We start from the raw sequence: 57,447 nt of genomic DNA, 5'->3' as shown, positions 1-57,447 counted from the left end.
GGCCGACCCTCGCGGAGACCACGAGCCCGGCGTCCTCGAGCACGGCCAGGTGCTGGGAGATGGCCTGCCGGCTCGAGGTGATGCCGTGCCGCATGGTGAGGCGGGCGCAGAGCTCGAACAGCGACTGCCCGTCCCGGGCGGCCAGCTCGTCCAGGATCGTGCGCCGGGTCTCGTCGGCGAGCGCGCGGAACACGTCGCCCATGGGCGTCGACAATAGGCAAGTATCAACTTGCCTGTCAAGGATGTCGGACGCGTTGCTGCTAGGCCGTCACGGCGTCCCCGTCGTCCTCCGAACGGACGACATTGACGAAATGGCCGGTCACCACGAGGTCCACGGCCCTACTGTGACGTTCCTCGGGGAAGGGGCAGTCGTGGGGATCGCCAAGGCGCGGAGCGTGGTTGTGCTGGGACTTGCCGTCATGACCGCAGCCGGCCTGGAGGCCCACGGGCTCGCGCTGGTCGCGCTGACGTCCTGCGGACTCGCCGTGATGGCCGGCGGGCTCGTGGGTTACCTCCGGGTGTTGCCGGCTCGCCTGCTGCTGCACCCGCTGAGTGCCTCCGCGTGGCGCTTCCCCATCGCGTCCACGGCGGTCGCGCTCGCCGTCGTCCTCACCGTCGCGCCCGTGCTCGCCTACCTGGTCGGCGGGCACCCGAACCTGTGGCTGCCCTGCGCCTGCGGCTTCGTGCTCGGACAGGCCTGGTTGCTCGGCCGCCTCGACCGCGCGCTCGGTCGCTACGGGCGACTGCCGCGGCGCCGGTTCGTGCAGTCCCTCCTCACCAGCTCCCTCGGTATGACGGCCACGGCCGGCGTCGCGTCCCTCGCCGACGACCTGGACCGGTCGCCGTGGCCGGCGGTGGCGGACGCGGTCGTTGTCGCGATCGTGAGCGCCGCCGGGAGCCGGTTCGTCCGGCCGTCCCACCACCTCGCGGGGGAGGGCGACCTCGAGGTCCTCAGCCGCGGGGAGGCAGTCGGTGCAGAGTGACCTGCCCCAGCTGGGCGTCGGCGACCTCGGCGGTCAGGTAGGTGCAGAACGGCTGGCGCCGCCGGTCGGTCGGTGACCCGGGGTTGAGCAGCCGCATTCCCCGTGGCGTCACCGTGTCCCAGGGGATGTGGCTGTGGCCGAACACGAGCACGTCGGCGTCGTGGTCACGGTCGCAGCGGGCCTCGCGGCCCTTCGCCGGACCGGTCTCGTGCACGACGGAGAACCGCAGGCCGCCGAGCTCGACCTGCGCGACCTCGGGCAGGCGCGCGCGCAGCTCGGGTCCGTCGTTGTTGCCCCAGCAGGCGACCAACCGGGTGGCGCGCTGCTGGAGCTCGTCGAGCAGGGCGACGTCGACCCAGTCCCCGGCGTGGACGACCACGTCCGCGTCCTCCACGGCGCGCCACAGCTGGGCGGGCAGGTCCTTGGCGCGCTTCGGCACGTGCGTGTCCGACGTCAGGAGGAGGCGGAGCGGGGCGTCCGGCACCCGGCCAGCATAGGAAGGCCGCGCCGGCCGGGCGGGCGAGGCACGGCATACCGCCTCTAGGCTGCGGGCGGGAGGTGCTGCCGATGGCACGCAAGATGGCCACTGCGGACCGGGTGGACCGCGAGGCGCTGCTGGAGTTCATCCGGCCGCGGCACCGCGCGACCCTGGTGACCCGGAGGCGGGACGGCTCGCTGCAGCTGTCGCCGGTGACCTGTGGAGTCGACGAGGGTGGGCGGATCGTGGTCTCGACCTATCCCCGGCGGGCCAAGGCGGTCAACGCGCGACGCGACCCGCGGGTGTCGGTGCTGGTGCACTCCGAGGAGTGGAACGACCCGTACGTGCAGGTCGACGGCAGCGCCGAGGTCCTCGATCTGCCGGACGCGCTGGAGCCGCTGGTGGAGTACTTCCGGTGCATCTCCGGGGAGCACCCGGACTGGGCGGAGTACCGGCAGGCCATGCGGGAGCAGGGCAAGTCGCTCATCCGGATCACGATCGAGCGGTGGGGGCCGATCGCGACGGGCGGCTTCCCGCCCGAGCTCCCGGACTAGCCGCCCGTTCCCTCAGCGCGACGCCGAGGCGCACCGGCAGTCGACGCTCGCCGCCTCGAGCGCGCACGCCGCCGACGACCAGGCCTTCGTCGACGCCGTCTCCTGGTTCACCGACGAGTCCACCGACGAGGATGGCGAGTGAGGCGCGGTGAGCTGTGGACCGCTGCCGGTGGCAAGCACTATGCGGGTAGGCCACGTCCAGTCCTGGTGATCCAGGACGACCGATTCGACGCCACCGACTCGATCACCATCTGCCCGGTGACCAGCGACCCCACCGACATCCCTCTCCTGCGCATCCCGTTGGAGCCGGGCACCGGCCTGTCCAGGCCGAGCAGCATCATGGTCGACAAGGTGACCACCGTGCCCCGCGCCAAGCTCGGCGAGCGCATCGGCGCCGTCTCCGACACAACCCTGCTGGCCCTGTCCCGGGCCCTGATCGTCTTCTCGGGCATCGCCTGATTCCGCCGCCCCCGCAGCGGCGACGTCTCAGGCGACGTCGCAGGAGCCGCGAGACAGTTCAGGCAGTCATTCGTCGAAGCTCGGGCCGTCCTCGTCCGGCAGGTCCTCGTCCGGCAGGTCGTCGACCAGGGTCGCCAGCCACAGCGACACGAACGCCTCACCGAGCGCCGTGAGGCGCAGCTCGGTGTCGGTCTCGGTGTAGAGCCCCGTGTCGGCGAGGTGGCCCCAGGCCCTTCCCGCGTAGTGGTCCTCGAGGCCCCGGAGGAACTCGCGGTCGGGCGTGTAGTCGTCGTCGTGGTAGGCGGCGAGGCGTTCGACCCGGGCCTCCACGGCCGCGCTGAGCCACTCCTCCTTGGAGGTCGGGCCCCGGTCGGTGACATAGCTGTGCAACATCGCATCCAGGGCCGGCTCCAGCTGGGCGACCCCGAGGCTCTCGACCAGGCCCACGATGGCCATGAGTCCCTGCTGCGCCCACGTCTCGTCAGTCGTGTCGGGCGTGACGAGGGAGCGCGCGACCTTGCGCTCGGCGTCGATCAGGCCTGCGGCCAGGGCGCCCTCCCAGAGTCGGGCGAGCGGCTCGCAGTCGCCCGCGCTGCGCCACGGCTTGGTGAGGATGCCCTCGATCCACTTCTCGCGTCCGACGGCTCGCACGCCGCCGAGCGCCTCGTTGGGGTAGCGGCGCTCGAGCAGGCGACGGTGCACCGCCTCGAGCCCCAGCGCGGAGTACGCCTCACGCGCGACGGCGGGACGCAACAGCCCCCGCGCCGTGACCTCTCGTCCCTCCGGACCCAGCCAGTCTGCCAGCGCCAGGATCGATCGGACGTATGCCGACTCGCGAAGTTCCGCAGCCACCTCCGGCACCGGTGGCAGCGGGAGCTCCGGGAGGCGGTCGGCATACTTGGTCATCAGGCGCACGACGGTGGCCTCGGGGCCGTAGCCGTCCAGATCCCAGTCGTCGTCCCACTCGTCGTCGTCGAGCTCATCGTCGACGTCGTCGCCCAGCGGGCCGAACCCGCCGTCCGGGAAGGGCATGAGGCGCCCGCGCTCGGCGTCCGTCAGGGAGTTCCACCGGTCCTGGACCTCGGCCATCCGCGCCTGCAACGTCTCGAGGTCAGGTGCCTCCTGCAGGTCGATCCCGACGGACTCACCGAAGTCCATGAGGATCTTCGTCGGCGACCAGTGACTGCGGTCGGCTGCGGCCTCGGCCATCCGCGGCGCCGCGCGCTTGGCCTCCTTCGTCAACGACTTGGGGTCGGCGGAGGCCGACGTCAGCCGCCCCGTGCCGCGCAGGAAGCGGAACCACGTGTCAAGGGAGGTCGTCACGCGCTCGGGTGGCGGCGGCTCCACGGCGCCCTTGGACGGCCAGCGCTCCAGCAGCAGGTGCTCCACGCTGCCGGCCGGCCAGTCGGTGGCGCGCAGCTCGTCGTAGGTCCAGCGCAGCCGCAGCAGCTCGTCGAGCAGGTCGAGGTCCGCCGCCCGGCCGCTCTTGGCCATCCAGCGCTGCAGGTGGCCGAGCAGCAGTGCGTGCTCCGAGTCGTCGGTCACGGTGCTCAGCTCTGGACCGCCATCTCACCGAGCTCGGACCAGTCGTCCTGGTCGAGGTTGGCGTTGACCACCCGCGGTGTCTCGGCCAGGTGCGGGGGCAGGTCCTGCTGCGCCTGCTTGAAGTGGTCGGCGCCCACGTGGGCCGCCCCGGCGTCGGCGTCGCGGAACGCCTCGACGAGCACGTACTCGTTCGGGTCGTCCAGGCTGCGGGACCAGTCGAACCACAGGCAGCCGGGCTCGGCCCGCACCGCCCGGGTGAACTCGGCGGTGATCTGCGGCCACCGGTCAGCGTCCTCGGGCTTGACCTTGAACTTCGCGGTGATGAAGATCATCGGCTGCTCCTCGCGGTCGAGTCGTCGTCGTCCTACCTGTCGGCCTCCGCCAAGGCTACCCACGAGTGGAGGTGACGGCCGACGCAGCGGCGAGCGCTCGGCATACCGCTGCCGTGGCCTCGGTGGGAGGGGGCGGAACCGATGGCCGATGCTAGGGGGGTGCCCCTCACCCCCACGCAGCTGCGCGCGACCGTGTCGACCCGGCTGGCGAACCTCCCGCGCGAGGTCTACGTCATGGGCGGCGTCGCGTTCTGCGTGGCGCTCGGCTTCGGCATCGTCGCGCCGGCGATCCCGCTGTTCGCCCAGGAGTTCGGGGTCAGCGCCACCGCGGCGGGCGCGGTGGTGTCGGCGTTCGCGCTCATGCGCTTCGTCACCGGGCCGGCCGCCGGCTGGGTGGTCGACCGGATCGGGGTGCGCACCAGCCTGCTCATCGGCCTCGTGGTCGTCGGGCTGTCGAGCCTGTTCGCGGGGCTGTCGGGGGACTACGAGCAGCTGATCGTCCTGCGGGGGATCGGCGGGATCGGCTCGGCCCTCTTCGGCGTCGCCGCGATCAGCGTGGTGCTGCACGTCGCCGCGGCGCACGTGCGCGCCCGCGCGATGGGTGTCTACCGCTCCGGCTTCCTCATCGGCGGGATCGTCGGTCCCGCGTTCGGTGGGGCCGTGCTCGCCTTCTCGTTCCGCGTCCCGTTCTTCCTGTATGCCGGCACCCTCGCCCTGGCGGCCGCCGTCGCCGTGGTCTTCCTCGCGCGGCCGACCCGGGGTGCGGCGTCCGTGGAGGAGGGCCCTGTGGAGGGGGGCCCTGCGGAGGGGGGCCCTCTGGAGGTGGGCTCTGTGGAGGTGGGCTCTTCGGAGGTGGGCTCTGTGGAGGGGGGCTCTGTGGAGGTGGAGCCGGCCGAGGAGATCTCGCGGGAGGTCCGGCAGGCGCCGGGCCCAACCCTGCGGGAGGTGCTGCGGACGCGGCAGTACCAGGCCGCGCTCACCAGCAACCTCGCGATCGGGTTCATCTCGCTCGGGCTGCGCAGCGCGATCGTGCCGCTGTTCATCCACGACGCGATCGGCGCCCCCGACTGGTGGGTCGGGCCGGCGTTCGTGGTGTCCGCGCTCGTGCAGATGGCCCTGATGTATCCCGCCGGGAGCTGGGCCGACCGGGTCGGCCGGCGTCCGGCGCTGGTCGTCGGGGCGGGGGTCACGGCGGGCAGCCTCGTGCTGCTCGGGTTCAGCGGGTCGATGGCGTTCGTGATGATCGCGATGGCGGTCTTCGGCGCCGGGTCGGCGTTCCTCGGGACCGTGCCCGGCGCGCTGGTGGGGGACGTCGCCGGCAAGCGCAGCGGGGTCGTGATCGCGGTGTTCAACATGGCCAGCGACGTCGGGGCGGTGGCCGGGCCGGTCGTGGCCGGGTGGCTGGTGGACCAGGGGTCCTACCTGACCGCGTTCTCCGTCGGCGCCGGCGTCGCGGTGCTCGCCGGGGTGCTGGCGCTGCGGCTTCCGCAGGGGGTCGGGGTCAAGGACGAGGCGGGCTCGGCCAGCCAGACCGTCGCGCGCTGACCGGGCGCCGACCTGCGCGCCGGCCGAGCTGCTGGCGCTGCCGACCCGGCTCGCCCGGGCCACCCTCTTGGACCGCAAACTGAACTGGCAGTACGTCGGTGAGCACCCGGCATACGTGCTCGGCGACCGGCGGGCGGGCCGATCGGACGCGGTACTGCCAGTTCAGATTGCGGTCGTGCCGGGCCCGGAACCCGTGTCGGATCGCGGTGAGGCCGTGCGGACGTCAGTCGCGCGCCTCGAGGCGCAGCAGCACCTTCTTGAGCAGCCGGTTGAGGGTGCGCTTCTCGGCGTCGGTGAGCGCCCCCATCGCCTGGTCCTCGGTGCGTCCCCGCAGCCGCATGGCGCGCAGGCACCGGTCCCGGCCCTCGTCGGTGATCTCGATGTCCACCCTGCGACGGTCCCGGTCGCCGCGCACCCGGCGCACCAGGCCGGCTCGCTCGAGCCGGTCCAGCCGACCGGTCAGCCCGGCCGGCGACATCATCAGGTCCCGGGCGAGCTCCCCGGGTGTCGCGCGGCCGGGGGTGTCCCGGATGAGGAGGTTGTGCAGTGTGTCGTACTCGTCCCACTGCAGGCCCACGTCGGCGACGACGGCGCGGTCCGAGCGGTTGAGGTGCTTGAGCAGCCGCGACATGCGCGTCATCGCGGCCTCGGTCTGGTCGTCGAAGTCGAGGCCCTGCCAGCCGCGCCAGCGCTCGACGTGCAGGTCGGCCGAGTCCTTCATGAGAGCAGCCTAGCGGTGACCGTTCGCTGGCAGATATTTCGTTGACGAATGGTTCGTCAGCGAACTAGCCTCCTCGGGTGACCGCACCGCTGCTCATTCGCCGGCCGGGAGGTCGGCGTCGCATCCCGCCTGGACCGTTGCGCCATGGGCCGTTCCGCTGGCTGCTCGCCGGCTCGACCGTCAACATGCTCGGTCAGGGCATCGCACCGGTGGCGCTCGCCTTCGCGGTGCTCGACCTCGGTGGCTCGGCGGTCGACCTCGGGTTCGTCATGGCGCTCTACGCGGGCGCCGAGGTGGTCACGGTCCTGGCGGGCGGGGTGCTCGGCGACCGGGTCCCGCGCCAGTTGATGATGGAGGGCACCGCCGCGCTCGCCGCCCTGGTCCAGGGCACGCTCGCGGCGGCGCTGATCCTCGGCCGCGCCTCCCTGGTGCTGCTGTCGGTGGTCGGCATGGTCATCGGGTGCCTCGGGGCGCTCCGGCAGCCCAGTTCGCAGGCGATGACCCCGCAGACGGTGCCGCCCGCAGAACTGTCCTCGGCGATCTCGCTGCGGCGGATCGGCCAGAACGCCGCACAGATCGTCGGCGCCGGCGTGGCCGGTCTGTTGGTCGCCCGGGCCGGCAGTGGTTGGGCGCTGGCCGGCGATGCCGCGTCCTACGCCGTGGCGGCGGTGTGCTTCGCCTTCATCCGGGTGCCCCGGACTCCGGCACCGGTGAGCCGCGGGCTGCTTCGAGACGTGCGCGCCGGTGCCGTCGAGGTCCTCCGGCGCACCTGGCTGTGGGTGCTCATCGCCCAGGCCCTCGTCTACCACCTGTTCTACGGCGGGGCCCAGGGAGTGCTGGGGCCGATCGTCGTCGGCGACCACCTCGGGCGCGCGGCCTGGGGCTGGGCCCTGTCGGCGATGATGGCGGGCTTCGTTGCCGGCGGCCTGCTCACGCTGCGGTGGCGCCCCGACCGCCCGCTGTTCGTGGGCTGCTGCTTCCTGCTCCTCACGGCCGCCTTTCCCGCTGCCATGGCGCTCTCGTCCAGCCTCACACTGGTGCTGGCCGGCGCGTTCGTCCACGGCTTCGGCCTGGAGATCTTCAGTGTCGGCTGGGACCTGTCCATCCAGCAGAACGTCGCCGGGCACGCGCTCTCGCGCGTCTACGCCTTCGACCAGGTGGGGTCCTTCCTCGCCCGCCCCGCGGGGCTCGCGCTCACCGGGCCCGTGGCCGCCGCCCTCGGCAACCGCGTCTGGCTGGCGGTCATCGCGGCCGTCATCGTGGGCAGCACGCTGCTCGCGCTGACGGTGCCGGACGTGCGTCGGCTCCGCCGCATGCCCACCTGAGCCGCCGTGTCGCTCGGTGCGCCGTGCGTCTGGCCGCCGTGCGGCCACGCCGGGCGCGACCCTGGGCCCGGAGCCGGCGGAACAGGGCCGGGCCGCCGCCTGTTGCCGCGGGTATGAAGGCGATGACCTACACGGAATACGGCGACCCCGACGTCCTTGAGCTCACCGACCGGCCCGATCCCAAGGTGGCGCCCGCGGAGGTGCTCATCCGGGTCAAGAGCGCGGCGGTGAACCCGGTGGACTGGAAGGTCATGTCCGGCGGGCTGGACCCGATGCTGGAGGCGGTCTTCCCCGTCGTGCCGGGGTGGGACGTGTCCGGCGTGGTGCAGCGGGTCGGGCTCGACACGCCCGAGTTCCAGCCGGGCGACGAGGTGATCGCCTACGCGCGCAAGGACGTCGTCCACGGTGGCACGTTCGCCGAGCTGGTCTCGGCGCCGGTACGCACGGTGGCGCGCAAGCCCGCCTCCCTGGACTGGCACCAGGCCGCGGGGCTCCCGCTCGCCGGGCTCACGGCATACCAGCTGTTGTCGCGGCTGGGCACGGGCGAGGGCGACACGGTGCTGGTGCACAACGCGTCGGGCGGCGTGGGGTCGTTCGCCGTGCAGGTCGCCCAGAGCATGGGGGCGCGGGTGATCGGCACGGCGTCGCAGCGCAACCACGACTACCTGCGCTCGCTGGGTGCCGAGCCGGTGGAGTATGGCGAGGGGTTGCCTGACCGCGTCCGTCGCCTCGCGCCCGAGGGGGTGGACGTCGTGGTCGACTTCGTCGGGGGCGTGCTCGAGCAGACGCGGGCGGTGCTGCGTGAGGGCGGCCGGCACGGGTCGATCGCGGACCGGTCGGTGACCGAGGCGGGGGGTCTCTACCTGTGGGTGCGGCCGGACGCGCAGGACCTGACGCAGCTGGCCGACCTCGCCGACGCGGGGAAGCTGTCGGTCGAGGTGGCCGAGGTGTTCCCGCTCGAGAAGGCGGCCGACGCGTTCCGGCTCAGCCAGCAGGGCCACGTGCGCGGCAAGGTGGCCGTCCAGGTGAGCTGACCCCCGCGCGCTCCCTCAGCGCGGGCGCTCAGCGCCGACCCGCCCGCGCGCCCCCTCAGCGCGGATCTCGGGACTTTCCACGCGATCTCGGGACTTTCCCACGCATCTTGGGAGAAATCTCCCGAGGTCGGCGGGAAAGTCCCGAGATCGGGGATGGGGTCAGGACGCGCGGGCCGCTGCCCGTGTCGGCACGGGCTGCGGCGGTGTCGGGCCGACGTAGCGCGCCGAGGGGCGGATGATCTTCGGGTCGTGGCTCTGCTCGAGGGCGTTGGCCACCCACCCCACGACCCGGGCGACGCAGAACGTCGGCGTGAACATCGCCGGGTCGAGGCCGGCGAGCTTGAGCACGACGCCGGCGTAGTACTCCACATTCGTGCGCAGCGGCCGGTCCGGCTTGACCTCTGCGAGCACCCGCTCGACCGTGGCCTCGACCTGCTCGGCCAGCCGCCCCAGGTCGGAGTCGTAGGAGCGGGCGATGCCCTTGAGCATCTCCGAGCGCGGGTCGGTGGTGCGGTAGACGGCGTGGCCGAAGCCCATGATGCGCTCACCGGCGGCGAGCTTGGCACGGACGTAGCCCTCGGCACGGTCGGCGGTGCCGATCTCGTCCAGCGCCTGCAGCGCCCGGCTCGGCGCCCCGCCGTGCAGCGGACCCGAGAACGACCCGAGCGCCGCCACGAGGCACGCCGCGAGGTCGGCCCCGGTCGAGGCGACCACCCGCGCGGTGAACGTGGAGGCGTTGAAGCCGTGGTCGATCGTGGCCGCGAGGTACTGCTCGACGGCACGCACGTCCCGCTCAGCGGGGAGCTGCCCGGTGACCATGCGCAGGTAGTCCTCGGCGTGCCCCAGCGACGGATCGGGAGCGATCGGCTCCAGGCCGTGCCCCAGACGCCAAGCCGCGGCCAGGATGGTGGGCGTCGCCGCGGCCAGGCGCAGTGCGGCATCGACCTTCTCGATCTCGTCACAGTCGTAGAGCGGTCGCAGTCTCAGCTCAGATCCCAGCAGTGACAAGGCAGTCCGCAACACCTGCAGCGGGTCCGACGTCGACCGGCAGATCACCGGAAGCGCCGACGCCAGGCCGTCGGGCAGTGCCCGTAGCTCACCGAGACGGCGCCGGAACTGGGCGAGCTGGCGGTCGTCGGGCAGCTCGCCGTGGAGGAACAGGTGTCCGGCCTCCTCGAAGCCGACCGAGGTGGCGACGTCGATCGCCGAGTACTGCCGGTAGTGGTAGAACCCCTCCTCGCCGCGCACGTCGCCGAGCTCGGTGTCGGTGACCAGCACCTTGGCCAGTCCGCGTGGCACGGTGACGAACCCGTTCTCCGTCGGCGCGTGCGCAGCCGATCCGGTGGTGGACATGTCGTGCTCCCTTCTCGAAGATGGACCCAGCATGTGCGGTATTGATCAATGCCGGCAACGTTGATCCAGTCCACGTTGATCGGGTCAACACAGGCGCTCGCGGCGCTGGTCCGGTGAGGTGGCAGCGGGCGGCACGTGCCGGCATACGGTACGGACGGGCATGCGGTGCGTACCGGCATACGAAAAGGAGCGGGGAGCGGTGGCGGAAGGGGCGACTGGCGTGCCGGACGGCTGGGTGACGACCTCCGAGGCGGCGGCGCGGCTGGGGGTCAAGCGGGCGACGCTGTATGCCTACGTCAGCCGTGGGGTGCTGCGCAGTCAGCGGCGCCCGGGGCAGCAGGAGAGCCTCTTCGAGCGCGCGCAGATCGATGCGCTCGCCGGGCACACGCGGCAGCCCGGCACTCCTCAGCCGCTGCTCCGGTTCCGGTCCGTCGCGACGGCCGTCTCCAGCCATCGGGACGGCGAGCTGCGCTACCGAGGTATGCCGGTGGAGCAGGTCTGTGCCGAGCTGACCCTGGGGGAGGCGGCCGAGTTGCTGCTGGGGGCGGCCGGTCGGTCTCGGGAGGCGGCACCCGAGCGCGGCCCGGATCCGGCACAGTCCGCGCGGATGCCAGGTGAGGTTCGGCGCGTGGTGGCGGAGCTGCCGCTGGAGCGCCGGGTCCCGGTGGCGGTCGCGCTCCTGGGAGCGCAGGACCCGCTGCGCGACGACCGCGACCCGGACCGGGTGCGGAGCGCCACGTTCGTGCTGCTCGACGAGGTGCTTGTCGTGCTGGACGCCGCCGCGGAGGGGCCGGCCGACGGGAGCCCTCCGGCGGCCGGGATCGCCGCGCAGCTCTTCCACGCACTCGCCCGGCGCCGCCCGACGCGTCGCGAGCTCGAGTGCCTGTCCGTGCTCGTCATCGCGCTCATGGACCACGGCCTCACCGCCTCCACGATCGCCGCGCGGGTGGCCGCGTCGACCAGGTCGTCCGTCACCGACTGTCTCGTCGCGGCGTACGCGACAATGGCCGGACCGTTGCACGGCGGTGCGCCGATCGCCGCCCACCAGCTCCTCGCCCGCGCGATGAGCGGGGACCCGGCCGAGGTCGTCGGGCAGCTGCTGCGGGCCGCGGAAGCCGCATCGGGGACGGCACCCGCATCGGGAGCGGCACCTGTGCCGGGGTTCGGCCACGTGCTCTACACCGAGGAGGACCCGCGCGCGGCGGTCGTGTTCGAGCGGCTCTGGCGTGTCCGGGGGACGGCTCGGCTGCGGCGCGCCACCGAGGGACTCATCGACGTGATGGCCCGAAGGCTGGGCACGTTCCCCAACGTCGACCTCGCCACCGCGGCGGCGGTGCACGCCTTCGGGATGCCGGCGGGGGCCGGGGAGGTCGTCTTCCAAACAGCCCGCACAGTGGGTCTCGTCGCGCACGTGCTCGAGGAGTATGCCGAGGAGCCGCTCCGCTGGCGCGGGCGCGTCTTGGACGCGTAGAGGCGGCGCCGCTCAGCCTGGGCCGGGCCCGCCATGTCGCTCTGTGCGGCGTCGGGGCGGTTGCGCCACACTGTCCGCGTGGTCGACGACTTCCTCATCGCCCGCAACCCGGACGACCAGTCCCGGCTGCCCTACCTGTTGCGCCTGCCGCTCGGGCGCGACGGCGTGGTGCTGAAGGCCCGGGAGACCTGGCCGCGCACCAGCAAGGTCTACTGCCACCCGGCGGCGGGCTGGCCCGCCGACGCGGAGGTGGTCGAGCGCGTCCCGGTCCGCTCGTGCGTCCGCCGCGGCGCGGCGATCGACCTGGTCCTGGATCGCGGCCGGGAGAACCGCTCGCAGATCGTCTTCACGCGCATCCGCGGCGGCCGCGAGGCGATCTTCTGGCAGACGGCGCGGACGTCGAAACAGGCCCGGCCCAACGTCTCCGTGCCGCGGGCGCGTGCCTCGGGCATCGCCGACCTCAGCATCCTCGTCGACGTGCACGAGCGGTATGCGTGGCGGTTCGCCGACCAGCAGGCGAGCACGGAGCCGCGGGCGCTTCCGGTGGGGGACTACGCCGTCGAGCTCGACGGTCACGTGGTCGCGGCCGTGGAACGCAAGAGCCTGCAGGACCTCGTCTCCTCGCTGCTGTCCGGCAAGCTGGGCTATGCCCTGGGCGAGCTTGCGGCCGTGCCGCACGCCGCCGTGGTCGTGGAGGAGCGGTACTCCAAGGTCTTCGGCCTGACCTGGGCGCGGCCGGCGGTCGTGGCGGACGGGCTCGCGGAGTGCGCCGCGCGGTGGCCCAACGTTCCGATCCACTTCTGCGACAACCGGTCCATGGCCCAGGAGTGGGCGTTCCGCTTCTTGGGTGCCGCGCTGCGGCAGGCCGAGCAGGAGGAGGGCGGACGCACCCGGCTCGCGTCCCTGCCGACCGGCGTGACCCTCCCACCGGCCGAACCGACGACCGCACAGGTCCGAGCATGGGCACAGAGCCTGGGCTACGACGTGTCCGATCGGGGCCGGCTCCGTCCGCAGATCTGGGCCGCCTGGCACGAGGCGCACGACCGTGATTCGGCCTCGGGGTCGTAGGCACGGAACGTCGTCGCGAGTCGGGGGTTCCCAAGACGGTCGTGGGCAGCTACGGTTCCTCCCAATCTGTCAATGCCTTGATCATCCGCCCGCTGTCATCACCCGACCCGGAGAGACCCATGTCCGCCACCCATCCTGATTCCGCCGTGCGCGGCGACGTCAACGCGGCCGCCGACGCCGAGCTGCGCCGCGTGGCCGGCGCCAGCCTCGTGGGCACCACCATCGAGTGGTACGACTTCTTCATCTACGCCTCCGCTGCCGGCCTGGTCTTCCCGGACCTGTTCTTCCCCGGCCACGAGGGCGCGTCCGGGCTGCTCATCTCGTTCGCCACCGTGGGGGTCAGCTTCGTCGCCCGGCCGGTGGGCGGCGTCATCACCGGTCACCTCGGTGACCTCATCGGCCGCAAGATGATGCTCGTGATCACCCTGCTCCTCATGGGTGCCTCCACCGTGGGCGTCGGCCTGCTGCCGACCTACGCCAGCATCGGCGTCGCGGCCCCGGCCCTGCTCGTGGCGCTCCGTCTGCTCCAGGGCCTCTCCGCCGGCGGCGAGTGGGGCGGTGCCGCGCTGATGTCGGTGGAGCACGCGCCATCGGGACGTCGCGGGTTCTTCGGCTCCTTCCCGCAGATCGGAGCCCCGCTCGGTCTGCTCGTCGCCAACCTGGTCTTCTGGTCGGTGTCTGCCGCGACGACGCCCGAGCAGTTCAAGGCGTTCGGCTGGCGGATCCCCTTCATCCTCAGCGTCGTCCTGGTCGCCGTCGGCTTCTTCGTCCGGGCCCGCGTCGCCGAGAGCCCGGTCTTCCGCGAGATGAAGAAGGGACGTGAGCGGAGCCAGGCACCCATCGTGGAGGTGTTGCGGCACCACTCCCGCGAGGTCCTCGTCGCGACCGGCCTGTTCATCGCGAACAACATGATCGGCTACATCCTCATCGCCTTCATCACGTCCTACGGCGTGCGCCAGCTGGGCATGGAGCGCACGACCATGCTGCTCATCGGCATGGCCGGCGCCGTCCTGTGGGGCATCTGCACGGTCTGGGCCGGGTCGCTGTCCGACCGCATCGGCCGGCGCAGCACCTACGTCGCCGGCTCGGTGCTCATGCTCGTGTGGTCGGCACCGTTCTTCCTGCTGCTCGACACCCGCTCGGTGCCGTTCATGCTCGTCAGCGTGCTCGTGATGGCGGTCGGTCTCGGCCTCACCTACGGCCCGCAGGCGGCGGCGTATGCCGAGATGTTCCCCGCCCGCGTCCGCTACAGCGGCGCCTCCCTCGCCTATGCCGTGGGCGCCGTGCTCGGTGGCGGGTTCGCCCCGATGATCGCCACGTGGCTGGTCACCCGGTCCGGGACGTCGCTGTCCGTCTCCGGCTACATGGCACTCGTCTGCCTCATCACCCTCGCCAGTGCCCTGGCGATGCGGGAGAGGTCAGCAGCCGAGCGCGAGCGCTTCATCGCCGAGCCGGCCTGACGTCCGAGCCCCGTGCAGCAACAGAGGTGCCCGGCCGGGATCGCCCCGGCCGGGCACCTCTGTCCTGCCCCGCCTCAGCCCTGCACCGGTATGCCGACCCGCTGGCCCAGTGCCCGCCGCACCGCCGCTCGCACCGCCTCAAGGTCTCGGTGCGGGACCACGGCGGCGACGTAGGCGTCCGGCCGGAGCACCCACACCTCCTCGGGGCCGAGGCCGAGCACGACCCGGACGTCCCCGGCAGGGTCGGCCTGCGCCAGGCTCAGCACGCGCACCGGAGCCGTGAACTCCTCGGTGAGACCGGCGAGTTCGTCGGCGATGCCATCGTCGGCCACGACCAGCACGACGCCCTGACGGGCATGTGACCGCAGCCGGTCGCCCTCGGTGCCACCGAGCGCGATGTCCGGGACGAGGATGCCCGGACCCGGTCGGGGCAGCCGGCCCTTCTGCGGCCGGCCGAGGAACGGCCGGCCCGGGTCGGGGGTGGTGAGCGGGGAGCGGTGGTACCAGAACGGTTCCGCCAGACGCCCGGAGTCGACGGCGGCACAGGCGGACTCGTCCCGCATCGCGCGCTCGAGGGTGTCCTTGCGGATCCTGGTCTCCTCGTCGTTGCCGGGCACCAGGAAGCGCATCGTGGCCCCGGTGATCGCCAGGTTCTCCAGCGCGGCGGCGTGCCTCTCGTCGTCGTAGCTCGCGAGCAGCTCCTCATCGGCCCACCCGTTGCGGACGAACGCGATCTTCCACGCGGCGTTCTCGGCGTCGCCGACGCCGGAGTTCAGTCCGCGGGCGCCGAAGGGTGAGACCACGTGCGCGGCGTCCCCGGCGATGAGCACGCGGCCCACCCGCATCCGGTCGACCACGCGGGAGTGGAAGCGGTAGACCGACTTCCACACGATCTCGTAGTCGGTGTCGCCGATGATCTGGCGGATCCGCCGGTCGAGCGCGCCGGAGGCGACCTCGGCGTCCAGGTCGTAGTCGCCGGGCACCTGCCAGTCGATGCGGAACGTCGAGTCCGGGCAGGCGTGGATGAGCACCTGGCGGCCACGGTTCCACTCCGGGTCGAAGTAGAATCGCCGCTCGTTGGCCCACTCGCCGAGGTCGGCGCGGATGTCGCAGATCAGGAAGCGGTCATCGAAGGAGTGCCCGTCGAAGCTGACCCCGAGCTGCTGCCGCAGGGCGGAGGCGCGCGACCCCGCGCAGACGACGGCATGGCTGCCGCGCACCCGCACCACCTCGGCATCCCGGCCGATCCGGCACGTGACGGCGACGCCGTCGTCGGACTGCTCGAGGCCGACGACCTCGTGCCCCCAGCGCACGTCGACCAGGGGCTGCTCGGCGAGGCACTCGTCGAGCACCTCCTCGGTGCGGCACTGCGAGATGTTGACCCACGGGGGCAGGTCGGAGGTGCCGCCGTCGCTGTACGCGGTCGCGAAGAGCTCCCGGTCGCGGTAGAACGTGCGGGCCGTCGTCCAGGTCGTGCCCTCGTCGGCGATCCGCCGCCCGGCACCGGCCGCGCGCCAGATGTCCAGCACGTCCCGTTGCTGGCAGATCGCCTTGGAGCCGACGGGGTCCCGGTGGTCGCGGCCGTCGAGCAGCACGACCGGCACGCCCCACCGGGCGAGCAGCAGGGACGTGGTCTGGCCGACCGGCCCGTTGCCCACGACGAGCACGGGCTCGACGGCCGCCGGGTCGCCACCGGCGGGGGAGGTGGTCGGGTGGCTCACCGAGGTCACCCCTGCAGCTGGTCCCAGACCTCGCGGTCGCGCTCGGCGGTCCAGATCACCGGGCGCTCGACCCCGCTCAGCTCGTCCCACAGGCGCGAGACGTCGAACGGCAGGCAGTGCTCGAAGATCGGCCAGGCGCCGTAGCGGTCGACGAGCGCGGCGTGGCACGCCTCGAAGGCGTCCTTCAGCGTGCCGCCCTTCTCCTGCGCGGCACCGACCTCGCGGATCATCACGTCGAGGAAGTGACGGGTCTGCGCGATGGAGGCGTCGACCGCCTCGCGCCCCCGCGCCACGGCGCCGCGACCGCCGATGAGGGCTTCGGCGCCATACTCGGCGACCCGGTCCAGGGTGCCGGTCGCCCACTCGCGGTGGAACGCGTCCCCGGTGTAGAGGGCCGCCTGGCTCTCGACGAGGTCACCGGCGAAGAGGATCTTCTGCTTGGGCAGCCACGCGAGCAGGTCGCCCTCGGTGTGGCCGCGACCGACGTGCTCCAGCACCAGCTGCCCGCGCTCGCCGCCGAGCTCGATGGTGGTGCGCTCCGAGAAGGTCTGCGTCGGCCAGGTGAGGCCGGGGATCGAGTCGGGCTCGTCGAACAGCCTCGGCATCCGCCCGAACTCGGACTCCCAGTCCTGCTTGCCGCGCTCCTCGATCAGGTCCCGGGTCTTCTCGTGGGCGAGGATGATCTCGGCGTCGAACGCGCTCGCGCCGAGGACGCGCACCGCGTGGTAGTGCGACAGCACCAGGTAGCGCACCGGCTTGTCGGTGTGCTCGCGCAGCTTGGCCAGCCACTTGCGCGCGGCGACCGGCGTGGCGAGCGCCTCGAAGCAGACCAGGAAGTCCTCCGCCTCGATGGCGCCGATGTTCGGGTCCCCCTCGGCGGTCAGGGCGTACACCCCGTCCGCGAGCACCTCGAGCGTCTGCTCCTTCGCGCTCAGGTCGGCGGACGATGCGAACGGCTTCGCACTCATGGCGGTGGCCTCCTCAAAATTGATCAACGCTTTGACTAATTGGACTCTAGCGACGTGCCCCCGCCCTGTGAAGGGGTCGGTGGCCTCCGTTGCCAGCCTCCTACGCTTGGTGCCCATGGCAAGTGCGGCATCGGAGGACGTGGACCGGCTCGACTACCTGAACTTCGTCGAGCACGCGGTCGCGGCCGCCGCCGACCAGGTCGAGGGCCTCGACCCGTTGGCCATGCGCCTGGTCATCACCCTGCACCGCGCCACCAGCGCCCTCGTCTACGACCTCGAGTCCTCCGTGCACCGCCCCGCCGGCTGGTCGTGGGCGGGATTCCGCGTCGTGTTCGCGCTGTGGCTCGGCGGCCCGATGGAGGGCAAGCGGGTGGCCCACCTGGCCGGCATGAGTCGCGCCGCGGTGTCCGCCCTCGTGCACACGCTCGAACGCGACGGCATGGTCACCAAGCGAACCTCCGCGCGCGACCGCCGGGCGGTCGAGCTCACCATCACCGACCGCGGGGCCCAGGTGATGCGTGACGTGTTCGCCGCGCACAACGAGCGCGAGCGGGCCTGGGCCTCCACGCTGAGCGCCGCCGAGCAGCGGCAGATGATCCGGCTGCTCGACAAGATGCTCGCCGGCTCCCGCGACGCCGCACTGCGCCACCGCACCTGAGCGGTCACCCGTCGTGCGGGCGCCCCACCGCACCTGAGGGGGCCCCACACCTCAGGCCGGTATGCCGACCCGCACCGGCCGCTCCTGAGGTACCTCAGTGCCCGCCCACCGAGCGGGGCAGACAGGCGAGTTACGCGGTTTCCCCGATGTGTCGGCATACCTCATCCGAGCAGGTTGGTGCCTGTCCAGATCGGACGCGCCAGAGGGACTTCCACTGGCGGGAACCACCCGCGAAGGGAATGCCATGTACCACCACGACCCGATGTTCATCGAGGCGGAGATCGCCTACCGCCGCGAGCCCGCCATCCGGAATGCCAGCCGTTGGGAGGCCGAGCGCGGGCACCCGGTGCGGGAGGCCGTCCGTCGGTGGCTGACCGGGCTGCACGAGCAGACCACGGTCCGTCGCACCGCGACGCCGGCGCAGCCGGTACCCACCCAGCCGACGGCGGCGCGGCCGGAGCCGGTCGAGCCGGCCGACCCGAGGGCGACCGCGGACGCGGCCGGCACGGCGAAGGAACGGTCCTTCGAGCACGCCGGAGTGTGACGGCCGATGGCCGCGGAAAGGGGGCGACGCCTGTCAGTGGCGTCGGCCATGATGGCCCTCGTGCCGCACACCTCCGCCAGGACCCCTTTGCTCGGACGGTCCGGCGAGCTCGACCGGTTGCTCGGGCTGCTGGGGCTCGGCCCCCAGCAGCCCGACGCCGTGCCCGCGCCGACCCCGGGCGGCCGGACCTCGACCTCGGGCGTGCTGCTGTCGGGTGACGCCGGCATCGGCAAGACCCGCCTGCTGGCCGAGCTGTCCGACCGTGCGGAGTCGGCGGGATGGCAGGTGCTGGTCGGCCACTGCCTCGACCTGGCCGACCAGGCCCTGTCGTACCTGCCGTTCCGGGAGGCGTTCGCTCGCCTGCAGACCGACGCACCCGACACCGTGACCGCGCTCCTGGCCGACCACCCGCTGCTCGCGCGCATCCTGCCGAGCCCGGCTGCGGCGCCGGCGAGCACCGACCACGTCGACCGGGCGGCCCTGTTCGAGACCGTCCGCGCCGCGCTCGACACGATCGCCGGCCGCGCGCCGGTGCTCGTCGTGCTCGAGGACCTGCACTGGGCTGACCAGTCGACCCGCGACCTCATCGGCTACCTCTTCGGCCGGGGGCTGGGGGCGCGCGTCGTCGTGGCCGCGTCTTACCGCAGCGAGGACCTGCACCGCCGCCACCCGCTGCGGGGCATGGTGGCGGCCTGGAGCCGGCTGCCCGGGGTGGCCCGGCTCGAGCTCGGCCCGCTCGCCGACGACGACGTCGCCGAGCTGGTGCGCCTGCTGCGCGGAGAGGGCCTGCCCGAGCCGGCGGTGCGCACCGTGGTGTCCCGGGCCGAGGGCAACGCCTTCTACGCCGAGGAGCTGGTCGCGGCGGCCACCCTGTCCCACGGCGGCATCCCGGAGGACCTGTCCCGGCTGCTGCTGGTCCGCGTGGACCAGCTCGATCCCGCCGCGCGGGAGCTCGTGCGGGTCGCCTCGGCCGCCGGCCGCTCGGTGCCCCACGAGCTGCTCCTGCGCGTCGTCGGCCTGAGCCCCACCGAGCTCGACGACGCCGCGCGCGCCGCTGTCGACGCCAACGTGCTGGTCCCGCACGAGAGTGGCTACACCTTCCGCCACGCCATGTTGCGCGAGGCCGTCTACGACGACCTGCTCCCGGGCGAGCGGGTGCGCATCCATGCCGCCTACGTCGAGGCCTTCCGGGAGGCGACGCGCGCCGGCGCAGCCGCCGAGCTCGCCCGGCACGCCAAGGGGGCCCGCGACGTGGGGACGGCGCTGACCGCCAGCATCCGCGCCGGTGACGAGGCGGTCGCCGTCGGTGGCCCCGACGAGGCGCTGCGGCACTACCAGCGGGCGCTGGAGCTGCTCGACTCCACGTCCCTGCGCGAGGCCGCCGAGTCCCCCGAGGTCGACCGGGCCGACCTCACCATCCGGGCTGCCGACGCCGCCGTCGCAGCCGGTCGCTCCCACCAGGCAGTCGCCCTCCTCAAGGAGGCGTTGTCCTGCACGGACGACGCCGCCGGCGAGTCGCGTGCCGCGTTGCTCGCCACGTTCGCCGACGCCGCCCGGGTGCTCGACGTCGAGGACGACCTGCTCGCGGCCACGCAGGAGGCGGTCACGTTGGTGCCGCCCGAACCGCCCACGGTGCTGCGGGCCCGGGTCCTCCTGGCGCACGTGCAGGCACTGGTCGACCGCGGCCGGGACGACGAGGCCCTGCGCTGGGCCGCGGAGGCCAAGGAGGCCGGGCGCCGTGTCCCCGGCGCGGGCGGGGACCGCATCAGTGCCGAACTGCACGCGATGATGGCCAAGATGCGGTCGCGGACCGACCCCGACGAGGCCCGCCGCACCTATGAGCAGCTCATCACCGACAGCCACGGCCGGCACCACCTCGTGGAGCTGCGGTCGCTCTACTACCTGGCCATCCTCCACCACCAGCAGGGCGACTTCGCCGCTGCCCGGGAGGTCTTCGGGCGGGCGGCCGAACGCGGCCGCCAGCTGGGGCAGCGCTGGGCGCCGTATGCCGTCGAGGCGCGCGTCCGCAGCGCGTTGGCGGCCTACGAGTCGGGGGACTGGGACGCCACCCTGTCGCTGTGCGACGTCCGCGCGGAGTCACCGCCCCCGATCTCGCAGGCCATGTTGGACGCGGTGGCGCTGACGGTGGCCGCGGGCCGTGGGGACCGGTCCGCGCTGTCCGGGTTCGCGGGACTGCGGCCCTGGTGGGAGGTCGACGGCTTCATCGGCACCGTCTCCGGCGGCCCGATGATGGACCTGCTCGCGGCCGACGGTGACGTCGACGCCGCCATCCGCCTCCACGACGACCTCGTCGGCCTGCTGGAACGGCAGTGGCGGCCGTCCTTCGAGGCACGAATCCGGTTGTCCGCCGTGCTGCTCGCCCACCTGAGCACGGCCGCTGCCACCGCGACGACGGAGCGTCGCGCCGAGCTGGTGGCCTGCGGCAAGCGGCTGTGGGAGGCCGGCCGACGGGCGGCGGCGACTGCGCGCGCCACACCCGAGACGCGTGTCGAGCCCGCACCCGAGAAGCGTGGCGCGTCCGAGCCGACCACCACCGGCGTCCCGGCGGACCTGGGGCCGGAGTCGGCTGCGTGGCTGGCGCGGCTCGACGCGGAGTGGCTGCGGCTGCGATGGGTCGCGGGCGTCGACGGCCGCGGGTTCGACAGTCCCGACGCGGCGCAGCTCGTGACGGCTTGGCGCGCCAGCGTGGAGCGGTTCACCAGCTACGCGAACGTCTACGAGCGCGCGCGGTCCCAAGCACGGCTCGCCGCCGTGCTGCGTGCCGGTGGTGACCTGGTGCAGGCCCGGGCGGTCGGCGACGAGGCGCGCGCCACCGCGCACCGGCTGGGTGCGGCTCCGCTGCTCGCCGAGCTGCGGGCCGCGGGAGAAGCGGCCGTGCGCAGCGGCGCCCGCGTCAGGTCGCCCGTTGCCACCCTGACCGCGCGCGAACGGGAGATCCTCGGGCTCGTCGCCCAGGGGCGCAGCAACGGCGAGATCGCCCGGCAGCTGTTCATCAGCCCCAAGACGGTCAGCGTCCACGTGTCCAACGTGCTCGCGAAGCTCGGCGCTCGCGGCCGCACCGAGGCCGCTGCCGTGGCACGCGACCGGGGGCTGCTCGACGCCTGACTCAGTCGCCCTCGAGCTGGTGCAGGAACGCCTGACCGCGCTCGCTGCGCGGGTGCGAGAGCACCTCCTCCGGGCTGCCCTGCTCGGCGATCCCGCCGTCGGCCATGAGCACCACCCGGTGCGCGACCTGGCGCGCGAACCGCATCTCGTGCGTGACCACCATCATCGTCATGCCCTGGCCGGCGAGGTCCCGCATGACGTGCAGCACCTCGCCCACGAGCTCCGGGTCCAGTGCCGACGTCGGTTCGTCGAAGAGCATCAGCGCCGGGTCCATCGCCAGGGCCCGGGCGATGGCCACCCGCTGCTGCTGGCCCCCCGAGAGGTGGTCCGGGTACTGCTCCGCCTTCTCCGCCAGCCCGACCCGGTCGAGCAGCCGGGTGGCCCGCTCCCGCGCCTCCTGCGCCGAGCGCCCGAGCACGTCCTGCTGGGCCATGGTGATGTTCTGGACCACCGTCATGTGCGGGAACAGGTTGAACTGCTGGAAGACCATCCCGATGCGCGCCCGCAGCCGGTTGAGGTGCTGCTCGTCGTGGACGAGCTCCTCCCCGGCGACGTGGATGGTCCCGCCCTGGATGGTCTCCAGGCCGTTGACGCAGCGCAGCAGTGTGCTCTTGCCCGCCCCGGACGGGCCGATGAGCACCACCACCTCGCCCTGGTCCACGTCGAGGTCGACCCCGTCCAGCACGACGTTGCTGCCGAAGCGCTTGTGGATCCCGCGCATCTGGACCAGCGGACCCGTGCTCGTGTCCGACGGTTCCGGCCGTGCGGCGGTGTGCGTGCTCATCTGGCGGCCCTCCGGTGCCTGCTGAGCCGGAACTCCAGGCGGTTCACCAGGAAGGTCAGGATCAGCACGATGACGAGGTAGTACAAGGCGACGATGATGTAGTAGCGCAGCGGTTGGTAGGTGGAGTCCACCAGTGACCGCGCGTGCCAGAGCAGGTCCTCCACCGTGACGAACGCGGCCAGCGAGGAGTCCTTCACGGCGATGATGAACTGGTTGCCCAGCGCCGGCAGCATGGTTCGCACCGCCAACGGAGCCCGTACCCGGCGGAGGGTCTTGACCCGGCTCATCCCCAAGGACCGGGAGGCCTCGGTGAGACCCGCGGGCACCGCCTGGAAGCCGGAGCGGTAGATCTCCGCGATGTAGGCCGAGTTGTGGAACGCGAGCCCGATCGAGGCGGCCCAGAAGCCGCTGAGCAGGAACAGGCCGGTGAGTCCGAAGTAGAGGACGAAGATCTGGGTGATCAGGGGGGTGCCGCGAACCAGGCCGATGTAGGCAGTCGCCAGCCACCGCAGGGGAGCGATGCGGCTCATGGCCAGCCAGGCGACGAGCGCGCCGCCGGGCACGGCCATGAGCAGGGAGACGACCGACAGCGCGAGGGTGATCCCCATGCCCTGCAGGAACAGCGGCCAGCTGTCGAAGAGCGCCTTGATGAAGTCCATGTCGTCGGTGTGGAGTCAGCTCCCCCGGGTCAGGAGGAGATGTCCTGGCCGAACCACTTCACGCTGAGCTTCTTGTAGGTGCCGTCCTTCTTGATCGCGGCGAGCGCGCTGTTGAGGTCCTTCTTGAGCCCGTCGTTGCCCTTCTTCAACGCGAAGGCCGGGGACTCGGTGTAGAGCGGGTTGCCGCAGGTCTTCAGGTCTCGACCGGTCTTCTTGATCTGGTACAGACCAACGAGCTGGTCGGTCACGACCCCGTCCATCCGGCCCTTGGACAGGTCGACGAGCGCGGTCACGTCCGAGGCGTAGGTCTTGGTGCCACCTACCCACTTCTGGTCGGACAGGTAGTCCTGGTAGGTCGTCCCGCGGGCCACACCGATGGTGGGGTTCTGCATCTGTGCCGGGTCCGTGCAGTCACTGCCCTTGCGCACGAACATCTGGGCGCCGGAGCTGTAGTAGCCGTTGGTGAAGTCGACCGCCTTCTCACGCTTGGGGGTCGGGGTCATCGACCCGATGATCACGTCGTAGCGGTTGCTCTGGACGCCCTGGATCAAGCTGTCGAACTCCGCCGTCTTGGGCGCATACGTCAGGCCCATCTGCTGGGCGATCGCCTGGCCGATGTCGTAGTCGAAGCCGGTGAGCTTGCCGTTCTCGTGGAAGCTGAACGGACGGAACTGTCCGCTCATCGCCACGGTGAGGGTGTCCTTCTTGATGAGGGAGCCACCGCTCGCGCTCTGCGCCCCGCCGCCCCCGCACGCCGAGAGCGCAAGCGCCCCGGCGGCACCGATCGCGGCCGCCCGCCAGCGGCGCCCTCCCGTCCGGGTGCCCTGCTGGTGGTCGTGCTGTCGTCGAATCGGCATGTGTGTGCGCCCTCCGCTGGGCGCGCGACAGCGGTACGTGCCCGCCACCCACACCCCGGTTGCTGTCTGTCGTTGGGCGTTTGACCGTAGGGGGCCGACCGCGGAAGGTCAAAGGCCGAAACCGGCCGACACGGCGTGTCTCGCGGCTCGACTTGCGGCCGACGTCGGGCAATACGATGCTCGGACAAGAGGATTGAAGGGGCCGCCACCGGGTAGGCCACGATTGGATCACGATTCGGGGCGGAATCCGAGGTGAGGCGAAGTTGACGTTGGTCATGGACCTCCGGGCGAACACCGATGAAGCGGCGCGGGTGGAAGCCCTACGCAGCTACCACATCCTCGACACGGCGCGCAGCCGTCCCTTCGATGCGCTGGTGGCGCAGGCCGCGCGTGAGCTCGGTTGCCCGATGGCCGTTCTCGGGTTCATCGACCAGGAGCGGATCTGGTTCAAGGCTGCGGTGGGGGTGGGCGAGCAGCGCCAGATGCCCCGGCGCGGAACGGTGCCACTCGAGCGGTTCCTGCACGAGGACCCTTTCGCGGTCTCCGATCTCGGCGGTGACAGGGAGTTTCCGAACCACCCCTTGGTGCATGAGCACGGCGTCCGGTTCTTCGCGGCGGCCCCGCTGATCGCTCCCAGCGGTCACTGCCTGGGGGCCCTCGCGGTCATGGACGTCCGGCCACAATCCCCTACGGAGGAGCAGCTCGCCCGGCTGCGGGATCTGGCGGCCGCGTCGATGCACCAGGTGGAACAGCGACGTTCGGTGCTGGGGTCACTGCGTTCCGGTACCCCGGTCCGGCCGCACCATGCGGATGCGATTGACGTTGCTCGCATGCTGAGACGACGTCGGCCGCTCGAGGTCCAGGTCGTGGACATCGACGCTCGGGGGACGTGGATCGTCGTCTCCGGCTCGGTCGACTCCGACGTGACCGACCGACTGGAGCGTGAGCTCCTGCGGCTCGCGCCCGGGGGGCGCAAGTCGCACCAACGGGTGCTGCTCGACCTGTCCCGGTTGCACCACTTCGGTGCCGCAGCGTTCACCGCCCTCCTCGCCGTCGCCGACCGGCTCGAACAGGGCGGTGGGCAACTCGTGGTCGGGCGCAGTTCACCGGCCGTCCGCCGGGCCCTCCGCGGCATGGATCCGCGTGGCCGGTTGCGGGTGATCGGCTGACGCTGCACGATCGGGGTGGCTCTCCGTGCGGTGCGGGGAGACCGGTCACACTCCGCAGGGAGGAGGTCCTGTCGTGCCCGCGTCCGCCGGCGGTCCCGACTCCGAGTCCCTGCTGCGGCAGTTTCCGTCCATGGCGCTGGTCACCGAAGGTCAGGAGCACCGGGTCTGCTACCTGAGCGACACGACGCGGCGGCTGTTGGGGGACATCGAGGGCAAGCCGTTGCGGGAGTCGGTGGACCTGCTGGACGGCTTCGACGCGTTCGAGTACCTGGATCGGGTCCTGGCGACGGGGGAGCCGGAGTTCGGCTACGAGTGGCACGGCCGGGTCCGGACGCCGTCGGGGGAACCGCAGGACCTGACCCTCGTCTTCGCCATGGGGCCGTGGCGCGACCCGGACGGCAGCATCCGCGGCGTCATCGCCCATTCCTACGACATCTCCCCGCAGGTGGCGGCACGCCAGCGGGCGCAGGAGGAGGCCGAGGAGTCGGCTGACCGCGCCACCAACGCCCTGGGGGTCATCCGCCACCTGCAGCACGCGCTCCTGCCGGGATCCCTTCCGGTGGTCCCGCAGGTGCAGCTCAGCGCGAGCTACTCGGTGGCGGAGCGGCAGCAGGAGGCCGGCGGGGACTGGTTCGACGCGGTGCCGATGCCCGACGGACGGCTGGCGCTCATCGTCGGCGACGTGGTCGGCCACGGCGTCGCCGCTTCGGCCGTCATGGGCCAGCTGCGGGTCGTCGTCTCCGAGCTGCTGCTGGCCACGAACGAGCTCGGTCTCACGGTGCGGCAGGCCGACGCGTACGCCCGGCGCACCCCGGCCGCGCGCGGGACCACCCTCGCCGTGGCCGCGATCGGGCCGGCCACCGGCCGGTTGCGCTGGGTGAGCATGGGGCACCCGCCCCCCATGGTGATCAGCCGTAGCGGTTCCGTGCGGGCGCTACCGGGCCACGAGAACTCACCGTTGGGGACGGGGAGCCCGCCCCAGGTGACCGTGCAGACCGACCAGGTCGACATCGGTGAGGCGGTGCTGCTCTACACCGACGGGCTCGTCGAGCGCCCCGGTGAGGTGATGTCGGAGTGCGTCGAACGACTCCGCGGGACGACCGAGCGGCTCGCGCGGCGCGCCCCGCCACCGACCGAGCGGGCGGAGGACAACGACCGCTTCCTGCGCTCCCTCGTCCGTGCCCAGATGCGTGAGGAGGCCTCCGACGACGTCACCACGCTGCTCGCCCGCCGGACGAAGGTCCGACCCGAGCTGCGGTTGGACCTCTCCGGTGACGTGGGCGAGCTCGGTGAGCTGCGGGACCACATCGGCGACTGGCTGGAGGGTCTGGGCGCGACGGCCGAGGACCAGCTGGACCTGCAGCTGGCGGCCACCGAGGTGGTCAGCAACAGCATCGAGCACGGCTACGGCGGTCGCAGCGGACCGATCGAGGTCGTCCTCGGCCTCCAGCGCGACGGCCTGGTCCGCTGCACCGTCATCGACCAGGGCCAGTGGCGCGAACAGGACGCGATCTCGATGACGTCGGCCTACCGCGGCCGTGGCCTGGGCATCGTGGCCCACTTCGCCGACGACCTGCACGTCTCCCACGACAGTTCCGGGACGCGGGTCGACATCTACCAGAAGATCCACCACGAGGCGGACTTCCTGTCCACGACGGCACGGACCCGCCGGGTGCGTCCCGCCACGCCCTTCGAGGTGGACGAGGAGCTCGGTCACCGCAGCACGCTCATCGTCCGTGGCCCGGTCGACGTGCGCACCGCTCCAGACCTCAAGGTGCGGATGGAGCAGAGCTCGCGCGGCTGCACCCGCGACCTCGTCGTCGTGCTGAACGAGGTGACCCACCTCGCCAGTTCCGGGGTGCAGGTCCTCCACGAGATGGCGGACTCGCTGCGGCACTCCGGTTGCACCCTCAAGCTCGTCGCGGCGGACGGCAGCGGCGCGGCCGCGGTGCTCGACCTCGTGCACCTTCCGCGGCACCCGGAGCTTGCCGAACTCGCCGGTTCAGCGACGGACGAGCGTCCCGGCTGAGCCCCCGGCCACGGCCACCGCGTCCTGCAGCCGCCCGATCGCTGCCGCTTTGCCGGTCCGCTCGACGAACCGACAGACCGCGTCGACCTTCGGCCCCATCGATCCGCTGGCGAAGTCCTCGGCCCGCAGCTGGGCCGGGGCCGCCTGCCGGATCGGGGTGGCGTCGGCGGTGCCGTAGCCGCGGATCACGGCCGGCACGTCGGTGAGCACGAGCAGCAGGTCTGCCCCGATCCGTTCGGCGAGCAGGGCCGCCGTCAGGTCCTTGTCCACGACCGCCTCGACCCCGCGCAGGTCCCCGGTGATGGCGTCGCGCACCACGGGCACGCCGCCACCGCCGGCGCACACGACGAGCGTCCCGGTCGCCAACAGGTCACGGATCAGGTCCGACTCGACCACCGCGAGCGGACGGGGCGAGGCGACCACCCGCCGCCAGCCCCCGTCGTCCGGACGCACCTGCCAGCCGTAGGTGTCCGCGAGCCGCTTGGCCTCGTCCTCGTCATACACCTCGCCGACGAACTTGCGCGGATCCTCGAACGCCGGGTCGCCCCCATCCACCAGGGTCTGGTTGATGATGCTGGCGACCCGGTGGTGCGGCAGCGCGTTCTGCAGCGACTGCAGCAGCCAGTAGCCGATCAACCCCTGGGTCAGCGCCCCCAGCGCGTCGAACGGGTACGGCGCGGTCAGCCGCGGGTCCGCCGCGCTCTCCATCGCCAGCACGCCCACCTGCGGTCCGTTGCCGTGCGTGATCACCAGCTCGTGGTCGGCCTCCAGCGGCGCGAGCGCGTGCACGGCCGTCACGATGTTGTCCCGCTGCGCGTCGGCGTCGGGCACCTGCCCACGTCGCAGCAGCGCGTTCCCCCCGAGCGCGACGACGATCCGCACGCTGCACCTCCTCGTGTCCGCGGTGGCCGCTCCCATCGGTCGTGGCGCCCACCTCCCGTGTCCGGCCCCTGACGGCGAGTATGCCGGTCACGCACCGTCCCAGACGACGGTTCCGTCGGCCGCGAGGCGGGCGCCCTCGGCGACCGGGTGCTCGCGCAGGGCGCCGTCGTGCATCAGGTGCCGGACGTCGGCGCCGTGGGCGAGGGTGGCCACATCCGCGACGAGGCGCCGGTGGCAGCGCCACCAGACGCTCTCGCTGCACATGACGGCGACCCGCTGCGCCGCGGCGAGCTCCAGGACCTCCGCGAGCGCCGCGTGGAACTCCGCGGAACGCGACCACCCGGCATACCCCCGGAACTGGGCCACGCGCCACCAGGTGTCGGGAGAGTTGCGGTCCGCCTCGACGGACAGGTTCCGTCGCCCACCGAGCCGCTCCTCCCAGCGGTAGACCAGGCCGGCCTCGGGCAGCCAGGCGGCGAGGGCGTCGCGCCGCACGTCGGGGTTCCCGCGGCTGCCGGGGTAGCGGCGCACGTCGACGAGGACCTGCACGCCCGCTGAGCGCAACAGGTCGGCGAGCTCGGTACGGTCCAGCCGGCCGTGGCCCACCGTGAGCAGGAGCGGGTGGCCTGCTGCCGAGGGATTCTCGGGCGACACGTGCGCAGCCATGGGGCAGAGTCTGGAGCATGCGCATGTTCGCCGCGATCACCCCGGCCGCCGAGGCGGTGGAGGACCTCGCCGAGTTCCTCGAGCCGCGGCAGGCCGTCGACAGCTCGCTGCGCTGGACGCTCCCGGAGCAGTGGCACGTCACGCTCGCCTTCATGGCGCACGTGCCCGAGCGTCGCCTCGACGACCTCACCGAGCGGCTGGAGCGCGCCGCCAAGCGCCGCACCCCGTGGGTATGCCGGCTCGCCGGCGCAGGTGCCTTCCCCCACCCGGGTGCGGCCAAGGTGCTGTGGGCCGGCGTCGACTGCGGGGACGACGAGGGCGCCGAGGAGCTGCGCCGCCTCGCGACCGGTGCCCGGGCGGCCGCCGGCAAGGCGGGTGCCGACGTCGACGGGGGACGGTTCCACCCGCACCTCACCCTGGCCCGGTTGCGGCACGGCGAGGACCTGACGCGCTGGCTGCGGGTGTTCGATGCCTACCGCGGGCCGACGTGGACGGTGTCCGAGCTGGCCCTCATCGAGTCCCACCTCGGCCAGGGCCCGCACGGCAAGCCGCGCTACGACACCGTGGCGACCTTCCCGCTCGGCGGCTGAACCGCCACCGCGGGGCCGGGGAAGACGGCATCATGGGCGCGACGGGGGTGGCGCACTGACGCCCACACGGACGAGCAGAGAGGACATGGCGATGGCCAAGCGGACGTGGAGCGACCTCAGCGAGCGGACCCGCCGGCTGCTCCTCGCCGGGATGGTGGCCGAGGGGACGCTCAAGGCGGTGGCGCTGGCGGACCTGAAGCGGCGCCCGGCCGGCGAGGTCCGCGGCCCCAAGTGGCGCTGGGCGCTGGCGATCACGGTGGTGAACTGCTTCGGCGCCATGCCGCTCGCCTACTTCGTCCTCGGCCGGCGCCGCGCCGACTGACCGTTGCTGGTGGTGGGGGAACCAGGGCTCCCCCACCACCAGCAACAACGGTTTCTACGCCCGCGTCGTCGTCAACCGAAGTCCCGCACGGCGCGGGCCTCGATGTCGCTCAGCACCTCGTCGGCCGCCTCGGTGCTCACCTCCCCGGCCATCCTGGCGCGGTGGACGAACTCCCGCTCCGCCTCCAGCCCGCGGTTGAGCAGCGTCTGCAACTGCTCGGTCATCTGCTTCTCGTCCTCCTCGGCGTGGACCTCGGCCACGGCCTCACGCGCAGCGATGAATCCTTCGTACTGCTGGATCGCGGCGCGCCTCACCGGGTCCGGCACGCCGTCCTCGACGTCGCGACGCAGCCGGTTCAGCGCGGCGTCGGCGGCGCGGTGGCGCAGCGCGTTCACCTCGGCCAGCGCCGACCCGGAGGCGCGCACGCCGAGCCGGCGCACGAGCAGGGGCAGGCTGAGCCCCTGGACGACCAGCGTCGTCAACACGCAGAGGAAGGCGACCACGACGATGTCGTTGCGGGAGGGGAAGGGATCCCCGGTCTCGGTGGTCAGGGGCAGGGCGAGGGCGGTGGCCACGGTGACGACTCCGCGCATACCGGCCCAGGAGACGACCGCGGAGTCGCGCCAGCTGCGGGAGGTGGGGTCCTCCCGGCGCTCCACCACACGCCCCAGGCGCGCGGAGGGAAACATCCAGGCGGGGCGGAACAGGATCACCACCGCGATCACGACCCCGGCGAGCAGGAGGACGCGCGTGCCCGGTGTCCGCTGGGACAGCACGGAGGTGAACTGGTAGCCGAGCAGGGCGAAGACGAGGCTGCTGATGAGGAAGTCGATGTACTGCCAGACGGCGCGACCGAGCAGCCACCCCTCGGCGGTGATGCGGGTGCGCCGGTGGCTGCGCAGCGTGAGCCCCAACGCGACGACCGCGAGCACCCCTGAGCCGTGCAGGTGTTCGGCGCCGAGGTAGGCGGCGAACGGCGTCACGACGGTCAGCGTCGTCTCGGGGGCGGCATGGTGCAGCCACCGCAGGGCCAGGCGCACGAGCACGCCGCTCGCGATGCCCAGCCCGGTGCCGACGACGACGGCGAGCACCAGCCGGACCGTGCTGCCGCTCCACGTGAAGGTGTTGCCGCTGGCGGCGGCCACGGCGGTGGCGTAGAGCACGATCGCCGCCGCATCGTTGAAGAGGCCCTCGCCCTCCAGGACCGTGACGAGCCGCTGCGGCAGTCGCAGCTGCCGGGCCACGGAGGTCGCGGTCACCGGGTCCGGTGGGGAGACGACGGCGCCGAGGATCCAGGCGGCGGCCCAGTCCAGTCCCAGCAGGTGCGCCGCGACCGCCACCAGGCCGGCGGTGGCGACGGTGAGGCCGACCGCGAGGGTGAGGACCGGGACGGCGCGGTCGCGGAACTCCCGGCCGCTGGTGCGCTGCGTCGCCGCGAACAGCAACGGAGGCAGGACGACCGGGAGGATGAGGTGGGGGTCCAGCTGCAGGGTCGGCGCCCACGACGGGACGGCCAGCAGCAGTCCGTAGATGGTGAGCAGGACCTGCGGCGGGACCCGGACGAGGTCTGCGAGAGGGTGCAGGCCGATGACCCCGGCCAACAACGCCGCGAGCAGGAGGAGGGTGCTCACGTCTCCGTGGCCGAGGTCAGCGGCTTGTCAGCGGTCGGCCGGTGGCCGCTCGGTGATGGGGTGGTCGCTCAGCGCTGGGTCGGCAGCGAGCTCGGCCGCTCCGCCCGGTCGGCGGTGCGTACGGGCTCGACACCGGGCACCCGGTGGGCCGGCTCCTCGGTCGCGCCGCACATCTCGCGGCACTGCCCGATCGACCCGGTGAGCAGGTCGACCAGCATCTGCTCGGGGTGCGGGATGCATGCCTCGGCGATGCCCTCGACGCTGACCTGGACGATGCACGGGGCGGCGTTGCGGCAGAAGTTGCGCACCGACACCTTGGCCGGTGCACCGAACTGCCGGGCCCACCGTGCCGCCTCCGGGGCGTTGCGCAGCGCCTCCTCGGCCTCCGGGCGAAGGTCGTCCTCGGGGCGACCCTCGAGGATGGCCAGGATCCGCTCGCCCGAGAGGATGCCGATGGCGATGACGCCCTGCCTCGAGTGCGGAGCCACCGGGAGGGCCGTCGTCGCCGCGCGCAGCGCCAGCTCGACGTCGACCCGGGGGTCGTCCCCGGTCACGCCGATGACCGACGGGATGTGCGGGACGAGGGTGCCCCGGAAGTCGTCACCGATGCAGTCGTTCACGCACCGGGCCAGCTGCGCCAGCAGCGGGTGGGTGCAGTTGGGGTGGTCGCTCCAGCGCTCCCCTGCGAGGTAGGAGGCAAACTCCATGAAGCAGGCTCCACGTCGCGGGTTGCGGTGCTTGCCCGCACTGAGGACGGGCACGAGCTCGGGCGATCGGGTGGCGTGTCTGGTGGTCAGTCGCATGAGTACCTCGATTCCTCCCTTCCAGTGTGCTCGCGATCACGGCGGAGCGCGAGTGGTGGACGAGAATCCGTGCCGATCACCGACACTGGAGGGGTGGATCCCCTTCATGCCGTGCGGGCACGTCTCGCCGAGCGGCTCTTCGAGCGGGTCGCCGGCCAACGCGGGGTCAGCGCGCGCGACGACATCCATGGTGAGCGGGGCCCGCGCTGGTTCCCCCGGGATGCCCCGGTCCGCCGCGTCCAGGGCGACGCCTCGATGTATGTCGGCGGACTCCGCGCCCTGCTGCTGCAGTCGCTGCACCCGCTGCCCATGGCCGCCGTCGTCGACCACTCCGGCTTCCGCAGCGACCCCTGGGGACGGCTGGCCAGCACCAGCACCTTCCTCGCGGACACCACCTTCGGCACCATCCGGCGCGGCGAGGACGCGATCGAGCGGGTGCGCAAGCTGCACGCCGGCATCTCCGGCACGGCGCCGGACGGCCGGACCTACCGCGCGGACGACCCGCACCTGCTGCGGTGGGTGCACGTCGCCGAGATCGACAGCTTCCTGACGGCGCACCGGCTCTACGGGCAGCGTCACCTCAGTGCCGCCGAGGAGGACGGGTATGTCGCGCAGTCAGCCCACGTCGCGCGTCGCCTCGGTGCCGACGACGTGCCGACGACGGTGGCCGGGTTGCAGGCGGCCCTGGCCGAGTTCCGGCCCGAGCTGGAGGGGACACCTGCTGCCCGGGACGTCGCGCAGTTCCTGTTGCACGAGACCCCGTTGTCGCCGCTCGCGACCACGGTCTACCGGGCCCTCGGGGCGGCGGCGGTCGACTCGCTGCCGTCGTGGGCGATCGAGCTGCTCGGGCTGCGCCGGCCACCGCACCTCCCTGCCCGCTGGGCGGGGCACGTCGCGACCGGCGCACTGCGCTGGGTCGCCAACGCCGAGCCGCTTCCCCAGATCGACTTCCCGGTCCAGCCGCCGGACTGATCGACCGCGCCAAGGGGCGTGCGTGATCCCCGAGACCGGGCCCGGTGTGCGGGTCGGCGGGTTGGGGGTGTGCGTGATCCCCGGGACCGGGCCCGGTGTGCGCGGGCCTGCTGCGCGGGTGTGCCGTTCGGGTGCGGGGACGGCGGGCCAAGGGCAGAATCGGCGACCATGACAAGGACCAGGCGCGGCAGCCGACGGGCGGGGCGGGGGCCGCTCGGCCCAGCGCTCGGAGTGGGGGCCGGGGTGGGCGCGGCGCTCGCCGGTGCGGTCGGCGTGGCCGCCTTCCGCAAGGACGACCTGCACGGCGAGGTGGCGCTGGTCGCCGGGGCCTCCCGAGGGCTGGGGCTGCTCCTCGCCCGGGAGCTGGCGCGCGCGGGTGCGCGGGTGGCGATCTGCGCCCGCGACCGGCAGGAGCTGCAGCGGGCCCGCGAGCAGCTGGCCGAGGAGGGGCTCGAGGTGGAGACGTTCGTGTGTGACGTCTCCGACCGCGAGCAGGTCCACCGGCTGGTCGCCGAGGTGGAGCAGCGGCTCGGCGCGGTCGACGTGCTCGTCAACGTCGCGGGGATCATCCAGGTGGCGCCGGAGGAGACGCTCTCCGACGAGGACTATGCCCGGGCCATGGACGTGATGTTCTGGGGTCCGTTCCACCTCACCCGAGCCGTCCTGCCCGCGATGCGCCAGCGGCGGCACGGTCGCATCGCCACCATCACCTCCATCGGTGGCAAGGTCGCGGTGCCGCACCTGCTGCCGTACAGCGCAGCGAAGTTCGCCGCCGTGGGCTGGTTCGAGGGGCTGCGCGCCGAGCTCGCCGGCTCCGGGGTGACCGTGACGACCATCGTGCCCGGGCTGATGCGGACCGGGTCCCACCTCAACGCCACGTTCGGCGGTCAGCACGGCCTGGAGTACGCATGGTTCTCGCTGGGCGCGGGCGTCCCCGTGGTGGCGATGGATGCCGAGCGGGCCGCTCGGCGGATCGTCGGAGCGATCCGGCAGCGACGCCGGGTGCTGCTCCTCACGCCGCTGGCCAAGGTGGCCACCCGCGTGCACGGTGTCGCCCCCAGCAGCACGGTGGCGCTGCTCGCGGTGATGGGTCGGCTCCTGCCCGGCCCCGGCGGGCCGAGCGACCGGCCCGGTGCCCTGGTCACCGGCCGCGAGGCGGACAACGGCCTGGGCTCGACGATGCTGCGACGGGTGACCGCCTTCGGCAGGGACGCCGCGCGACGCTTCAACGAGGGGACCCTGCCCGGCTGAGGCCCTTACCGGCACCGTGCGCCTGCCCGGGCGACATCCCCCGAGAAAGGTTGCCGCCCGGGCCTGCCCAGGTCGAGACGACGGGGCCGTGGTTCCTCGTCCACGACGGTGGCGATGGGACGCGGCTCCGCCTGCCGCTGACTCCCGGCCTCCTCACCTACGGCCCTGTCGTCTCGGGAACCATCACACCTCAGGGGGACGGCGGCGGACAGGGTCCTTGGTCCCTTGTCCCGGATGCGGTTTTGGTGGCCGTCGGCGCGGGTGGCATCCTTGCCGAGGCGTCGCGAGGGGAAGGCGACAGTCCCGGGAGCGGGTGTCGCGGCGACGCCGCGCCCGAGGACGACGAGCGACGACGTGAGGAAGCCCCCAGCCATGACCACCGCCCCTCGACGCCCCGCCGCGGCTGTGACGGCCGTGCTCGTCGCCGTCTGCGGCGTCGCCGCCTGCGGGTCCGGCGGGCAGTCTGCCGCCTCCTCGAGCGCACCCAGCTCCGTGTCGTCCACACCGGCGAGCAGCGCTCCCACCACGTCGACGGCACCGCCCTCGAGTGCCGCACCATCGGCCTCCGCCGGCAGCCCGTCGAGCAGCCGGTCGGCTGCCTCGTCGTCGGCCCCCGGCAAGCAGCAGACTCAGCAGCGCAAGACCGCCGCCCGGCAGCGGCAGCAGGTCGCGGCGCGGCAGCGACTCATCACGTCGTGCGTCGACAGCACCCACACCCTCAGCGCGGCGGTCGAGAGCTACAACGCAGCCGTCGCGTCCGGATCTGGTGACCAGCTGTCCGCCGCCGCGACGACCCTGCGCAAGGCCGCCGACACGGTCAAGCACAACGCCACCCGGGCCAAGGACCACCGGCTCACGGTGCTGTCCGACCACGTCGTCCACGACCTGGGAGTCATGGCCTCGCTCATCGACCAGGGCAAGGACGTCTCCGGTGCGCAGCTGACCTCCGACTCGGACAAGTTGCACTCCTACTGCTCCAGCAAGCTCTGAGCGTCGTGGCCGTCCACCACGCCCCGGGCGCCCTGGACGCCGACGTCCTCGTCGTCGGGGCCGGCCTCGCCGGGCTCGTCGCGACCGCCGAGCTGGTCGACGCCGGCCGATCGGTGACCCTCCTGGACCAGGAGTCGTGGCGCAACTTCGGCGGTCAGGCGTGGTGGTCCTTCGGCGGCCTCTTCCTCGTCGACTCGCCCGAGCAGCGGCGCATGGGCATCCGGGACAGCGTCGAGCTGGCGTGGCAGGACTGGGAGGGCAGCGCCGGGTTCGACCGCGACGCGGACGCTCCGGACGGTGCCGACCACTGGGCCCGCCGGTGGGCACAGGCCTACGTCGAGTTCGCCGCCGGCGAGAAGCGGGCGTGGTTGCGGCAAAAGGGCATTCGGCTCTTCCCCGTCGTGGGCTGGGCCGAACGCGGCGACGGCACCGCCACCGGTCACGGCAACTCCGTGCCGCGGTTCCACATCACGTGGGGCACCGGCCCCGGCCTGCTCGAGCCGTTCGCGCGGCGGGTGCGCGAGGCCGCCGCCCGGGGACAGGTGCGCCTGCTCTTCCGCCACCGCGTGGACGAGATCCTCGTCGAGGCCGGCACCGTCACCGGTGTCGCCGGCTCCGTCCTCGCCCCGGTCGACGAGCCCAGGGGACAGGCCAGCAGCCGCGAGGTCGTCGGCGACTTCACCGCTCGCGCGCAGGCGGTCGTCGTCACCAGCGGCGGGATCGGCGCCGACCACGACCTGATCCGCCGCCACTGGCCCGAGCGCTTGGGCACCCCGCCGGCGAGCATGCTCACCGGTGTGCCGGCATACGTCGACGGACGGATGCTGGAGGCGGGCGCACGGGCCGGGGCGCGCCTGGTCAACCGCGACCGGATGTGGCACTACGTGGAGGGCGTGCAGAACTGGGACCCGGTCTGGCCGGGGCACGGCATCCGCATCCTGCCGGGGCCGTCCTCACTCTGGTTCGACGCCACCGGACACCGGCTGCCACCTCCGCTGTTCCCCGGGTTCGACACGTTGGGGACGCTGGCGCACCTGCGCCGGACCGGGCACGACCACTCGTGGTTCGTGCTCACGCAGCGGATCATCGAGAAGGAGTTCGCCCTCTCGGGCTCGGAGCAGAACCCCGACCTGACCGGCCGCGACTGGACCCAGGTGCTGGCGCGCGTCCGGCCGGGGGCACCCGCACCGGTGGAGGCGTTCAAGCGGCACGGGGCCGACTTCGTGGTCGCCGACCGCCTGTCCGACCTCGTCCGGGGGATGAACCAGCTCACCGACGAGCCGGTGCTCGACGCCGCGGAGCTCGAGCGGCAGATCCGGGCTCGGGACCACGAGGTGGACAACGACTTCGGGAAGGACGCGCAGGTCACGGCGATCCGTGGCGCGCGGGCCTACCGCGGCGACCGGCTGATCCGCACGGCACCGCCGCACCGCCTGCTCGACCGGTCCGCCGGCCCGCTGGTGGCCGTGAAGCTCCACGTGCTGACCCGCAAGACCCTCGGCGGCCTCCAGACCGACCTCGGCTCCCGCGCGCTGCGCCCCGACGGCTCGGCGTTCCCCGGCCTGTATGCCGCGGGCGAGGTGGCCGGCTTCGGCGGGGGCGGGGTCCACGGCTACCGCTCCCTCGAGGGGACGTTCCTGGGCGGCTGCCTGTTCAGCGGCCGGGCCGCCGGGCGGACCGCCGCGGGGGACACCGCATGAGAGGCTCGCATCGCGACCACCAACCTGCGAGAGTCGTCTCATGAGGTTGTGGAGGTCGGTCGGGGGCGACGAGATCGAGCCCTCCGGTGCCCCCAACCCGGCGAGGGGGGACGGGCACGAACCCCTCCCGCACACAGTGGAACCCACGTCGCCGGCCACCGGTGGCGGCCTCCCACCAGGGGCCCCGTCCCCGCGCCCGCTGCGGCCCTCCGACAGCGTCAGCTGGGGAATGCGCGTCGCCGCCGCCTGGGCGCTGCGCTTCCTGCTGGTGGTCGCCGCCCTGTGGGTGCTGGTCTGGCTGCTCAACGTGGTCAGCCTGGTCACCATCACCGTCGTCGTCGCCGTGATGATCTGCGCGCTGCTGCAACCCGCGGTCGCACGCCTCACCGGTCTCGGACTGCCGCGACCGCTCGCCGCCACGCTGGTGTTCGTGCTGGGCGTGACCGCGATCGTGGCGGCCACCTGGTTCGTCGTCATCCAGGTCACCTCGAGCTGGACCGACCTGTCCGGTCAGCTGCAGAACGCCGCGGGCACGATCCAACACTGGCTCGTCGACGGGCCGTTGCACATCCCCGCCAAGCAGGTCGACGAGTACACCACCGACCTCGGCAGCACCATCCGCGGCAAGCGGAGCACGATCGTCGCCGGGGTGTTCCAGACCGCCACCTCCGCGATCGGCGTGATCTCCGGTGTGGTGCTGTGCCTGTTCATGACGCTGTTCCTGCTCTTCGACGACGGCTCGATCTGGCGCTGGTGCGTGAGCCTGTTCCCGAAGCAGGCGCAGCAGCGGGCCACCGCCGCGGGGCGGGTCGCCTGGGTGACGCTCACGGCATACATGCGCTTCTCGGTGCTGCTGGGTGTGGTGAACGCGGTCACCATGGTGATCATCCTCATGGTCGCCGGTATGCCGCTCGTCGTCCCCCTGGGCGTGCTGATCTTCCTCGGGTCGATGATCCCGATGGTCGGCATCCTCGTCGCCGGGGCGGTGATCGTGCTGGTCGCCCTCGTCACGCACGGGGCGACCATGGCGATCGTCATGGCCATCGCGCTCTTCCTCACCGTGCAGATCGAGGGCAACCTGCTGACCCCCTGGCTGCTCGGCCGGGCCGTGTCGCTGCACCCGCTCGCGGTGCTGACGTCCGTCACCGGCGGGGCGCTGGTCGGCGGCATCTTCGGGGCGTTCGTCGCGGTGCCGCTGGTCGCCGTCATCAGCAACGTGGTGCGTGCCGTGAACGCGCAACGGGCCGTGGCGGTGACCGGTCCGCCGCGGGCCTGACGACGCGCCGGGCGGAGGGTCCGGCAGCGCTGGAGGGTGACCACCGACACACCGGGACCAAGGTCCCGGATGCCTCGACCGTGACGTGCTGGCAGGCTAGCGTCCACTGCAACAGCACGAGAACGCGTTCGTGGACCTCCCGGGGCGCTCCCGGCCACGGACGACGTCCGAGTCCGGGAGGTGTGGATGCCGCGCGTGGGGGACGCCGGCCGCATGCTCGTGCTCGCGACGTGCGGGTTCACGGTCTGCTTCTGGGCCTGGGCGCTCATCAGCCCGCTCGGCTCGACCTATGCCGATGAGCTGCACCTCGACGGCTTCCAGCAGGCCCTCGTGGTCTCCGTCCCCGTGGTGGTGGGCTCGCTCGGACGGATCCCGGTCGGTGCCCTGACCGACCGGTTCGGCGCACGGGTGATGTTCCCGGCCGTCAGTGCGCTCACCATCCTGCCGGTGCTGTTCGTCGGCTTCGCGGCGCACAGCCTGCCGGCCCTGCTGGGCGGGGGGTTCTTCCTCGGTGTCGGCGGGACCGCGTTCGCGGTGGGCGTGCCGTTCGTCAACGGGTGGTACCCGCCGGAACGCCGCGGCACCGCGCTCGGCGTCTTCGGCGCCGGCACCATCGGCACCGCCATCTCGTCGTTCTCGACCGTGCAGATCGCCTCCGCCCTCGGGCGCGGGGCGCCGTTCCTCCTCGTGGCGGCCGTCCTGGCCGTCTTCGCGATCGTGTCGTGGGTGATGCTGCGCAGCCCCGCGCCAGCCCGCCCGCAGCCGACGGGCGCCACGCCGACGCGCCCGGCCCCGGCCGGCCGTGGGGTGCTGGCCACCTTCCGCCGCCCGGTCACGCTCCAGCTCGCCCTGCTCTACGCCCTCGGCTTCGGCGGGTTCGTGGCGTTCAGCGTCTACCTGCCGACCTACCTGGTGAACAGCTACGGCCTCACCCGCGGTGACGCGGCGCTGCGCACGGCCGGGTTCGTCGTCCTCGCCGTGGTCGCGCGGCCGGCCGGCGGCTGGCTGTCCGACCGGGTCGGCCCGGCGCGGGTCCTGGTCGTCTGCTTCCTCGGCGCCACCGTGTTCGCCGCGCTCGCCGCGTTCCGGCTGAACCTGCTGCCGGCCAGCACCGTCGCCTTCCTCGGGCTCGCGCTCGTGCTGGGCGGCGCCTCCGGCGCGGTGTTCGCCCTCGTCGGCACCCACGTCGAGGCCGCGTCCGTAGGGGCGGTCACGGGCGTCGTCGGGGCGGCCGGCGGCCTGGGCGGTTTCGTCCCGCCGCTGGTGATGGGCCTGCTCTACGACGCGACCGGCCACTACCTGTGGGGGCTGCTGCTGCTCGCGCTGGCCAGCCTGCTCCTGGCCCTGTTCACGTGGCGCGTGTTCGGCCGCCCGCCGACCGCACCGCCTTCGTCCCCCTCGTCCCCGGACGACGGGACGACCACCGGAATGTCGACCGAAGGGAGCACCCGGTGACCACGACGCCCACCGGACGCACGACCGACCGACGCCAGCCCGCGGCCCTCGACGACGAGGTGACCGAGGCGATCCTCAAGACGTCGCGGTTCTTCCGCAAGGGGGTCTCGAACGACCTGCGCACCCTGCACAAGACCGGCGGGCGCGACGCGGACACCTTCTACCGCGACCGGTGGAGCCACGACAAGGTGGTCCGCTCCACGCACGGGGTCAACTGCACCGGGTCGTGCTCGTGGAAGGTCTACGTCAAGGACGGGATCATCACCTGGGAGGCGCAACAGACCGACTACCCGTCGATCGGCGGCGACCGGCCGGAGTACGAGCCCCGCGGCTGTCCCCGCGGCGCCGCGTTCTCCTGGTACACCTACTCGCCCACCCGGGTGCGCTACCCCTACATCCGGGGCACGCTGCTGGAGCTCTACCGCGAGGCCAAGCGCCGCGTCGGCGGCGACCCGGTCGAGGCGTGGGCCGACCTGGTGTCGGACCCCGAGCGCGCCCGTCGCTACAAGCAGGTGCGCGGCAAGGGCGGCCTGGTCCGCGCGACGTGGCAGGAGGCGGTCGAGATCGCGGCCGCCGCGCACGTGCACACGATCCGCACGGTCGGCCCCGACCGGGTCGCCGGCTTCTCCCCGATCCCGGCGATGTCGATGGTGTCCCACGCCGTCGGCTCCCGGTTCATCCAGCTCATCGGCGGCACGATGCTGTCGTTCTACGACTGGTACGCCGACCTGCCCGTCGCCTCCCCGCAGGTCTTCGGTGACCAGACCGACGTGCCGGAGTCCGCGGACTGGTGGGACGCCGGCTACCTGATGATGTGGGGCAGCAACGTCCCGGTCACCCGCACCCCGGACGCGCACTTCATGACCGAGGCGCGCTACCGCGGACAGAAGGTCGTCGTCGTCTCACCGGACTACGCCGACAACACGAAGTTCGCCGACGAGTGGATGCGCCCGCACCCGGGCACCGACGCCGCGCTGGCGCTCGCGATGGGCCACGTCATCCTCAAGGAGTTCTTCGTCGAGCAGCGCACGGAGCGGTTCGACCACTACGTCAAGCGCTACACCGACCTGCCCTTCCTGGTCACCCTCGAGGAACGCGACGGCTCCTACGTGCCCGGCCGCTTCCTCACCGCGGCCGACCTCGGCGGCGAGGCCGCCCAGACCGAGAACGCGCAGTCCAAGACCGTCCTGCTCGACGCCGACGGCAGCCCCGTCGTGCCGAACGGCTCGCTCGGCTTCCGCTACGGCGAGGAGGGCGAGGGCCGCTGGAACCTCCAGCTCGGTGACGTGGAGCCCACGCTCAGCCTGTATGGCGTGAGCTCGCCCTCCGCGGGCGGCTCGCCTGCCGCTGCCGGTTCCGGTGCGGTCGCGGTCGAGCTGCCGCGGTTCGACCAGCCCGACGGCACCGCCGGGTCACTGACGCGGGGCGTGCCGGTGCGCGAGGTCGGCGGCACGCTGGTGACGACGGTGTTCGACCTGCTGCTGGCGCAGTTCGGCGTTGGACGTGACGGCCTCCCCGGCGAGTGGCCGGAGGGCTACGACGACCCCGAGCCGTTCACCCCGGCGTGGCAGGAGCAGATCACCGCCGTCCCGGCGAAACAGGCCACCCGCATCGCGCGTGAGTTCGCGCAGAACGCCATCGACTCCGGTGGCCGGTCGATGATCCTCATGGGCGCGGGCACCAACCACTGGTTCCACTCCGACCTGATCTACCGGGCCTTCCTGACGCTGACCACGCTCACCGGCTGCCAGGGCGTCAACGGCGGCGGCTGGGCGCACTACGTGGGCCAGGAGAAGGTCCGCCCGATCACCGGCTACCAGACGATGGCGGCCGCCTCCGACTGGTCCCGCCCACCGCGCAACATGATCGGCACCGGGTTCTTCTACCTGCACACCGGCCAGTGGCGCTACGACGCCTACCCCGCCTCCACACTCACCTCCGCCCTGGCGAACGGCAGATTCGCGGGCAAGTCGACCGCCGACCTCCTGGCGCTGTCGGCGCGGCTGGGCTGGATGCCGTCCTACCCGCAGTTCGACCGCAACCCGCTGGACCTGGTGGCAGAGGCGGACGAGCAGGGTGTCGACCCGAAGCAGCACGTCGTCGACGAGCTCAAGGCCGGCCGGCTGCGGTTCGCGGCCGAGGACCCGGACGGCCCGGGCAACGCCCCCAAGGTGCTCACGGTTTGGCGCTCCAACCTGCTCGGCTCGTCGGCCAAGGGCAACGAGTACTTCCTCAAGCACCTGCTCGGCACCGACTCGGCCGTCCGTGCCGAGGAGGCGCCGGAGGGCTCCCGCGGGCAGGACATGGTCTGGCGCGAGCGGGGCGAGGGCGACGTCGAGGGCAAGCTGGACCTGTTGTTGACGCTGGACTTCCGGATGACCAGCACCACGCTGTTCTCCGACATCGTGCTGCCCGCGGCGACGTGGTACGAGAAGCACGACCTGTCCAGCACCGACATGCACCCGTTCGTGCACTCGTTCAACCCGGCCATCAACCCGCCGTGGGAGACCCGCACCGACTTCACCGCGTTCCACGACCTCGCCAAGGCGTTCAGCGAGCTGGCCGCGAGACACCTGGGCACCCGGCGCGACGTGGTGGCCGTGCCGCTGACGCACGACACCGTCGACGAGATCGCCAACCCGACTGGTGAGGTTCGGGATTGGAAGGCCGGCGACTGCGAGCCGGTGCCGGGGGTGTCGATGCCCAAGCTCGTCGTCGTCGAGCGCGACTACGGCGCGGTCTTCGACAAGGTACGCACGCTGGGCCCCCTCGTGGACACCCTCGGGATGACGACCAAGGGCGTGACCTTCCACCCCGAGCAGGAGGTCGGCTGGCTGGCCCGCCACAACGGCACCGTCCACGACGGGGTCGGTGCGGGCCGGCCGTCACTGGCGACCGACCGCAACATGTGCGAGGCCATCCTGGCGCTGTCCGGCACGACCAACGGCCGGCTCGCCGAGACCGGCTTCACCCAGGCCGAGCAGCGCACCGGGACCCAGCTCGCCGATCTCGCGGCCGACCGCAGCGGGGACCGGATCACGTTCGCGGACACGCAGAACCGTCCGCAGCCGGTGATCACCTCCCCGGAGTGGTCCGGCAGCGAGCACGGCGGCCGTCGCTACTCGCCGTTCACCATCAACATCGAGCGGCTCAAGCCCTTCCACACCCTCACCGGGCGACAGCACTTCTTCCTCGACCACGACTGGATGCACGAGATGGGTGAGGCGCTGCCGACGTTCCGGCCGCCGCTCGACATGCACCGGCTGTTCGGCGAGCCGCAGCTCGGCGACGGTGGGGCGGAGCTGACGGTGCGCTACCTGACCCCGCACTCGAAGTGGTCGATCCACTCGGAGTACCAGGACAACCTGCTCATGCTCAGCCTGTCCCGGGGTGGCCCGAACATCTGGATGAGCGCGCAGGACGCCGAGTCCATCGGGGTGCAGGACAACGACTGGATCGAGGCGGTCAACCGCAACGGTGTCGTCGTCGCCCGCGCGGTCGTCTCGCACCGGATGCCGCCGGGCACGGTGTACATGTACCACGCGCAGGACCGCGTCATCGACGTCCCGCTGTCGGAGACGAGCGGCAAGCGCGGAGGCATCCACAACTCGGCGACGCGGGTGCTGGTCAAACCCAGTCACCTGATCGGCGGATACGCCCAGTTCTGCTACGCGTTCAACTACATCGGCCCGACCGGCAACCAGCGTGACGAGGTCACGGTGATCCGCCGGCGCAGCCAGGAGGTGACCTACCGATGAGGGTCATGGCGCAGATGGCCATGGTGATGAACCTCGACAAGTGCATCGGCTGCCACACCTGCAGCGTCACCTGCAAGCAGGCGTGGACCAACCGCAGCGGCGTCGAGTACGTCTGGTGGAACAACGTGGAAACCCGCCCCGGGCAGGGCTATCCGCGCACCTACGAGGACCAGGAGCGGTGGCAGGGCGGCTGGCGGCTCACCAAGCGCGGACGGCTCCGGCTGCGCGCGGGCAGCCGGCTGAAGAACCTCGCGACCATCTTCTCCAGCCCGACGATGCCCTCGATCCAGGACTACTACGAGCCCTGGACCTACGACTACGACACGCTGGTCAGCTCACCGCTCACCAAGCACACCCCGGTCGCCCAGCCCTACTCGCTGATCAGCGGGCAGCCGATGAAGATCAGCTGGAGCGCCAACTGGGACGACGACCTCGGCGGGGCGCCGACGCTGACCCAGGCCGACCCGATCCTCAAGCGGGTCTCCGACGACGTGAAGCTCGACTACGAGCGGGCGTTCATGTTCCACCTGCCGCGGATCTGCGAGCACTGCCTCAACCCGAGCTGCGCCGCGTCCTGCCCCAGCGGGGCGATCTACAAGCGCAGCGAGGACGGGATCGTCCTGGTCGACCAGGACAAGTGCCGCGGGTGGCGCAAGTGCGTCACCGGGTGCCCCTACAAGAAGGTCTACTTCAACCACCGCACCGGCAAGGCCGAGAAGTGCACCTTCTGCTTCCCGCGGATCGAGGTCGGCATCCCGACCGTGTGCTCCGAGACCTGCGTGGGCCGCCTGCGCTACATCGGCCTGGTGCTGTACGACGCCGACGCCGTCCTCGATGCCGCGTCCACCGAGGACGACCAGCAGCTGTATGACGCGCAGCGTGCGGTGTTCCTGGACCCCGACGACCCCGAGGTGCAGCGGGAGGCGGAGCGGGCCGGCATACCGCACGACTGGGTGGAGGCCGCGCAACGCTCGCCGGTCTGGAAGCTCATCAACAAGTACCAGGTGGCGCTGCCGTTGCACCCGGAGTACCGCACCATGCCGATGGTCTGGTACATCCCGCCGCTGTCGCCGGTGGTCGACCAGGTCAAGGACACCGGGGTCGACGCCGAGGACGCCGACACCCTGTTCGCCGCGATCGAGGCGCTGCGGATCCCGGTGGAGTACCTTGCCGAGCTGTTCACCGCCGGCGACACCGCCACGGTCACCGCCGTGCTGCAGCGGCTCGCCGCGATGCGCTCCTACATGCGCGACCTGAACCTCGGGCGCGACCCGCAGGAAGACATCGCGGCAGGCGTGGGGATGACCGGCGAGGACGTCTACGAGATGTACCGGCTGCTCGCGCTCGCCCCCTACGACGAGCGCTACGTCATCCCGCCGGCACATGCCGAACAGGCGCAGTACCTCGAGGAGCTGCCGACCGACTGCCCCGTCGACTACGACGGCCAGCTCCCCGAGTCCGGGCCGTTCGGCGAGGGATCCGGCGGGCAGAACCAGCCGATCGCCGTGGAGAGCTTCCAAGCCCTGCAGAGCCGGCAGACCTCCGACCGGATGGGTCCGCCGGACCGGCACCGGCGGATCAACCTGCTCAACTGGGACGGCAAGGGCCTGCCGTCCGGTCTGTTCCCCCGCCGCGGCTCCGGCTCCGGCGGCGACAACGGCAACGGGAACGGCGACGGCGATGCCGACGGCCTGCGGGAGGAGGAGGGCGCCGGTGAGCGCTGACAACCGCACCCGCACGCTCTACCAGGTGGCCTCGCTGCTGCTGCAGTACCCGGACGAGGAGCTGCTGGACCGCCTGCCGCTGCTGCGATCCGGGGCGGACGCGCAGCCGTCGGCGGTGGGAGCCGCGCTCGAGCCGCTGCTGCAGCAGCTCGAGACGAGGCCCTTGGTCGACCTGCAGGCCGACTACGTGCAGATCTTCGACCTGAAACGCAAGTGCTGCCCCTACCTGACCTACTACGCGCACGGCGACACCCGGAACCGCGGGATGGCGCTGCTGAACTTCAAGTCCGCCTACCGCCGGGCCGGGGTCGTGCTGGACGAGGGGGAGCTGCCTGACCACCTGGCGGTGGTGCTGGAGTTCACCGCCACCGTCGACCTCGACGAGGGCCGTCGGCTGCTGCTGGAGAACCGGGCCGGGCTGGAACTGCTGCGCCTGGCACTGCGGGCCAGCGGGTCGGCATACGAGGGGGTCCTGGCGGCGGTGTCGTCCACGCTGCCGACGCTGCGCGGCGACGAGGAGCAGGCGGTGCGCACGCTCGTCGCGCAGGGCCCGCCGCAGGAGGACGTGGGACTGGAACCGTTCGCACCACCGGAGTTCATGAAAGTGGGGTCCCGGCCATGAAGGATGCCTCGACGCTCGACATCTTCCTGTGGGTGGTGTGGCCCTACGTGTGCCTCGCCGTGTTCGTGCTCGGGCACGTCTGGCGCTACACCTATGACAAGTTCGGGTGGACGACCCGGTCCTCGCAGCTGTACGAGTCGCGGCTGCTGCGCTGGGGGAGCCCGCTGTTCCACTTCGGGATCCTCTTCGTGTTCCTCGGCCACGTCATGGGTCTTGCGGTGCCGGAGTCGTGGACCGCGGCGGTGGGGATCTCGGAGACGATGTACCACGTCATGGCCATCGGCATCGGGTCGATCGCCGGGTTCTCCACCATCGTCGGGATGATCATCCTCATCTACCGGCGGCGCACCGTCGGGCCGGTGTTCAGCGCGACCACGCGCATGGACAAGGCGATGTACCTCGTGCTCGCCGTGGTGATCCTGCTCGGGTTGGCCAACACCGCCGGGCAGGTCATCGCCGAGTACAACTACCGCGAAGGCGTCTCGGTCTGGTTCCGCGGGATCTTCCGGTTCGCGCTGCACCCGGACCTCATGGCGGAGGCCCCGCTGTCGTTCCAGCTCCACGGGTTCATCGCGTTCTTCCTGTTCGCGCTGTGGCCGTTCACGCGGTTGGTGCACGTGTTCAGCGCACCGATCGGCTACCTGTGGCGGCCCTACGTGGTCTACCGCGCCAAGCCGGGCAGCCGGCTCGGCACCCGCAGCACCCGGCGGGGCTGGGAGCGCAGCGAGCTGCGCCGCCGCTGACCCCCGCCCCCAGCTGTCGTGTTGGGGGTCAGCCGGCGTCGTGGCCGCGGGTCTTGGCGGCGGTCAGCAGGATCACCGAGTCGGTCGCCGCCTGGAGCCAGTGCCGCTCGAGGGGAACCCGCAGCAGGTCGCCGGCCTGGCCCTCGACCGTTGCCGCCTCGTCGGCGGTGCCCATCGTCACCTGTCCCTCCACGACCAGGACGGTCGCCTCGCCCGGGCTCTCGTGCTCGTGCATCTTCTGACCGGCCACCAGGGCGATGAGCGTGTGGGTCATCATGGACTGCGGCCCACCGTAGAGGTGGGCCGCGGCACGTCCGGCGCTGCCCTCCCGAGCCCGTTCGAGCTGCGTCCTCGCCATCCGTGTGACGTTGAAGATCTCCGACACCGGCCTGCTCCCTCCGTTGACCAGCTTGTGGCGGCTGTGACGCCCCCGACGTTAGCCGCCTCGGATGCTGGGTACCTGCTGAAGGACATCGAGGCATACCCGACATCCCAGGGAGGTGCCCGCACATGAGTGAGCAATCCGCCTCCGGTCTTCACTTCGTCAGGTACGCGGCGTCCGGCCGCAACAGGTTCGTCACGGGGATCGCCCTCCTCGCGGCCTTGGGAGGATTTCTCTTCGGCTACGACACCGGCATCATCGGCCAGGCCCTGCCGTACCTGTCCAAGGACCTGCACCCCTCCACGCTGGAGTCGTCCTGGATCGTGGCCGTGCTGCTCATCGGGGCGATGATCGGCGCCGGTATCTCCGGCTACCTGTCGGAGGCGATCAGCCGCAAGTGGACCAAGTGCATCTCCGGCTGCGTCTACGTGATCGGCGCACTGGCGGCCGCCTTCGCCCAGGACATCATCTGGCTGGTGGCGGCCCGGTTCGTGCTCGGTCTGTCGGTGGGAACCGCCTCCTTCGTGGCGCCGGAGTACATCGCCGAGCAGACTCCGCCGAAGATCCGCGGCGGCACGGTCACCTTCAACCAGCTGATGGTCACCCTGGGCATCCTGCTGGCCTACGTCACCGGGTACGGCCTGCGGGACGTCGGCTACAACTGGCGCTGGATGTTCGGGATCGCGGTCATCCCCGGCGCGGCGCTCGCCATCAGCATGGTCTTCGTACCCCACAGCCCACGCTGGCTGGTGAAGAAGGGCCGTGTCGACGAGGCTCGAGAGGTCCTTGAACAGACCCGGGCCGAGGACGCGGACATCGACGGCGAGCTGCAGCAGATCCAGGACGTGAGTGAGGCCGAGCAGGGCTGGAGCATCGCGGACCTGTTCCGCACCAAGGTGCGCGCGCTGATGGTCGTGGGGATCGGGCTTGCGGTGTTCCAGCAGTTCGTCGGTGTGAACACGGTGATCTACTTCGCCTCCACGATCATCGGCTACGTCGGGTTCGCGACCAACCAGGCGGTGCTCCTGGCCGTGATGGTGGGCGTCACCAACTTCGTGTTCACCATCGTGGCGATCCTGTTGATGGACTGGGTCGGCAGGCGAAAGCTGCTGATCGTCGGCACCGCCATCCTCCTGGTGGCCCTGGCCGTGCTGGGCGCCTACTTCCAGTTCCACTTCATCAGCCAGAACGCGTCCTGGATCGGCATCGCCTGCGTGATCGTCTACATCATCGGTTTCGCCATCGGCCTCGGCCCGGTGTTCTGGCTGATGATCTCCGAGATCTACCCGTTGGCCTTCCGCAGCCAGGCCATGGCGATCGCCACGATCTGCAACTGGGCCGCCAACTTCCTGGTGTCGTTCTACTTCCTGCAGGAGACCAAGGCCATCGGCCGTGGCCCGACATTCTGGATCTATGCCGCCATCGCCATCGCCGCCATCGCGTTCTTCTGGGTCAAGGTGCCCGAGACGAAGAACCGTCCGCTGGAGGACATCGAGCGCGAGATCGGCGGCGAGGAGCTCGCGCAAGCCACCTCCGGCGGTTCGGGCGGCTCGGACGGGTCCGGTTCGGGCGGCTCGGACGGGTCCGGTTCCGGCGGCTCGAGCGGCTCCGCCTGACCCCGACCGTGCTGACCCCCCTCTCGCCAACTCGGACGCATCACCTGAGGGGAAAGGTGCGACCGGAGGGCGGGACAGCTCCCGCCCTCCGGCCGCGCCTTCTCCGAGAGGGTGAGGTTCAGCCCTTCGGCAGGAAGTCCTGCAGCTTCTCCTTGGTGCCCTCCTTGATGATGCCCCAGCGGTCCTCGTCGCCGCGCAGCAGCGCCTCGGCCGTCGACTTCGCCTGGGCGACCGTGACGTGCGGCGGGATCGGCGGGATGTCGGGGTCGGTGTGGAAGTCGAGCACCGTGGGCCGGTCGGCCGACAACGCCTGCTGCCACGCTCCCTTGATCTGGCCGGGGTCGGTCACCTCGACCCCGGCCAACCCGATGTCCTGGGCGAACTTGGCGTAGGACACCGACGGCAGCGTCTGTGTCTCGGTGACCTTCGGCGACCCGCCCATCGCCCGCAGCTCCCAGGTGACCTGGTTGAGGTCGTTGTTGTGCAGCACGCAGACGATGAGCCGCGGATCGGCCCACTCCTCCCAGTACTTCTTGATGGTGATGAGCTCCGCCATGCCGTTCATCTGCATGGCCCCGTCGCCGACGAACGCGATCACCGGGCGGTCGGGGTGCCCGAACTTCCCGCCGATCGCGTACGGCACGCCGGGGCCCATCGTCGCCAGGTTGCCCGACAGCGAACCCCGCATGTTGCCACGGAACTTCAGGTGCCGGGCATACCAGTTCGCGCTGCTACCGGAGTCCGACGTCATCACCGCGTTGTCCGGGAGCAGGGGAGAGACCTCCGAGAACACCCGCTGCGGGTTGATCGGGTCGGCCTCGACCGCTGCCCGCTCGTCCATGAGCTCCCACCACTCGGTGACGCCCTTCTCGATCTTCTCCCGCCAGCCGCGGTCGGACTTGCGCTGCAGCAACGGGATCAGCGCCTGCAGCGTCGTCTTCGCGTCCCCGATGAGGTTGAACTCGTAGGGATAGCGGATGCCGATCATCTTGGGGTCGATGTCGATCTGCACCGCCCGCGCCTGGTCGTACTCCGGCATGAATTGTGTGTAGGGGAAGCTCGACCCGACCGTGAGCAGGGTGTCGCAGCCCATCATCAGGTCATAGCTCGGCTTGCTGCCCAGCAGCCCGATCGGTCCGGTGACGAACGGCAGCTCGTCGGACAGCACGTCCTTGCCGAGCAGCGCCTTGGCGACACCGGCACCGAGCAGGTCCGCCACCTGCTCGAGCTCGGCCGCCGCGCCACCGGCCCCCTGCCCGACGAGCATCGCCACCTTCGAACCGCTGTTGAGCAGCTCGGCCGCGCCGCGCAACGCCTGGTCGTCGAGGCGCGGCGTCGGCCACTGCGCGCCCACGCTGCCCGGCGACATCTTGAACGCGTGCTGCGGCGGGCTGTACGGCTCCTCCTGCAGGTCGGAGGGGACGATGATCGCCGTCACGGTCCGCTGCGCGGTGGCGATGCGGATCGCGCGGTCCAGCAGGTCCGGCAGCTGCTCGGCCACCATGACCATCTGCACGTAATCGCTCGCCACGTCCTTGAACAGCGAGATGAGGTCGATCTCCTGCTGGTAGGAGGCCCCCATCGCGCTGCGCGCGGTCTGCCCGACGATGGCGACGACGGGCACGTGGTCCAGCTTCGCGTCATACAGGCCGTTGAGCAGGTGCACCGCACCCGGCCCGGACGTGGCCATGGTGATCCCGGTGCGCCCGGTGAACTTGGCGTAGCCGACCGCCTCGAACGCGGCCATCTCCTCGTGCCGCGCCTGGATGAACATCGGCTGGTCCTCGGCACGGCCGAGGGCGGCGACGATCCCGTTGATCCCGTCTCCCGGGTAGCCGAAGATCTTCTCCACGCCCCATTCGCGGAGCCGCTGGAGCAGGTAGTCGCCGACCGTCTGTTCACTCATGGATGCCTCCTGTATGTCGTCCCGGTGGTCTCGTGGTCCGGCTCGCCGAGTCAGTGGCCGGCAGCGGTGGGCGTACCTCCTCGGGCCCCGGCGGCGAGCCGGTCCGCGGCCCGCGCGGCGATCGCCATGATCGTCAACGCCGGGTTGGCGCTGCCCTGGGTCGGCAGCACGCTGCCGTCGGTGATGTAGAGGTTCGGGATGGCGAAGCTCTGGCAGTCGCCGCTGACCACGCCCTTCTCGGCGCTGGCCGCCATCCGCGCTCCGCCCACCAGGTGCGCGTAGCGCTGGATCGTCATCGTCTCGTCGGCGCCCGCAGCCTTGAGGATCTCCACCATCTTCGTGCGGGCCGCCTCCAGCAGCTGCTGGTCGTTCTCGCCCTGGGAGTAGTTGAAGTGGGCGATCGGCATTCCGTGCCGGTCCTTCTCCTCATCGAGCGTGACGCGGTTCTCCGGGCGCGGCAGGAACTCGCACAGCGCTCCGAAGCAGGCCCAGTGCACGTAGTCGCTCATGTACTCGCGCAACGAGGAACCCCAGTGTCCCTGGGCGATGATGTGCTCCGACCACGTGATGGGTAGCGGCGAGACGGTCTGGATCGAGAAGCCGCGCTGGTAGGGCGCCTTGGGGTCGGTCTCGTAGAACGCCTCGCAACTGACCTCCGGCGGCGGGGCCTTGTACATCCGGATCTCGCGGTCGAAGCGCCCCGCCGTCTGCGGGGCGCCCTGCACCATCACGTAGCGGCCGACCAGATCGTGCTCGTTGCACAGCCCTTCGGACCAGCGGTCCGTGGCCGAGTTCAGCAGCAGCCGTGGCGTTTCGATGGAGTAGCCGGCGACGGCGACCATGCGGGCCCGCTGGAACCGCTGCATGCCGCGGCGCACGTAGTGCACGCCGGTGGCGCGACCGGTGTTGTCGTCCACCCCGATCCGCGTGACCATCGAGTCCGCGCGGACCTCCGCACCGTGCGCCAACGCGTCCGGGACGTGCGTGATCAGCGGTGACGCCTTGGCGTCGACCTTGCAGCCCTGCAGGCAGAACCCGCGGTAGATGCAGTGCGGACGGTGCCCGAAGCGGCCGTTGCTGATGGCCACCGGCCCGACCTTCGCCGTGAGGCCCAGCTTCCGGGCGCCCTCGAGGAAGATCTCGCCGTTGCCGCCGACCGGGTGCGGGCTGTGCGGGTAGCCGTGCGGGTCGCCCCACGGCCAGTACTCACCGGCGACCGGGAGCTCCTCCTCGATGTCCTGGTAGTACGGCCGCAGCTCCTCGTAGGGAAAGGGCCAGTCCGCACCGACCCCGTCCTGGCTGTAGGTGCGGAAGTCACTGGGATGGAACCGCGGCGCGTAGCCCGCGTAGTGCACCATCGACCCGCCGACGCCCCGCCCGGAGTTGTTGGAGCCCAACGGGACCGGGTCGCTGCCACCGATCACGCGCGGCTCGTTCCAGTACAGGTGGTGCGAGCCGGCCTCGTCACTCACCCAGTCGCGCTCGGGGTCCCAGAACGGTCCGGCGTCGAGGGCGACGACGCGCCAGCCACGGCGGGCGAGCCGCTGCAGCAGGGTGGCGCCGCCCGCGCCGCACCCCACGATGACCAGGTCGACCTCGTCCTCGTCGTCGAACCGGCGCATCTCGTGCCGCAGCTGGTAGTTGGTGCCCGGGTGAGGCGGCATCAGCCACGCGGACTCGTTCCGCTCCCGGACGTGGTCCAGCGACCACGGCGACTTCAGCAGGCCCATTCAGCTCCCTCCTCGTTCCCGGTTCCCGATCCGGGTCGGGTCGACCGGTCGGTGGTCGCGCACCTCGAACGGTTCGAGCTTGTCGACGCCGGGGTTCTTGTAGCCGCGCGGGTAGGCCGGGCCGGGGAAGCCGATCTCGTCCCACGCCCACGGGTGGGAGTAGAAGGCGGAGCAGGCGTAGCGGGTCCACAGGCTCCACACCTTCTGCGCGATCATCCCGTGCCAGTCCCCGGAGCCCAGGTCGATGATCGCCTGGATCACCCCGCGCTGCTGGCCGGCGTCGGCCTCGTGGAAGGGGCGGGACCACGCCTCCTCGGAGTCCTCGTCGAGTCCGGCGAGGGAACGGCGCCACGCCTCGGCGTCCTCCGGCATGTCCTCGTAGTGCCAGCCGTCGTACTGCTTCTCGGCGAGCCGGGCGTCGATGAGGTGCACGACCGGCACCCGCGGGTCGTCGCGCTGCGCGAGGAGCTGGTCGCACAGCGCGTTCGCCGTCGCCTCCTCGTGCTGGGTGAAGAAGCGGATGTCCGGCGGCATGCCCAAGCGTTCGGCGACGACGGCCTTGGTGGCCATGTCCCAGTACTTGGCCTGGGACACCGTGTCGAAGCCGGGGAACCGGCCATGGACGTAGGGGTCGTTGAGGGGCAGCGGCTGGTTCACTTCTCGCGCCTCAGGATCGCGGCCAGCAGCCCCATGCCGCCCACCATCGTCATGAGCAGCGGAGCCAGCAGGGGCGGACCCATCTCCATGTTGTAGCGGAAGTTCGACCACCCGCCCGGCTTCTGCCGGATGCCCCGGGCGTGCAGCCACGTGCCCTGCAGCCCGTTGGCGAGGATGACGGCCGACGCCACCGGCAGGGCGGTCTTGGCCATCCGCTTGTCGGCGAATCCGGCCACACCCGCGGCGAATCCGACCGGTCCCAGCGCGACGGGCGCCCACATCCACGGGTCCCCGAAGCTGGCCTTGTCGTGCTCGAAGAAGATCTCCGCGGCGGTGATGACCGAGCCGACGGCGGTCAGGGCCGACAGGCTGCGTTCGAACCGGCCGGTCTCGATGTTGCGCACCATGCGGTCGATCCCCTGCAACGGCTCGGTGACCGTGGGGGATGACGTGAACGGGCCACCGTGCAAGGTCGCCCGCAACGGGGACAGGAAGGACAACGGAACCTCCTTGGTCGACGACTCCTACGGGCTGGGACGGTTCAGGCTGGGGAGCGTGCAGACCAGGGCCTCCCCGACGGCGAACCCCGTCGCCACCAGCGCGGAGTGCAGCGCCTCCCGGCGCCGCTTCCGGGAGACGGCAGCCAGGCCGAGCATGCTGAGGGCGTGCAGCGCATCGACCACGCCACCGCACCCGTGCACCACCGGCTCCCTCGCGAACTGTTGGAGCCACACACTCCCCCCACCCTGCACGACGAGCCGCGCCCCGAGGACGCGGTCCATGGCGTTGCGCCGCCTCAGCAGCGACAGGCCGTATGCCGCGCGCGCACCTTCCAGCGCCATCCCGAGGGGGCTCACGCACGTCTCCGCGTCACGGCGGTCGCCAGACCCGCCACGCCCACCGCGGCGGCGCCGAGCGCCCCGAGCAGGCCATGGTGGTGCGAGCCCCACAGCTGGTATGACGTCCCCTTGGCCTGGTCGTCGAAGACGCCGTGGGTGCCGTAGTCCTCGTCCTCGTCGGCCGGACTCCACAGGTTGGTCGGGCGGCTCTCGTCGCGCGGCTCCTTCGTCTGCTGCGACTGGAAACCGGTCCTGCCGAGGTAGCGGTCGAGGATGCCCGGAGCGACGGCGTTGGCGATGAGCGTGCCGACGGTGCTGCCGCCCACCCAGTACTCGCGGCGCCGCGGGTGGTCGGCGGCGTACAGCACGCCCGCGGCGGCGACCTCCGGCTGGTAGATCGGCGGCACGGGTTGCGCCTCGTGCGGCAACCGGGACAGCACCCAGCGGAACTGCGGCGTGTTGACGCCCGGCATCTGCACCATCGTGGTGTGCACGTTGCTGCCCTCGTGCAACAGCTCGCACCGCAGCGCCTCGTTGAAGCCCTGGATGGCGTGCTTGCCGCCGCAATAGGCCGACTGCAACGGGATCCCGCGGTAGGCGAGGGCCGAGCCGACCTGCACGATCGTGCCCCGGTCGCGGGGACGGAAGCGGCGCAGCGCCGTCATCGTGCCGTAGACGAACCCGAGGTAGGTCACGTGCGTGACCCGCGCGAACTCCTCGGGCTTGATCTCCCAGAACGGCGCGAACACCGAGGTGAACGCGACGTTGACCCACACGTCGATGTCGCCGAAGTGCTCCTCGACGGTGTGCGCCGCGGCCTCGACCTGGTCGTGGTCGGACACGTCGGTGGGCACGACGAGCGCCGTGCCGCCGGCCTGCTCGACCTCGCGGGCGGCGCCGTCGAGGCCGGCGCGTCCGCGGGCGACCAGCGCGACCCGGTCGCCGCGCGCGCCGAACTTGATGGCGCTGGCACGCCCGATCCCGCCACTGGCGCCGGTCACGACGACGGTCTGGGGTCGGTGTGGAGACGTCATGGACGTGGTCCTCCTGGTCCGGTGAGTCGGTGAGCGGCCTCGAACATCAGGGCGTGCACGAAGGCCTGCGGGAAATTGCCGCGCAGCTGGCGCTGTTCGATGTCGAACTCCTCGGTGTAGAGCCCGGGGGAGCCGCACGCCGAGCGGTTGCGCTCGAACCATCGCATCGCGTCGAGCTCGTCACCCTGCTGTTGCGCGGACAGAGCCATGAGGAACCCGCACAGCAGGAACGCGCCCTCGGCGTCCTCGAGCGGTCGCGGGTCCTGACTGAAGCGGTAGACGTAGCCCTCACGGCCGAGGTCGCGCCGCACCGCCTCGTAGGTGCCGATGCTGCGCGGGTCGTCGGCCGGCACGGCGCCGCGCAGCGCGGGGAGCAACAGTGCGGCGTCGACGCGGTCGTCGTCGGGGGCGCGTTGCCAGCGGCCGGTGCTCGTCACGCAGTCGGAGGCGGCACTCGCGACCAGCGTGTCGGCGAGGCTCATCCACCGGGCGGCGTCGCGCCGTGGTGAGTAGTGGGAGATCTGCCGCAGCCCCGCCGCGCACATCAGCCGCGAGTGGGCCCACCGCTTCGGGGCGAGCTCCCAGATGCCGTTGTCCGGCTGCTGCCACTTCTGCTCGATCACGTCCACGAGCACCTGCACCGCGTCCCAGTGCTCGACGTCGAGGTGGTCGTGGTGGGCGGCGGTCGCCAGGAGCAGCAACGCCTCTCCGCAGGAGTCGAGCTGGAACTGGTTGTTGACCCAGTTGCCCTCCTTGGCGACCCCACCGGGGTAGCCCGGCAGGTCGAGGTCGTGCTCCTTGGGCAGGTAGGTGCCGTCGATGGTGTAGGCCGGTCGCAGGTCGGCACGGTCGGCCAGGATGCGTTCGCTGACGAACCGGACCGCGGAGTCCATCAGGGGCAGCGGGGCGAAGGATCCGACCGCCTGGCCCGCGTAGCACTGGTCGCGGATCCAGGCGTAGCGGTAGTCGTAGTTGCGCCCGGCCTCCGCCCGCTCCGGCAGGCCCATGGTCGCCGCGGCGACCATGGCACCGGTGGAGCTCGTCAGGCCGCGGAGCACGGCATACGACATCTGCGCGTCGTGCGGGGCGATGCTCTCGCTCATGTCGGGCACGTCGGTGGCCCAGGCATGCGCGGTCGCGGCCCACGCGCCCTCCGGCCGGACCGGTTCGTCGTGCAGGCTGTCGCCGATCTCGAGGACGAGGTCGTGGTGCTGCCCCTCGTCGATCTCGATGGTCTGCGCGAGGGCGCCCTGGTCGTCGCGCTGCGCGCCGCCGGCACCGGTCCACCGGAAGCGCAGCTTGCCGGAGCGGCCCTCCCACACCTCGCCGTCCCGGTGCACGTCCGTCATGGCGTGCTTGCCGAAGCCGGCCTGCACGTCGAGCAGCACGTCGACGCTCGCCCGGCCGTGCACCGCGCGAATCTGCCGCAGCAGCACCGCTCTTCCCGGGTCGCCGGGGTGCGCGAGCGCCTCGCGGCACTCGATGATCGCGTCGCTGGTGACCCAGCGGCTGTGCCAGATGAGCGTGCCGTCCTCGTAGCTGCCGCCCCACACCATGTTCGCGTCGGTCGGCGTGACCGAGTAGAAGCCGGGGCCGTCCAGCAGGGCGGCGAAGACCGCGTCGTCGTGCCACTGCGGCACGCACATCCACACCACGTCCCCACGCGGACCGACGAGTGCCCCGCGCTCACCGTCGGCCAGCAGGGCGTACTCCCGCAGCACGTGCGGCGGGAACCGCTGGTGGTGTCGGTGTGAGGTCGCAGGCACGTCCCCCGTTCTACCGTGCTTCTCCGCTTCCTGCATCCTGCTGGAGCCTGCGGGCGTCCCGCCGCGACGCGGCCTAGAGTCGGGGCGTGTCTCTCTTCGCGACCGTGCGCCGCAAGGCCTACACCGCCTCGTTGCTGGCCTTTCGTGCCCTGCCCGGAGTGGTGCGCCGCTTCTTGGTGCGGTTGGTCACGCCGGGCTACACGGTCGGGGCCGTCTGCGCGATCGAGCACGAGGGGCGCGTGCTCTTCCTGCGCCAGCCGCACCGCACCGGGTGGAGCCTGCCCGGTGGGCTGCTGGAGCACGGCGAGACGCCGGCCGAGGGCGTCGTGCGGGAGATCCGCGAGGAGACCCAGCTGCGCGTCGAGGTCGGCGAACCGGTCGCCACGGAGGTCCACCCGGACGTCGGCCGGGTGGACGTGATCTTCCGGGTCCGGGTGGACCAGCGACCGGACGTGCAGGTGGGCGGTGAGGCCAAGGCCTTCCGGTGGATGCACCCGTCGGAGGTGCCCGAGGTCGACGAGTCGACCGAGATGATCCTCGACGCGCTGGCCCGTCACCCCTGAGCGGTATGCCGGACACGCACCCACGTGCACCCGGCCGGTCGGCTGCCCCACTCGCGGGCATGGTGCTGGCCGCGGGCCTGGGCACCCGCCTGCGCCCGCTGACGCTGCTGCGTCCCAAGGCGCTCTGCCCCGTCGACGGAATCCCGTTGCTGGACCACGCGATCGAGCGAGTTGCACCGTTCACCGGCACCGGTCCGGGCCACCTCGCCGTCAACGCGCACCACCTCGCCGACCAGGTGGTCGCCCACGTGGGCGGCCGGGCCCACGTGTCGCCCGAGCGCCGCGCGCCGCTCGGGACGGCCGGCGCGCTCGGGGCGGTCCGTGACTGGCTCGACGGGCGGGACGTGCTGCTGACCAACGCCGATGCGTGGCTGCACCCGGACCTCACCGACTTCGTGGCCCGATGGGACGGGGAGCAGTGCCGGCTGCTCACGCAGCGGCTCGGCCGGCCCAGCGACTTCGGCGACCGGCGCTACCTCGGTGTCAGCCTGCTGCCGTGGCACCTGGTCCGGGGGCTGGCCGCCGAGGAGTCAGGGCTCTACGAGGTGCTGTGGCGCACCGAGTGGGAGCAGGGCCGGCTCGACCTCGTGGACACCGACGTCCCCTTCCGCGACTGCGGCACGCCGGCGGACTACCTCGCGGCGAACCTCGACGCCTCCGGCGGGGCCAACGTGGTCGGGCCGGGCGCCGTCGTGGAGGGGTCGATCGAGCGCTCGGTGGTGTGGG

52 protein-coding genes (1 of these 52 only partly in view) are annotated in these 57,447 nt (G+C 71.9%); 29 read left to right on the top strand and 23 right to left on the bottom strand.

Annotated elements, in window-relative coordinates:
- Positions 1-202: the 5' portion of an ArsR/SmtB family transcription factor gene (locus VFL99_RS07720; protein WP_325105757.1), read on the bottom strand. Its footprint begins 83 nt before the window's first position; 202 of the gene's 285 nt are visible here — the first part of the coding sequence; the start codon lies at positions 200-202; its stop codon lies off the left edge, out of view.
- A 169-nt stretch (positions 203-371) separates the two neighbouring features.
- On the opposite strand from VFL99_RS07720, the gene VFL99_RS07715 reads away from it, so the two are divergent.
- Positions 372-983, top strand: a complete 612-nt coding sequence (locus VFL99_RS07715) for a hypothetical protein (protein ID WP_325105756.1) — start codon at positions 372-374, stop codon at positions 981-983.
- Here the strand turns inward: VFL99_RS07715 and VFL99_RS07710 are convergent.
- Entirely contained in the window at positions 952-1,467 is a 516-nt protein-coding gene (locus VFL99_RS07710) for a metallophosphoesterase family protein (protein ID WP_325105755.1), read from the bottom strand. The two genes, VFL99_RS07715 and VFL99_RS07710, sit on opposite strands and share 32 nt — an antisense overlap.
- Before the next feature lie 83 nt (positions 1,468-1,550).
- Here VFL99_RS07710 and VFL99_RS07705 point away from each other — a divergent pair, with 83 nt between their 5' ends.
- Positions 1,551-2,015, top strand: a complete 465-nt coding sequence (locus VFL99_RS07705) for a PPOX class F420-dependent oxidoreductase (protein WP_325105754.1) — start codon at positions 1,551-1,553, stop codon at positions 2,013-2,015.
- Between the two features lie 138 nt (positions 2,016-2,153).
- Complete coding sequence (locus VFL99_RS07700) at positions 2,154-2,474, top strand: type II toxin-antitoxin system PemK/MazF family toxin (protein WP_325105753.1); 321 nt, start codon at positions 2,154-2,156, stop codon at positions 2,472-2,474.
- 66 nt (positions 2,475-2,540) lie between these two features.
- On the opposite strand, the gene VFL99_RS07695 is transcribed toward VFL99_RS07700, so the two are convergent.
- Positions 2,541-4,019, bottom strand: coding sequence for a hypothetical protein (locus VFL99_RS07695; RefSeq protein ID WP_325105752.1), 1,479 nt, complete (start codon positions 4,017-4,019; stop codon positions 2,541-2,543).
- 5 nt (positions 4,020-4,024) lie between these two features.
- Positions 4,025-4,351 carry a putative quinol monooxygenase gene (locus tag VFL99_RS07690; protein WP_325105751.1) on the bottom strand — a complete coding sequence of 109 codons (327 nt, stop codon included), beginning with the start codon at positions 4,349-4,351 and terminating at the stop codon, positions 4,025-4,027.
- Between the two features lie 159 nt (positions 4,352-4,510).
- Here VFL99_RS07690 and VFL99_RS07685 point away from each other — a divergent pair, with 159 nt between their 5' ends.
- A complete protein-coding gene (locus tag VFL99_RS07685) occupies positions 4,511-5,896 on the top strand; it encodes an MFS transporter (RefSeq protein WP_325105750.1) in 1,386 nt (461 codons plus the stop codon).
- Positions 5,897-6,119: 223 nt separating this feature from the next.
- On the opposite strand, the gene VFL99_RS07680 is transcribed toward VFL99_RS07685, so the two are convergent.
- Positions 6,120-6,617 carry a MarR family winged helix-turn-helix transcriptional regulator gene (locus VFL99_RS07680; RefSeq protein WP_325105749.1) on the bottom strand — a complete coding sequence of 166 codons (498 nt, stop codon included), beginning with the start codon at positions 6,615-6,617 and terminating at the stop codon, positions 6,120-6,122.
- 77 nt (positions 6,618-6,694) lie between these two features.
- On the opposite strand from VFL99_RS07680, the gene VFL99_RS07675 reads away from it, so the two are divergent.
- Positions 6,695-7,942: an MFS transporter gene (locus tag VFL99_RS07675; RefSeq protein WP_325105748.1), complete on the top strand. Its 1,248-nt coding sequence runs from the start codon at positions 6,695-6,697 to the stop codon at positions 7,940-7,942.
- 113 nt (positions 7,943-8,055) lie between these two features.
- On the top strand, positions 8,056-8,976 hold the full coding sequence (locus VFL99_RS07670; RefSeq protein ID WP_325105747.1) for an NADP-dependent oxidoreductase: 921 nt from the start codon (positions 8,056-8,058) through the stop codon (positions 8,974-8,976).
- 159 nt (positions 8,977-9,135) lie between these two features.
- On the opposite strand, the gene VFL99_RS07665 is transcribed toward VFL99_RS07670, so the two are convergent.
- Positions 9,136-10,329, bottom strand: coding sequence for a citrate/2-methylcitrate synthase (locus tag VFL99_RS07665; RefSeq protein WP_325105746.1), 1,194 nt, complete (start codon positions 10,327-10,329; stop codon positions 9,136-9,138).
- Positions 10,330-10,528: 199 nt separating this feature from the next.
- Between VFL99_RS07665 and VFL99_RS07660 the strand changes: the two genes are divergently transcribed.
- The 3 genes from VFL99_RS07660 to VFL99_RS07650 all read left to right on the top strand — a co-directional run bounded on the left by VFL99_RS07660 (position 10,529) and on the right by VFL99_RS07650 (position 14,328).
- Positions 10,529-11,800 carry a citrate/2-methylcitrate synthase gene (locus VFL99_RS07660; RefSeq protein ID WP_325105745.1) on the top strand — a complete coding sequence of 424 codons (1,272 nt, stop codon included), beginning with the start codon at positions 10,529-10,531 and terminating at the stop codon, positions 11,798-11,800.
- Between the two features lie 78 nt (positions 11,801-11,878).
- Positions 11,879-12,868 carry an ERCC4 domain-containing protein gene (locus VFL99_RS07655; RefSeq protein WP_325105744.1) on the top strand — a complete coding sequence of 330 codons (990 nt, stop codon included), beginning with the start codon at positions 11,879-11,881 and terminating at the stop codon, positions 12,866-12,868.
- Between the two features lie 119 nt (positions 12,869-12,987).
- The gene (locus VFL99_RS07650) at positions 12,988-14,328 is read left to right on the top strand and encodes an MFS transporter (protein ID WP_325105743.1); all 1,341 of its coding nucleotides are present in this window, start codon (positions 12,988-12,990) and stop codon (positions 14,326-14,328) included.
- A gap of 74 nt (positions 14,329-14,402) precedes the next feature.
- Here VFL99_RS07650 and VFL99_RS07645 read toward each other — a convergent pair whose 3' ends face one another.
- Positions 14,403-16,049, bottom strand: a complete 1,647-nt coding sequence (locus VFL99_RS07645; protein WP_325105742.1) for an FAD-dependent monooxygenase — start codon at positions 16,047-16,049, stop codon at positions 14,403-14,405.
- 5 nt (positions 16,050-16,054) lie between these two features.
- Entirely contained in the window at positions 16,055-17,017 is a 963-nt protein-coding gene (locus VFL99_RS07640; RefSeq protein ID WP_325105741.1) for an MBL fold metallo-hydrolase, read from the bottom strand.
- 115 nt (positions 17,018-17,132) lie between these two features.
- Here VFL99_RS07640 and VFL99_RS07635 point away from each other — a divergent pair, with 115 nt between their 5' ends.
- From VFL99_RS07635 to VFL99_RS07625, 3 genes are all read left to right on the top strand, one after another.
- Positions 17,133-17,675, top strand: coding sequence for a MarR family winged helix-turn-helix transcriptional regulator (locus VFL99_RS07635; protein ID WP_325105740.1), 543 nt, complete (start codon positions 17,133-17,135; stop codon positions 17,673-17,675).
- A gap of 244 nt (positions 17,676-17,919) precedes the next feature.
- Positions 17,920-18,219, top strand: coding sequence for a lysozyme family protein (locus tag VFL99_RS07630; protein WP_325105739.1), 300 nt, complete (start codon positions 17,920-17,922; stop codon positions 18,217-18,219).
- A gap of 60 nt (positions 18,220-18,279) precedes the next feature.
- Positions 18,280-21,345, top strand: a complete 3,066-nt coding sequence (locus tag VFL99_RS07625; RefSeq protein ID WP_325105738.1) for a helix-turn-helix transcriptional regulator — start codon at positions 18,280-18,282, stop codon at positions 21,343-21,345.
- A gap of 1 nt (position 21,346) precedes the next feature.
- Here the strand turns inward: VFL99_RS07625 and VFL99_RS07620 are convergent, their stop codons facing one another.
- Genes VFL99_RS07620 through VFL99_RS07610 form a run of 3 tightly spaced genes read right to left on the bottom strand, consistent with a single transcriptional unit; the run spans position 21,347 to position 23,645 of the window.
- Positions 21,347-22,129: an amino acid ABC transporter ATP-binding protein gene (locus VFL99_RS07620; RefSeq protein ID WP_325105737.1), complete on the bottom strand. Its 783-nt coding sequence runs from the start codon at positions 22,127-22,129 to the stop codon at positions 21,347-21,349.
- Positions 22,126-22,788: an amino acid ABC transporter permease gene (locus VFL99_RS07615; RefSeq protein WP_325105736.1), complete on the bottom strand. Its 663-nt coding sequence runs from the start codon at positions 22,786-22,788 to the stop codon at positions 22,126-22,128. Before VFL99_RS07615 ends, VFL99_RS07620 begins: the two co-directional genes overlap by 4 nt.
- A 29-nt stretch (positions 22,789-22,817) precedes the next feature.
- Entirely contained in the window at positions 22,818-23,645 is an 828-nt protein-coding gene (locus VFL99_RS07610) for a transporter substrate-binding domain-containing protein (RefSeq protein ID WP_325105735.1), read from the bottom strand.
- A gap of 263 nt (positions 23,646-23,908) precedes the next feature.
- Between VFL99_RS07610 and VFL99_RS07605 the strand changes: the two genes are divergently transcribed.
- Entirely contained in the window at positions 23,909-24,814 is a 906-nt protein-coding gene (locus VFL99_RS07605) for a GAF domain-containing protein (RefSeq protein ID WP_325105734.1), read from the top strand.
- Positions 24,815-24,887: 73 nt separating this feature from the next.
- The gene (locus VFL99_RS07600; RefSeq protein WP_325105733.1) at positions 24,888-26,843 is read left to right on the top strand and encodes a SpoIIE family protein phosphatase; all 1,956 of its coding nucleotides are present in this window, start codon (positions 24,888-24,890) and stop codon (positions 26,841-26,843) included.
- Here the strand turns inward: VFL99_RS07600 and VFL99_RS07595 are convergent.
- The gene (locus VFL99_RS07595) at positions 26,817-27,725 is read right to left on the bottom strand and encodes a carbamate kinase (protein WP_325105732.1); all 909 of its coding nucleotides are present in this window, start codon (positions 27,723-27,725) and stop codon (positions 26,817-26,819) included. The genes VFL99_RS07600 and VFL99_RS07595 overlap by 27 nt on opposite strands.
- An 87-nt stretch (positions 27,726-27,812) precedes the next feature.
- On the bottom strand, positions 27,813-28,391 hold the full coding sequence (locus VFL99_RS07590) for a DUF488 domain-containing protein (protein ID WP_325105731.1): 579 nt from the start codon (positions 28,389-28,391) through the stop codon (positions 27,813-27,815).
- A gap of 17 nt (positions 28,392-28,408) precedes the next feature.
- On the opposite strand from VFL99_RS07590, the gene thpR reads away from it, so the two are divergent.
- Both thpR and VFL99_RS07580 read left to right on the top strand, forming a co-directional pair.
- On the top strand, positions 28,409-28,981 hold the full coding sequence (thpR, locus tag VFL99_RS07585; RefSeq protein WP_325105730.1) for an RNA 2',3'-cyclic phosphodiesterase: 573 nt from the start codon (positions 28,409-28,411) through the stop codon (positions 28,979-28,981).
- Between the two features lie 85 nt (positions 28,982-29,066).
- Entirely contained in the window at positions 29,067-29,303 is a 237-nt protein-coding gene (locus tag VFL99_RS07580; RefSeq protein ID WP_325105729.1) for a hypothetical protein, read from the top strand.
- Positions 29,304-29,374: 71 nt separating this feature from the next.
- On the opposite strand, the gene VFL99_RS07575 is transcribed toward VFL99_RS07580, so the two are convergent.
- Entirely contained in the window at positions 29,375-30,934 is a 1,560-nt protein-coding gene (locus tag VFL99_RS07575) for a Na+/H+ antiporter (RefSeq protein WP_325105728.1), read from the bottom strand.
- A gap of 68 nt (positions 30,935-31,002) precedes the next feature.
- Complete coding sequence (locus VFL99_RS07570) at positions 31,003-31,737, bottom strand: hypothetical protein (RefSeq protein ID WP_325105727.1); 735 nt, start codon at positions 31,735-31,737, stop codon at positions 31,003-31,005.
- Between the two features lie 93 nt (positions 31,738-31,830).
- Here VFL99_RS07570 and VFL99_RS07565 point away from each other — a divergent pair, with 93 nt between their 5' ends.
- From VFL99_RS07565 to narI, 10 genes are all read left to right on the top strand, one after another.
- Complete coding sequence (locus VFL99_RS07565) at positions 31,831-32,709, top strand: oxygenase MpaB family protein (RefSeq protein ID WP_325105726.1); 879 nt, start codon at positions 31,831-31,833, stop codon at positions 32,707-32,709.
- Between the two features lie 168 nt (positions 32,710-32,877).
- Positions 32,878-33,960: an SDR family NAD(P)-dependent oxidoreductase gene (locus VFL99_RS07560; RefSeq protein WP_325105725.1), complete on the top strand. Its 1,083-nt coding sequence runs from the start codon at positions 32,878-32,880 to the stop codon at positions 33,958-33,960.
- A 372-nt stretch (positions 33,961-34,332) separates the two neighbouring features.
- Positions 34,333-34,950, top strand: coding sequence for a hypothetical protein (locus VFL99_RS07555; protein WP_325105724.1), 618 nt, complete (start codon positions 34,333-34,335; stop codon positions 34,948-34,950).
- 5 nt (positions 34,951-34,955) lie between these two features.
- Entirely contained in the window at positions 34,956-36,650 is a 1,695-nt protein-coding gene (locus VFL99_RS07550; RefSeq protein ID WP_325105723.1) for an FAD-binding dehydrogenase, read from the top strand.
- A 229-nt stretch (positions 36,651-36,879) separates the two neighbouring features.
- The gene (locus VFL99_RS07545; RefSeq protein WP_325105722.1) at positions 36,880-37,926 is read left to right on the top strand and encodes an AI-2E family transporter; all 1,047 of its coding nucleotides are present in this window, start codon (positions 36,880-36,882) and stop codon (positions 37,924-37,926) included.
- A gap of 186 nt (positions 37,927-38,112) precedes the next feature.
- Positions 38,113-39,381, top strand: a complete 1,269-nt coding sequence (locus VFL99_RS07540; protein WP_325105721.1) for an MFS transporter — start codon at positions 38,113-38,115, stop codon at positions 39,379-39,381.
- Positions 39,378-43,139: a nitrate reductase subunit alpha gene (locus tag VFL99_RS07535; RefSeq protein ID WP_414713730.1), complete on the top strand. Its 3,762-nt coding sequence runs from the start codon at positions 39,378-39,380 to the stop codon at positions 43,137-43,139. Before VFL99_RS07540 ends, VFL99_RS07535 begins: the two co-directional genes overlap by 4 nt.
- Positions 43,136-44,863, top strand: coding sequence for a nitrate reductase subunit beta (gene narH, locus VFL99_RS07530; protein ID WP_325105720.1), 1,728 nt, complete (start codon positions 43,136-43,138; stop codon positions 44,861-44,863). Before VFL99_RS07535 ends, narH begins: the two co-directional genes overlap by 4 nt.
- Positions 44,853-45,485: a nitrate reductase molybdenum cofactor assembly chaperone gene (narJ, locus tag VFL99_RS07525; RefSeq protein WP_325105719.1), complete on the top strand. Its 633-nt coding sequence runs from the start codon at positions 44,853-44,855 to the stop codon at positions 45,483-45,485. Before narH ends, narJ begins: the two co-directional genes overlap by 11 nt.
- On the top strand, positions 45,482-46,228 hold the full coding sequence (narI, locus tag VFL99_RS07520) for a respiratory nitrate reductase subunit gamma (RefSeq protein WP_325105718.1): 747 nt from the start codon (positions 45,482-45,484) through the stop codon (positions 46,226-46,228). The genes narJ and narI overlap by 4 nt, the downstream gene beginning before the upstream one ends.
- 28 nt (positions 46,229-46,256) lie before the next feature.
- Here the strand turns inward: narI and VFL99_RS07515 are convergent, their stop codons facing one another.
- A complete protein-coding gene (locus tag VFL99_RS07515; protein WP_325105717.1) occupies positions 46,257-46,613 on the bottom strand; it encodes a cupin domain-containing protein in 357 nt (118 codons plus the stop codon).
- Between the two features lie 125 nt (positions 46,614-46,738).
- On the opposite strand from VFL99_RS07515, the gene VFL99_RS07510 reads away from it, so the two are divergent.
- Positions 46,739-48,226, top strand: coding sequence for a sugar porter family MFS transporter (locus VFL99_RS07510; protein WP_325105716.1), 1,488 nt, complete (start codon positions 46,739-46,741; stop codon positions 48,224-48,226).
- A gap of 118 nt (positions 48,227-48,344) precedes the next feature.
- Here VFL99_RS07510 and VFL99_RS07505 read toward each other — a convergent pair whose 3' ends face one another.
- From VFL99_RS07505 to VFL99_RS07475, 7 genes are read right to left on the bottom strand one after another with little or no spacing between them, the layout of a single operon-like run.
- On the bottom strand, positions 48,345-50,132 hold the full coding sequence (locus VFL99_RS07505) for a thiamine pyrophosphate-requiring protein (RefSeq protein WP_325105715.1): 1,788 nt from the start codon (positions 50,130-50,132) through the stop codon (positions 48,345-48,347).
- Positions 50,133-50,182: 50 nt separating this feature from the next.
- Positions 50,183-51,862, bottom strand: a complete 1,680-nt coding sequence (locus VFL99_RS07500) for a GMC family oxidoreductase (protein ID WP_325105714.1) — start codon at positions 51,860-51,862, stop codon at positions 50,183-50,185.
- Positions 51,863-52,519, bottom strand: coding sequence for a gluconate 2-dehydrogenase subunit 3 family protein (locus VFL99_RS07495; RefSeq protein WP_325105713.1), 657 nt, complete (start codon positions 52,517-52,519; stop codon positions 51,863-51,865).
- Complete coding sequence (locus VFL99_RS07490) at positions 52,516-53,019, bottom strand: hypothetical protein (RefSeq protein ID WP_325105712.1); 504 nt, start codon at positions 53,017-53,019, stop codon at positions 52,516-52,518. Before VFL99_RS07490 ends, VFL99_RS07495 begins: the two co-directional genes overlap by 4 nt.
- Positions 53,020-53,043: 24 nt before the next feature.
- Positions 53,044-53,376: a hypothetical protein gene (locus VFL99_RS07485; RefSeq protein WP_325105711.1), complete on the bottom strand. Its 333-nt coding sequence runs from the start codon at positions 53,374-53,376 to the stop codon at positions 53,044-53,046.
- Entirely contained in the window at positions 53,373-54,392 is a 1,020-nt protein-coding gene (locus VFL99_RS07480; protein ID WP_325105710.1) for an SDR family oxidoreductase, read from the bottom strand. The genes VFL99_RS07485 and VFL99_RS07480 overlap by 4 nt, the downstream gene beginning before the upstream one ends.
- Complete coding sequence (locus VFL99_RS07475) at positions 54,389-56,158, bottom strand: glycoside hydrolase family 15 protein (protein WP_325105709.1); 1,770 nt, start codon at positions 56,156-56,158, stop codon at positions 54,389-54,391. The genes VFL99_RS07480 and VFL99_RS07475 overlap by 4 nt, the downstream gene beginning before the upstream one ends.
- A gap of 86 nt (positions 56,159-56,244) precedes the next feature.
- On the opposite strand from VFL99_RS07475, the gene VFL99_RS07470 reads away from it, so the two are divergent.
- Both VFL99_RS07470 and VFL99_RS07465 read left to right on the top strand, forming a co-directional pair.
- Positions 56,245-56,721 (top strand): NUDIX hydrolase, encoded by a 477-nt coding sequence (locus VFL99_RS07470; RefSeq protein WP_325105708.1) that lies wholly within the window; start codon positions 56,245-56,247, stop codon positions 56,719-56,721.
- Positions 56,722-56,780: 59 nt separating this feature from the next.
- On the top strand, positions 56,781-57,447 hold a 667-nt coding region (locus tag VFL99_RS07465; RefSeq protein WP_325105707.1), incomplete at its 3' end, for a nucleotidyltransferase family protein.

The sequence above is a fragment of the Segeticoccus sp. genome (assembly GCF_035708005.1).
This window is presented reverse-complemented; position numbering and strand designations above follow the sequence as displayed.

Coding starts and splice junctions, on each gene's coding strand:
- VFL99_RS07570 (WP_325105727.1), bottom strand. CDS start 31,737: ATGCGACTGACCACCAGACACGCCACCCGATCGCCCGAGCTCGTGCCC.
- VFL99_RS07705 (WP_325105754.1), top strand. CDS start 1,551: ATGGCACGCAAGATGGCCACTGCGGACCGGGTGGACCGCGAGGCGCTG.
- VFL99_RS07670 (WP_325105747.1), top strand. CDS start 8,056: ATGAAGGCGATGACCTACACGGAATACGGCGACCCCGACGTCCTTGAG.
- VFL99_RS07610 (WP_325105735.1), bottom strand. CDS start 23,645: ATGCCGATTCGACGACAGCACGACCACCAGCAGGGCACCCGGACGGGA.
- narH (WP_325105720.1), top strand. CDS start 43,136: ATGAGGGTCATGGCGCAGATGGCCATGGTGATGAACCTCGACAAGTGC.
- VFL99_RS07560 (WP_325105725.1), top strand. CDS start 32,878: ATGACAAGGACCAGGCGCGGCAGCCGACGGGCGGGGCGGGGGCCGCTC.
- VFL99_RS07480 (WP_325105710.1), bottom strand. CDS start 54,392: ATGACGTCTCCACACCGACCCCAGACCGTCGTCGTGACCGGCGCCAGT.
- VFL99_RS07555 (WP_325105724.1), top strand. CDS start 34,333: ATGACCACCGCCCCTCGACGCCCCGCCGCGGCTGTGACGGCCGTGCTC.
- VFL99_RS07615 (WP_325105736.1), bottom strand. CDS start 22,788: ATGGACTTCATCAAGGCGCTCTTCGACAGCTGGCCGCTGTTCCTGCAG.
- VFL99_RS07510 (WP_325105716.1), top strand. CDS start 46,739: ATGAGTGAGCAATCCGCCTCCGGTCTTCACTTCGTCAGGTACGCGGCG.
- VFL99_RS07580 (WP_325105729.1), top strand. CDS start 29,067: ATGGCGATGGCCAAGCGGACGTGGAGCGACCTCAGCGAGCGGACCCGC.
- VFL99_RS07630 (WP_325105739.1), top strand. CDS start 17,920: ATGTACCACCACGACCCGATGTTCATCGAGGCGGAGATCGCCTACCGC.
- thpR (WP_325105730.1), top strand. CDS start 28,409: ATGCGCATGTTCGCCGCGATCACCCCGGCCGCCGAGGCGGTGGAGGAC.
- VFL99_RS07540 (WP_325105721.1), top strand. CDS start 38,113: ATGCCGCGCGTGGGGGACGCCGGCCGCATGCTCGTGCTCGCGACGTGC.
- VFL99_RS07640 (WP_325105741.1), bottom strand. CDS start 17,017: ATGAGTGCGAAGCCGTTCGCATCGTCCGCCGACCTGAGCGCGAAGGAG.
- VFL99_RS07650 (WP_325105743.1), top strand. CDS start 12,988: ATGTCCGCCACCCATCCTGATTCCGCCGTGCGCGGCGACGTCAACGCG.
- VFL99_RS07590 (WP_325105731.1), bottom strand. CDS start 28,391: ATGGCTGCGCACGTGTCGCCCGAGAATCCCTCGGCAGCAGGCCACCCG.
- VFL99_RS07665 (WP_325105746.1), bottom strand. CDS start 10,329: ATGTCCACCACCGGATCGGCTGCGCACGCGCCGACGGAGAACGGGTTC.
- narI (WP_325105718.1), top strand. CDS start 45,482: ATGAAGGATGCCTCGACGCTCGACATCTTCCTGTGGGTGGTGTGGCCC.
- VFL99_RS07690 (WP_325105751.1), bottom strand. CDS start 4,351: ATGATCTTCATCACCGCGAAGTTCAAGGTCAAGCCCGAGGACGCTGAC.
- VFL99_RS07620 (WP_325105737.1), bottom strand. CDS start 22,129: ATGAGCACGCACACCGCCGCACGGCCGGAACCGTCGGACACGAGCACG.
- VFL99_RS07635 (WP_325105740.1), top strand. CDS start 17,133: ATGGCAAGTGCGGCATCGGAGGACGTGGACCGGCTCGACTACCTGAAC.
- VFL99_RS07505 (WP_325105715.1), bottom strand. CDS start 50,132: ATGAGTGAACAGACGGTCGGCGACTACCTGCTCCAGCGGCTCCGCGAA.
- VFL99_RS07500 (WP_325105714.1), bottom strand. CDS start 51,862: ATGGGCCTGCTGAAGTCGCCGTGGTCGCTGGACCACGTCCGGGAGCGG.
- VFL99_RS07680 (WP_325105749.1), bottom strand. CDS start 6,617: ATGAAGGACTCGGCCGACCTGCACGTCGAGCGCTGGCGCGGCTGGCAG.
- VFL99_RS07545 (WP_325105722.1), top strand. CDS start 36,880: ATGCGCGTCGCCGCCGCCTGGGCGCTGCGCTTCCTGCTGGTGGTCGCC.